This is a genomic window from Kitasatospora sp. NPDC038210 (assembly GCF_055600605.1).
Map to the genome: position 1 here is coordinate 224330 of NZ_JBVJYK010000012.1, position 57538 is coordinate 281867.

Sequence of the window (57538 nt, forward strand, 5' to 3'; positions counted from 1 at the left end):
GCGTTGGCCGCGACGATCTCCGCGCTGCGGGCCACCAGCGCGTCCGCGATCGCCAGCAGCGCGGCGTCCTTCGCCCTGCGCGGCAGCGGGGCGAGCACGGCGGCCGCCTCCCGGGCTCGGCGCGCTACGGCGAGGACGGGGCTGTCGGCGGTGGCGAGGTCGCTGGTCATGCCGCCAAGGGTAGCGACTGCGCCCGCCCGGGCCGCCCGCGTTCCGCATGGCGAACAGCGGCCGCCCGGGACGGTCCGGTCAGTACGGGTGCACGCCGCCCAGGTGCGGTGGCGGATCGCCGAAGCCCTCCGCCACCCGCTTGTGGTACGTCGCCCGGTCGACCACCTCCAGCCCGACGATCTCCCACGGCGGCAGGTTCGCGGTGACCTTGTGCTCGCCCCAGAGCCGAAGCGCGATCGCCGCTGCGTCGTGCAGGTCCCGGGCCTGCTCCCAGTAGCGGATCTCGGCGTGGTCGGCCGCGTAGCGGGCGGTCAGGAAGAACGAGTGGTCGTGCGCCAGTCTCTCCAGTGAGGCGCGCAGCGAGGACAGCTGGGTGGCCTCCCCGGACACGCTCAGCACCACGTGCCACAGCCGCGCCTGCTCGGGCACGGTGGGCGGCTCCGCGGCGTCCGCGCGCTGGGTCCGCAGCCTGCGCATCCCGGCGGGCCCCTGGGGCGGCCGACCGGCCGGCTCGGCGGGGCCGTCCCCACGTCCGCCGTCGATGCTGGTCAGCCGCCGGCCCGCCGTCCCTCCGGTCAGCGCTGCCTCGCGCCTGCGTTCCACCGGCGGCCTCCTGTTCGGCGATCTCGTGTCGTCCCCACCGCCCCGTCGGCCTCTCGGCCGACCGGTACGGCTGCGCCCCTCCTCGCCCGTGGCCGGGCCGCTCCCGGTACGGAGCGGCCCGCCGTCCGCACTGCGCCGATCGGCCGGCGGCCGGTGCCGGCCCGCCGAGCGGTCAGCCGCGCAGAACGACCAGGTCGTCGCGGTGGACGACCTCGCGCTCGTACGCGGCGCCGAACTCCTGGGCCAGGTCGCGGGTGGACCGGCCGAGCAGGCGGGGCAACTCCCTCGCATCAAAGTTGACCAGTCCGCGAGCCACGATGTGGCCGTTTTCGGCAAGAAGGTCCACCGGATCACCCGCGGCGAAGTCCCCGTCGACCTTGGTGACCCCGGCGGGCAGCAGCGAGGCGCCGCCGGAGACGACCGCTTCGACGGCGCCCGCGTCCAGGTGCAGGGTGCCGCGGGGGCTGCTCGCGTGGGCGAGCCAGAGCATGCGGTCGGAGGTGCGGGCGCCGGTGCGCAGGAAGAGCGTGCCGGTGGGTCGGCCGGCCAGCGCGTCGGCGGCCTGGCTGGCCGCGGTGAGCACCACCGGGATGCCGGCGCCGGTGGCGATCCGGGCCGCCTCGACCTTGGTGACCATGCCGCCGGTGCCGACCCCGGCCTTGCCCGCGCTGCCGATCTCGATGCCATCGAGGTCGTGCGGGCCGCTCACCCGGGCGATCCGGCTGGTGCCGGGGCGGGACGGGTCGCCGTCGTAGAGGCCGTCCACGTCGGAGAGCAGGACGAGCAGGTCGGCCCGGACGAGGTGGGCGACGAGCGCGGCGAGCCGGTCGTTGTCACCGAACTTGATTTCGGCGGTGGCGACGGTGTCGTTCTCGTTGACGATCGGCATCGCGCCCATCGCCAGCAGCTGGTCCAGGGTGCGGTAGGCGTTGCGGTAGTGGGCGCGGCGGCTGGCGTCCTCGGCGGTGAGCAGCACCTGGCCGACCCGGATGCCGTACCGGGCGAAGGAGGCGGTGTACCGGGCGACCAGCAGTCCCTGGCCGACGCTGGCGGCGGCCTGCTGGCGGGCCAGGTCCTTGGGTCGCTTGTCCAGGCCGAGCGGGGCGAGTCCGGCGGCGATGGCACCGGAGGAGACGAGCACGACCTCCGGGGCGTCGGGGCGACTGCGCACCTTGGCGATCGCGTCGACCAGGGCGTCGACGCGGTCGGCGTCCAGGCCGCCGGCCGCCGTGGTGAGTGAGGAGGAGCCGACCTTGACCACGATCCGCCGTGCGGTCAGCACCTCCTCCCGCAGAGAGTCCTCGCTCATCTCGCTGTACGCCCTTCCGGTGTGGTGCGGGTGCGGCGGGCCCGGGCCCGGCCGTCACCCCCGAAATCTACGCGATCCGCGCAGGTCTCCCGCAGGGAGTTTCACCGGCTGGACCCGGGCCGGTCACGGGCCTGCCACAGCCCGTCCGGCAATCCGGATGGCTGGTATGGTCCCTGACCGAAAGCCAGATCGGGGGACGGCTTCTTGCCCGCTGGACCCATTTCGTCTTCGACCCTTGCTGTCACGAGAGGGCGGCGCCGCACTGGGCAGGCCGGCAACGGTTCGCGGTCGCGCGCCCGGGAGAAAAGCGCATCATGCGTTCGTACACCACCAAGCTGACCGTCGCCGCCCTGGCGGCGGCCACCGCGCTGTCGCTCGCGGCCTGCGGCCCGGACAACACCGACCCGGCCGCTCCGACGGGCGGTGCCACCGGCGCCGCTCCGGCGCCGACCACCGGCGATCCGGGCGCCACGACCGGAGGCGCGTCCACCGGGGGTGCCGCCACCGGCGGTGCCACGGCCGGCGGTGCCGCGGCCGGCGGCGCGACCGGCGGTTCGACCGCCGCCCCGTCCGGCGCGGCCACCGGCGGGGCCACGGGCGGAGCCGCCACGGCCGGTGCCGCGGGCGGCGGCGCCGGCAAGCTGCCGCAGGCCGGCACCACGGTGAAGTTCGGCCAGCCGGCCACCGTGGACTTCGCCGACAAGACCTTCAACGCCGCCGCCAAGCTGGAGGTCAACGTCACCGGCATCGCCCCGGGCTCGATCAAGGACCTCCAGGACTCCAAGGCCACCACCGCGGGCCTGGACGGCCGCTCGCTGTTCTACGTCAGCTGGACCATGAAGAACCTGACGGACGCCAAGCTGACCTTCGCCGCCCCGAACTCCAAGTTCCGGGTCTACGACGTCACCGGTGCCACGGCCACCCCCGTCCTCACCTCCGGCACCCCGGTCGCCAAGTGCAACACCCCGAGCTTCTCGGGCGCCACCAAGGGCGTCGAGTTCAAGGGCTGCGACATCATCAGCCTCCCGGCCGGCGCCAACCCGGCGATGGTCGGCTACGGCGACTCCACCGACATCTCCAAGATCCAGGCCGCCTGGACCAAGTGACACCGCGCCACCCCTGAGCACGGGAACGGCCCCCGCCACCTCGACAGGTGGCGGGGGCCGTTCGCGTCAGCCGGTCCGAGCGGGCTCAGTCCTCGTCGTCGTCACCCTCGATGGCGGCCTGGCGGCCGCTGGACAGCGCCTCGAAGGCGAGGAACTCGGCCTCCGCCGCGTCCCGGCCCTTCTGCTTCTCGCGGCGGCGGTCGACCGCCGGGCGGGGCGACTCGAAGCGGTGGTCCTCACCGCGGCGGCCGAGCATCTCGGCGCCGGCGGCCATGGTCGGCTCCCAGTCGAAGACGACGGCGTTCTCGTCCGGGCCGATGATGACGGTGTCGCCCTCGTGCGCCCCGGACTTCCACAGCTGGTCCTCGACGCCGAGGCGGGCCAGCCGGTCGGCGAGGTAGCCGACGGCCTCGTCGTTGGCGAAGTCGGTCTGGCGGACCCAGCGCTCCGGCTTGACGCCGCGGATGCGGTAGGCGCCGTCCTCCTCGGTGATGGTGAAGCCCGCGTCGTCGACGGCCTTGGGCCGCAGCACGATCCGGGTGGACTCCTCGGCCGGCTTGGCGGCGCGCGCCCCGGCGACGATCCCGGCCATCGCGAAGCTCAGCTCGCGCAGGCCCTTGCGGGAGGCGGCGGAAACCTCGAACACCCGGTAGCCGCGCTCCTCCAGGGAGGCGCGGGTCAGGTCCGCGATGTCCTGGCCGTCCGGCACGTCCACCTTGTTGAGCGCGACCAGGCGCGGACGGTCTTCCAGGCCGCCGTACTCGGCGAGCTCGGCCTCGATGGTCTCCAGGTCGGTCAGCGGGTCGCGGCCGGGCTCCAGGGTGGCGCAGTCCAGCACGTGCACCAGCACCGAGCAGCGCTCGACGTGCCGCAGGAACTCCAGGCCCAGGCCGCGGCCCTGGCTGGCGCCCGGGATCAGGCCGGGCACGTCGGCGATGGTGTAGACGGTCTCGCCCGCGGTGACCACGCCCAGGTTGGGGATCAGGGTGGTGAACGGGTAGTCCGCGATCTTCGGCTTGGCGGCGGAGAGCACCGAGATCAGCGAGGACTTGCCGGCGCTCGGGTAGCCCACCAGGGCCACGTCGGCGACGGACTTGAGCTCCATGACGATGTCACGGGCCTCGCCGGGCTCGCCGAGCAGCGCGAAGCCGGGTGCCTTGCGGCGGGCCGAGGCCAGCGCGGCGTTGCCGAGGCCGCCGCGGCCGCCCTGGGCGGCGACGAAGCTGGTGCCGTGCCCGACCAGGTCGGCGAGCACCTCGCCCTTGCGGTCCAGCACCACGGTGCCGTCCGGCACGAGGAGGACGAGGTCCTGGCCGTCGGCGCCGGTGCGGTTGCCGCCCGCGCCCGGCTTGCCGTTGGTGGCCTTGCGCTTGGGCGAGTGGTGGTACTCCAGCAGGGTGGTGACCTGCGAGTCCACGGTGAGGATGACGCTGCCGCCCTCACCGCCGTTGCCGCCGTCCGGGCCGCCGAGCGGCTTGAACTTCTCGCGGTGCACGGAGGCGCAGCCGTGGCCCCCGTTACCCGCGGCGACGTGAAGTTCGACGCGGTCCACGAAGGTGGTCATGGGTGTGCCTCCAGTGCGCGAGAGTCTGCTTCTACCTGCATAAAGCGTGAAGGGTGGACCGGAGAATTCCGGCCCACCCTTCACTGTGAGTCATGCGACTCGGGAGTCCGCTGGGACTCAGGCCTCGACGGCCACGATGTTGACGACCTTGCGGCCGCGACGGTTGCCGAACTGCACGGCACCGGCGGTCAGCGCGAACAGGGTGTCGTCGCCACCGCGACCGACGCCCGCACCCGGGTGGAAGTGGGTGCCACGCTGGCGGACGAGGATCTCGCCGGCCGAGACGACCTGGCCGCCGAAGCGCTTCACGCCGAGGCGCTGGGCGTTCGAGTCACGGCCGTTACGGGTAGAGCTTGCGCCCTTCTTGTGTGCCATATCTCGCTATCCCCTTACTTGCTGACCGAGTCGATGCTGGTGATGCGCACCGCGGTGTGCTTCTGGCGGTGGCCCTGACGACGGCGGTAGCCGGTCTTGTTCTTGTAACGCAGGATGACGATCTTGTCACCCTTGGTCTGGTCGACCACCTCGGCGTGAGCCTTCACGCCGGCCAGGACCCACGGGTCGGAGGTGACGGCGTCACCGTCGACGACGAGGATGGTCGAGAGCTCGACCGAGTCACCCGGCTTGGCCTCGATACGGTCGATCTCCAGCACGTCGCCGACGGCGACCTTGTGCTGGCGGCCGCCTGCGCGAACGATCGCGTACATGCGGTACCTGCTTTCCTTGCTCGGTCGGAACCCCCGACGCCAGCCACCTGGGTACGGACACAGGAGCCTCTCCCCGGCTCTCCGCGCGGACGCGGCGACCTCGGGAAGGTGATGTGCTCGGGAGCATGGCGTAGACACGCCGATGGTCAAGAATACGGACCGGCCGCCCGGGGGGCAAACCGGCCCGTACGGCCCGGGGCGGGATCGCTCCCGCCCCGGGCGTGGGCACTACTCGGCTGCCGTATCACCCTCGGCGGCCGCGGCCTTCTTGGCCGCCGCGCTCGTCCGCTTGGTCGCGGTCTTGCGGGCGGTGGTCTTCTTGGCCGCCGTGGTCGTCTTCTTGGCGGCGGTCTTCTTCGCGGCGGTCTTGCGGGCGGCCCGCTTCTTGGGAGCCGGCGCCTCCTCGGCGGCGGCCTCCTCGGCGGCGGCCTCCGCGACCGGTGCCTCGGCGGCGGGAGCCTCTGCGGCCTCCTCGGCCGGGGCCTCGGCGACCGTGGCCTGCGCGACGACGACCGGCTCCGCGGCGGCTTCCGCGACGGCCGGGGATGCGGCCTCCAGGGCCGCCTCCAGCGCCGCCTCGGCCTTCGCCTGCAGCACCACGATCTCGGCGGTGTCCGGCGAGCCCGCCGGAGCCGTGGCCTTGCGCACCGCACGGCGGCGCGGACGGCCCGCCGGAGCGGCCGGCGGGGCCTGCTCCACGACCTGCTCGACGACGGCCGGAGCCTCGACCTCGGCCTCGGCGCCCGGGACCTCAAGCGCCAGCTGGCCCTCGATCTCCTCGCGCACCGGCTCGCCCGGCAGTTCGGCGATCTCGGCCACCGACTCGGTCACGACGGCCTCGACGACCTGCGCCTCCTCGTGGCCCGCGCCGCCCTTGCCCCGGCGACGGCGCTTGCCGCTGCCGGCCTCGCCCGCCGGGGCGGACGGCGCGTGGACGTGGGCGCTCGGCTGCTCCATGTGGACGATCACACCGCGGCCGTTGCAGTGCACGCAGGCCTCGGAGAAGGACTCCAGCAGGCCCTGGCCGACCCGCTTGCGGGTCATCTGGACCAGGCCCAGCGAGGTGACCTCGGCCACCTGGTGCTTGGTCCGGTCCCGGCCCAGGCACTCCAGCAGACGGCGCAGCACCAGGTCGCGGTTGGACTCCAGCACCATGTCGATGAAGTCGATCACGATGATGCCGCCGAGGTCGCGCAGCCGCAGCTGGCGCACGATCTCCTCGGCCGCCTCGATGTTGTTGCGGGTGACCGTCTCCTCCAGGTTGCCGCCCTGGCCGACGAACTTCCCGGTGTTGACGTCGATGACGACCATCGCCTCGGTGCGGTCGATCACCAGCGAACCGCCGCTGGGCAGCCAGACCTTGCGGTCCAGCGCCTTCATCAACTGCTCGTCGATCCGGTAGGTCGCGAAGACGTCCACCTCGGAGGTCCACCGCTGGAGCCGCTCGGCGAGGTCCGGGGCCACGTTGGAGACGTACTCGTGGATGGTCTTCCACGCCTCGTCGCCGGAGACGATGACCTTGGTGAAGTCCTCGTTGAAGATGTCGCGGACGACCCGGACGGTCATGTCCGGCTCGCCGTACAGCAGCGCCGGGGCGTTGCCGGTCGCGGCCTTCTTCTGGATGTCCTCCCACTGCTGCTGGAGGCGCTGGACGTCGCGGGTCAGCTCCTCCTCGGAGGCGCCCTCGGCGGCGGTGCGCACGATGACGCCCGCGTCGTCCGGGACGATCTTCTTGAGGATCTGCTTCAGGCGGGCGCGCTCGTTCTCCGGCAGCTTGCGCGAGATGCCGGTCATCGAGCCCTCGGGCACGTACACCAGGTAGCGGCCGGGCAGCGAGATCTGGCTGGTCAGGCGCGCGCCCTTGTGGCCGATCGGGTCCTTGGAGACCTGCACCAGCACGGACTGGCCGGACTTCAGCACGGACTCGATCCGGCGCGGGCCGCCGTGGCCGCCCAGCGCACCGAAGTTGACCTCACCGGCGTACAGCACCGCGTTGCGGCCCTTGCCGATGTCGACGAAGGCGGCCTCCATCGACGGCAGCACGTTCTGGACCTTGCCAAGGTAGACGTTGCCGACGTACGAGGTGGCCTGCTCCTTGTTGACGTAGTGCTCGACGAGCACGCCGTCCTCCAGGACGCCGATCTGGGTGCGCTGGCCGTTCTGGCGCACCACCATGACGCGCTCGACCGACTCGCGGCGGGCCAGGAACTCGGCCTCGGTGATGATCGGCACCCGGCGGCGGCCCAGCTCGCGGCCCTCGCGGCGGCGCTGCTTCTTCGCCTCCAGACGGGTCGAGCCCTTGATGGACTGCACCTCGTCCGGGTCGAAGGACGGCTCGGTGGAGCGGCGGCGCGGCTCGCGCACCTTCACGACGGTGCGGACGCCGTCCTCGGTGGTCTCGGCGGCCTCGACGGCGCCGGCCTCACCGCTGCGGCGGCGGCGGCGACGGCGGCGACGGGACGAGGACAGGCCCGCGGCCAGCTCGTCGTCCTCCTCGCCCTCCTCGTCGTCGGCCTCGGCCGGCTCCTCGGCGGAGGGCTGCTCGGCCTCGACGGCCTCGGCGGCCTCGAAGTCCTCGGCCTCGCCACGGCGGCGGCGACGGCCGCCCCGGCGACGACGGCGCGACGGACGGCCGTCGTCCTCCCAGTCGCCCTCGGTCTCCGGACCGGCGGCGGGGGCCTCGACGGCCGGGGCCTCGACCGGAGCGGCGGCGACCGGCGCCTCGGCGACCGGCTTCGCGGCGGCGGGCTTGGCCGCGGGCTTCTCGGCAGCCTGCTTGGCGGCGGCAGCCTTGCGGCGGCCCGGCTCGACCCGGGTGCGGACCCGGCGGCGGCGGCCGACACCGCTGTACTCGTACTCGTCCTCCTCGTGCCCGGCCTCGGCCTCGACCGGGGCCGCGGCCGGAGCCTCGACCGGCGCCGGGGCGGCGGCGGGCTGCTGCGCCGCGGTCGGCGCGACGTAAGGGGCCGGCTCCTGGAAGACCGGGGCCTGGAAGACCGCGGTGGCCGGGCGCACGGCGCGACGGCGCACCCGGTGGTGCGGCTCGGCCTCGGCGGCCGGCGCGGGCGCGGGCTCGGCCACCGGAGCGGCAGCCTCGGCAGCCTCCTCCTCCGGCTCCTCGACAGCGGGCTCCTCGGCCTGCGGCTGCTCGGCGGCCGGCTCCTCGACCGGGGCCTCGACGACCGGCGCGGCCTCGACCACGCGACGGCGGCGGGGGCGGCGGGCCGGAGCGGCGGGGGCCTCCTCGGCCGCCGGCTCGGCGGCGGCGGGGGCCGGGGTCTCGACGGCCGGGGCCGGCGCGGCGGGTGCTTCGGCAGCGGGCGCCTCGGCGGCGGGCGCACCGGCCGGAGCCTCGGCGCGCTTGCGGGTCCGACGGACCCGGGCGGGCTTCTCGGCGACCGGCTCGGCCGGCGTCTCGGCGGCGGCCGCGGCGGCCTGGTCGGCCTCCGGCGCGGTGACCGCGACCGGGCTCGCCTCCGGCGTCCCAGCCGGGGCCTCGGCCCGCTTGCGGGTCCGACGGGCCCGGGCGGGCTTCTCGGCGACCGGCTCGGCGGCCGGCGCCGGAGCGGCCTCGGCCGCGGGCGTCTCGGCCGGCAGGACGGTCTCGGCCGCCTCGGCGGCCGCACCCTGCGGGGTGCCCGCCGGGCGGGAGACCGCGCGGCGGCGGCGGCGCGGCGGCGCGGCGGACGCGCCCTCGCTGCCGGTCGCGGCGGTTTCGTCGTGTTCCGTGGCCGCAGTCTGCTGCGGATCGGTGTTATCGAGCATGCGGGTGGATCTCCCGTCAGGCCCCCGGGCTCCGCATCCGGGCACGGCGCGGCACCGGTGGGCGGCCGGCATCGCGACGATGCTCGGGCCGGACCCATTCACGGTGCCGCCGTGCGGACGCGAGGCCGCACAGGGGCTCGTAGTCTCGCTCGGCGCCCCGCGCTCGGCGGGGTGTCGAAAGTCTTCTGGTCTGACCAGTCTTCTGAGGTTTTCCCAAGCTGCGCCGTCCCCCAACCCCGGGTGGCTCCCGGACCGGGCCCCGGGCCCACCGGCCTTCTTGCCGGCAGGCCCCGGGTGGCAGGCCTGTGCTGCGACGACGCTCGCTCCCCTGGGGAGCCGCGGGAACCCTGGAGGACCGTCGGGCCCAGTGAGGCACTGGACCCGGCCTCCGCCCGCTAGGCGGGCGCGGTAGCGCGCGGCCCGGCGCCCGGCTCCGAGCCGGCCTGGGCCGCGGCGCGGTCGAGCGCCAGCGGGTCGGTCACCGTGCCGGTCCCCTCGTCGAGCGGCCCCTGCGCCAGCCTGGTCACCTCTGCGGGGACCGGCGGCGCCAGGTCGGCCGTCGCACGGAGACCGGACAATACGTCGTCGGGTCGTACGGCGGGTGTGGCGTGTCGTACTACCAGGCGCAGTATCGCACAGGGACGGCCGGTCCGAACATCGCGGTCGGTTCCGGCCGCCGTGTCCGCACCGCCGTCGACCTGGGGCGGGAGGACGTCGAGCGCCGCCACCGCACCGCGCGCGTCGAAGACCCGCACGCCGTTCTTGGTGAGGCGTTCGACCTCGACCCGCTCCTCGGCGAGGAAGCGCGACGCCGCGTCGGCCGCCTCCTGCGGCTCGACGCCGTCGAGCCGGACGAGCCACTCGGAGGCCTCCAGGCGCTCCACGAAGTTCGGCGTCCGCACCTCGACGGCGTCGATCACGTCCAGGCCAGCCGGCAGCGACTCGTCCAGCTGCGCCCGAAGCTGCTCGGGGTCGCGGAGGGCGGCCAGGCCGATCTCCAGGTACTCCGCCTCGCTCGCCACCCCGGTGGGGGCGGCGTTGGCGTAGGAGACCTTCGGGTGCGGGGTGAAGCCGGCCGAGTAGGCCATCGGAACGGCGGACCGGCGCAGGGCGCGCTCGAAGGCGCGCTGGAAGTCGCGGTGGCTGGTGAAGCGGAGCCGGCCGCGCTTGGTGTAGCGGAGACGGATCCGCTGCACCGTCGGCGCGGGCGGCGGACCGTCGGGCGTACGGCGTGCCAGGGTCGCTCAGTCCTTAGTCAGTTGTCCCCGTCCGGCGTGGCGTGTTCCCGCCACTGTCCGGACTCTGTCACCTCAAAGGGTACGCGCCCCGCCGGCCCGCTCGCTCCGCCCCTGGTCAGCCCCTGGTCAGCCCCTGGTCAGCCGGTGGTCAGCCGGTGGTCAGCCGCACACCGCAGACCCCCGGCCGGAAGGTTCCGACCGGGGGCCCGGGGGTGTGGGGACCGTCACTCGCCGACGTCGCCGCCGCCGACCAACGGCTACTTGTTGACGACCGTCAGCGGCAGCAGCTTCTTGCCGGTGGGGCCGATCTGGATGTCGAGGCCGAGCTGCGGGCACACGCCGCAGTCGAAGCACGGCGTCCAGCGGCAGTCGTCGACCTCGACCTCCTCCAGCGCGTCCTGCCAGTCCTCCCAGAGCCAGTCCTTGTCGAGGCCGCTGTCCAGGTGGTCCCAGGGCAGCACCTCCTCGTAGGTGCGCTCGCGGGTGGTGTACCAGTCGACGTCGACGCCGGTGCCGGCCAGGCCCTTCTCGGCGCACGCCATCCAGCGGTCGTACGAGAAGTACTCGCGCCAGCCGTCGAAGCGGCCGCCGTCGTCGTAGACCGCGCGGATGACCGCGCCGACCCGGCGGTCACCGCGGGAGAGCAGGCCCTCGATGATGCCCGGCTTGCCGTCGTGGTAGCGGTAGCCGATGTTCTTGCCGTACTTGCGGTCGCCGCGGATCGAGTCGCGCAGCTTGGCCAGACGGGCGTCGGTGGCCTCGGCGGACAGCTGCGGGGCCCACTGGAACGGGGTGTGCGGCTTGGGCACGAACCCGCCGATGGAGACGGTGCAGCGGATGTCGTTCTGGCCGGTGACCTCGCGGCCCTTCTGGATGACGTTCTTCGCCATCTCGCCGATCTGGAGCACGTCCTCGTCGGTCTCGGTCGGCAGGCCGCACATGAAGTACAGCTTCACCTGGCGCCAGCCGTTGCCGTACGCGGTGGCGACGGTGCGGATCAGGTCCTCCTCCGACACCATCTTGTTGATCACCTTGCGCATGCGCTCGCTGCCGCCCTCGGGGGCGAAGGTGAGGCCCGAGCGGCGCCCGTTGCGGGACAGCTCGTTGGCGAGGTCGATGTTGAAGGCGTCGACGCGGGTGGACGGCAGCGACAGGCCGATCTTGTCCTCGGTGTAGCGGTCCGCCAGGCCCTTGGCGATGTCACCGATCTCGGTGTGGTCGGCGCTGGACAGCGACAGCAGGCCGACCTCCTCGAAGCCGGTCGCCTTCAGCCCGCGCTCGACCATCTCGCCGATGCCGGTGATGCTTCGCTCCCGCACGGGGCGCGTGATCATGCCGGCCTGGCAGAAGCGGCAGCCGCGGGTGCAGCCGCGGAAGATCTCCACGGACATCCGCTCGTGCACCGTCTCCGCGAGCGGGACCAGCGGCTGCTTCGGGTACGGCCACTCGTCCAGGTCCATCACGGTGTGCTTGGACACCCGCCACGGCACGCCCGGGGCGTTCGGCACGACGCGGCCGATCCGGCCGTCGGCCAGGTACTCCACGTCGTAGAACCTGGGGACGTACACGCCACCGGTGCGGGCCAGCCGCAGCAGCACCTCGTCGCGCCCGCCCGGGCGGCCCTCGGCCTTCCAGGCGCGGATGATCTCGGTGATGTCGAGTACGGCCTGCTCGCCGTCACCGACCACCGCCGCGTCCAGGAAGTCCGCGATCGGCTCCGGGTTGAAGGCCGCGTGGCCGCCGGCCAGGACGATCGGGTCCTCGTCGGTGCGGTCCTTGGCCTCCAGCGGGATGCCGGCCAGGTCGAGCGCGGTGAGCATGTTCGTGTAGCCGAGCTCGGTGGAGAACGACAGGCCGAACACGTCGAAGGCCTTCACCGGACGGTGGGCGTCCACGGTGAACTGCGGGACGTCGTGCTCGCGCATCAGCGCTTCGAGGTCCGGCCAGACGCTGTAGGTGCGCTCGGCGAGCACGCCCTCGCGCTCGTTCAGCACCTCGTAGAGGATCATGACGCCCTGGTTGGGCAGCCCGACCTCGTAGGCGTCGGGGTACATCAGCGCCCAGCGGACGTCGCAGGCGTCCCAGTCCTTGACGGTCGAGTTGAGCTCGCCGCCGACGTACTGGATCGGCTTCTGGACGTGCGGGAGGAGGGCCTCCAGGCGTGGGAAGACCGATTCGACAGTCATGTACTAGGAACCCTTACGACGTGATTCGGTGCCGCGAGTCGGCACGGGAGGGGTGACCCTCAAGGGTAGCCCAATCCGGGGATCGGGCCGTCTGCCCCGGAGCACGGGCCCTCCGCGCTCCGGCGCGACCCCGCCCTTGGGCGCCCGCCCCGGCACGCGCAGTGCGCGCCCGCCGCCCGGCGCCGTCCGCCGTTGACACGCCCGGAGGGCCCGTGCGGTACTGACAGGGCTCCGCCAAGAACCCCTGTGCCCCTTCCGGACAAGGGAGTTGGGTCGTACGCTCGGCCCTCGTCGGAGTTCCCCCGGCGCTGCCCTCTCCCTCCCCCCGCACACGGCCCAGTCCACCCTCACCAGGCCCGTCCCGTGTCCGCCCGGCCGCCGTCCCCGGCCCGCGGTGCCCCGTCCCCCGCCCGCACCCCGTGCGCGGCGGCGCACCGGCGTTCCCGCGCTCCGGCGGCCGTGCGAGCCGTGCGACCGGCGCAAGGAGAACCATGACCGACACCGGTCGGCGGATCCGCCCCCTCCGGACCCTCGACGCCCGGCCGGCCCGCTACCCCACGCCGGCCCAGGCCGAGTGCGCCGCCCGGCGGCTCGCCCTGCGCCACCCGGACCGCTGCCGGCTGCGCGAGGTGGGCCGCTCCCGGGCCGGGCGACCGCTGCTGCTGCTCTCGGTCGACCGCGGCCCGCGCGCCGTCCTCGTGGTCGGCGGCCCGCACCCCAACGAGCCGGTCGGCACCGCCGGGGCGGTCCGGCTGGCCGAGCTGCTGCTGGACCGCCCCGCCCGCCCCGGCCTCTCCTGGCACCTGCTGCTCTGCCTCGACCCGGACGGCGCCGCGCTCAACGCCGGCTGGCTGGACGGCCCGCTCACCATGCGCCGCCACTACGAGCACTTCTTCCGCCCGGCCTTCGAGGAGCAGCCCGAACTGCTGCCCGCCCCCGGCACGGGCCGCCCGCCGATGCCGGAGAGCCTGGCGCTGACCGACCTCATCGACGAGCTGCGCCCGTTCCTGCAGTGCTCGCTGCACGGGGTGGACTTCGGCGGCGCCTTCGTCCAGCTCACCGGCCCGGTGCCCGGACTGTCCGAGCGCTTCGCCCGCTCCGCCGAACGGGCCGGCCTCCCGCTCGACGTGGACTCCTACGACGCGATCGGCTGGGCCAGCCCCGCCCCCGGCACCTACCTGATGCCGGCCCCGGACAGCGCCGGGGTCTCCCGGGCGCTGCCGGACGAGCCCGAGCTGTCCACCTGGGCCTACGCCGCCCGGCTCGGCGCCGTCACCGCCGTACTGGAGGTCCCGATGTGGGCCGTGGACGCGGTCGGTGACGCCCGCCCCCATCCGGCCGGGCCGCAGGCCCTCACCGCCGCCGCCCGTGACCTCACCGCGCGCGCCGAGGAGCTCACCGCCCTGCTCGCCCGCGTCCCCGCGCACGGCCACGAGGCGTACGGCCCGTTGCTGCGCACCGCCGAGTTCAGCCTGGCGGTGGCGCCGCGGGTGGCGCAGGAGTGGCTGGAGCGCTGGCGTCCCGAGCCGCTCTCCTGCTCGCGGGTGACGACCGCCGGACTGGTGGCGGCCCGGCTGCCGTTGCGGGCGGGGTCGATCCTGCTGCGCCTGCTGGCGGACGCCCGGGGCCCGGGCGCGGAGGCGGCCCGCGAGCGTGCCCGCGCCGTGGTCGCCGACAGCCTGGACCGGCTGCGCCACCGCTTCGGGGCCCGCTGGGTGCCGGTGCAGGAGCAGCTGGCGCACCAGTCGCGGGCCGTCCTCACGGCCGCCGACTGCCTGCTCCAGACGCCCTGAGGCACCGCCGACCGCCGTCGGCCGCCCTCACGGCCACCCCGATCGCCGCCGAGCGCCGTGCCGGCAGACGAAGGGCAAGGTGAAGGACAGGACGAAGGGCCGGCCCGGGAGTCCCCGGACCGGCCCCGCCGTGCACCCGCTCAGGCCGCTATCGGCCGTTGGCTGCGAACCGCCTGGAGCAGCCCGACGGCCATCCAGTTCGCGAACATCGAGGACCCGCCGTACGAGACGAACGGCAGCGGGATGCCCGCGACCGGCATGATGCCCAGGCACATCCCTATGTTCTCGAACGCCTGGAAGGCCAGCCAGGCGATGATCCCCGCCGCCACGATCGTGCCGTACAGGTCGGTCGCCTGCCGGGCGATCCGGCAGGCCCGCCACAGCACCACGCCGACCAGCAGGATGATCGCCAGCGCGCCGACGAAGCCCAGTTCCTCACCGGCGACGGTGAACACGAAGTCGGTCTGCTGCTCCGGCACGAACTGCCCGGTGGTCTGCGTCCCGTGGAACAGGCCCTTGCCGGTCAGCCCGCCCGAGCCGATCGCGATCCGGGCCTGCGCGGTGTTGTAGCCCACGCCGTTCGGGTCCAGCTGCGGGTTGGCGAAGGCGGCGAAGCGGTCGATCTGGTACTTGCTCAGCAGCCCGAACTTCCAGATCGCGACGCACCCGGCGGCGCCTGCCACCAGCAGTCCGAGGACCCAGCGGTTCGCCGCCCCGGATCCGAGCAGGATGCCCAGCACGATCGCGGCCATCACCATCACCGAGCCGGCGTCCGGCATCAGCAGCACTATGCCCATCGGCACCCCGGCCCAGAGCAGGCCGCGGAACACGGCCCGGTGCGAGGGGAACTCCCGCTCCCCCGCGTCCACCTGGTCCGACAGCACGACCGCCATCGCCAGGACGATCGCGAGCTTCGCGAACTCGGCGGGCTGGATGGAGAAGCCGCCGCCGAGCTGGATCCACGAGTGCGCGCCGTTGATGGTCGAGCCCAGCGGGCTGAGCGTCGCCAGCAGCAGCACGAGCACGCCGACGTACAGGAACGGCACGATGGTGCGGAAGCGGCGACTCCCTATCGCTATCACCACGGAGCACAGCACCAGGCCGACCACGAAGTTCGTCAGGTGCCGGTACAGGAAGTACTGCGGGTCCCCGTGGGTGAGCGAGTCGCGTCCGCGGGTGGCCGACCAGACCAGCAGCGAGCTGCCGGCCGAGAGGGCCAGCGCGGCCAGCAGCAGTATCCAGTCCAGCCGCCAGAGCGTGGAGTCCTTGGCGAGGGCCTTGGAGACCCCGTTGCGCTGCGGAGCGAGCCGCAGCTGCCGGTAGGAGCCGTAGGAGGTCATGCCCGTCCCCTTCCCGGGCCGCGGCCGGGTTCGAGCGCGGCGTCGGCCGCGGCGTACGACGCCGGGCGGTCGGTCGGCGGTGCCTGGTCGAGGTAGGCCGCCGCGGGGGCCGGGTCGGCCTGTGCCGGGTCGAGCAGCGTCGGCAGCGGCGCGGAGACCGTGGCGGAGGCCGGGACCGGCGCGGAGGCCGACGCGGCGGGCACGGCGGGCAGGGTGGCCGGGGCCACCGGGCCGCCGACGGCCGGGGTCGTACCGGCGGTGAAGGCGGCCGGCTTGATGATCGCGGTGCCGTCCGGGTTGAACTTCGGCAGCTCGCCCTGCGGCGCGGGCAGCAGCGCCTTGCCGTTGTCGACGTTGCCCTTGTCGTCCACGCCGTACAGCGCCTGGTAGATCCGGCGGACGGCGTCGCCGGAGCCGCCGGAGCCGGTGCCGCCCTGGCTTATCGTCATGACGATCGCGTAGTCCTTGCTGTACGTGGTCAGCCAGGAGGTGGTCTGCTTGCCCTCGACCTCGGCGGTGCCGGTCTTGGCGTGCAGCGCGATCTTGTCCTGCGGCCAGCCCGCCCCGGCGAACTTCCAGGCGGCGGTGCCGCTGGTGATGACGCCGGCGGTGGCCTGGTCGATGTAGCTGAGCAGCTTCTGGTCGCCGGGGAACTTGGCGTCCGCCTGCGGGGCGATCTCGCGCACGAGCTCCCCGCCCGGGCTTATCACCGCCTTGGCGATGGTCGGCCGGTAGAACGTGCCGCCGTTGGCCAGCGCCGAGTAGATCCGGGCCATCTGGACCGGGGTGACGAGCGTGTCGCCCTGGCCGATCGCGAAGTTGACGGCGTCACCGGCGCGCATCTGGTAGCCGTCGACGCAGTTCTCCTTGGCGATCTGGTCGGAGAAGCTGTTGCCGCCCTTCTTCGCCTGGGCGCACCAGGCGTCCTTGTTGTTGTCGAAGAAGGACTGCTTCCACTGCCGGTCCGGAACGCGGCCGGTCACCTCGGCCGGCAGGTCGATGCCGGTCTTGGCGCCGAGGCCGAACTCGTGGGCGGTCTTGAAGAACCAGTCGGCCGGGTCCTTCTTCGGCTTGATGCCGCCGTCCTTCAGCCACTGGTCGTTCGCCAGGCCGTAGAAGACGGTGTCGCAGGAGACTTCGAGCGCCTTCTCCAGGGTGATGGAGCCGAAGCTCTCGCTCTCGAAGTTCTTGAACTCGCGGCCGCCGATGGTCATGCTCTTCGGGCACGGGTAGGTGCCGTCCAGCGGGTAGCCGGCCTGCACGGCGGCGGTGGTGGAGATGACCTTGAAGGTCGAACCGGGGGCGGACTGACCCTGTATGGCGCGGTTCAGCAGCGGGAAGTTGGAGTCCTTGCTGGTCAGCGACTGGTAGTCCTTGCCGCTGATGCCGCCCACCCAGAGGTTCGGGTCGTAGGTCGGGGCGCTCGCCATGGCGATGATCCGGCCGGTGTGCACGTCCATCACGACGGCGGCGCCGGAGTCGGCCTCGTAGTTGCGGTTGGTGACCTTGTCGAAGGTGTTCCGGGCGTCCGACATGGCCTGGGCCAGGTTGTCCTCGACGACCTTCTGCACCCGGGCGTCGATGCTGGTGACCAGGTTGTCGCCGGTCTTCGGGGCGACGGCGCCGGCGGTGCCGATCACCCGGCCGAGGTTGTCCACCTCCAGCTTGGTGATGCCGGCGGTGCCGCGCAGGTCGCGGTCGTACACCGACTCCAGGCCGGCCCGGCCGATCTGGTCGGCCGGCAGGTAGCGGTCCAGGCCGCTCTTGTCGGCGGTCTTGCTGACCTCGTCGTCGGTGACCGGCGAGAGGTAGCCGAGCACCTGGGCCATGTTGGCGCCCTCGGCGCCGGTGTAGCGGCGCACGGCGGTGGGCTGCGCGGTGATCCCGGGGAAGTCCTCGCGGCGCTCCATTATCTGCATCGCCTGCTGGGTGGTCGCTTCCTTGGTGACCGGGATCGGCTGGTAGGGCGAGCCGTTCCAGCAGGGCTGCGGGGTCTTGGCGTCGCAGAGCCGGACCTTCTCCTGCACGTCCTTGGCGGGCATCCCCAGGACCTCGGCCAGCCGGGCCAGCACCGCCTTGCCGCCGTCCTTCTGCTGCAGCAGGGAGGTGCGGCTGACCGAGACCACCAGCCGGGTCTCGTTGCCGGCCAGCACCCGCCCGGAGGCGTCCAGGATCTCGCCGCGGACGGCCGGTTCGACCACCTCGCGGATGTGGTTGCCGGTCGCCTTGGCGGTGTACTCCTTGGCGTTGCGGATCTGCAGGTACCACAGCCGCCCGCCGAGGGTGGCGAGCAGCGACAGCACCAGGATCTGCAGCACCACCAGACGGATCGTCACCCGCCGGGTGCGGCCGGTCTCGGGGATGTTGCTCACGTCTCGTGCGCTCCAGGATGCGGGGGAGGTCGGGAGGTCGGGGCCGGGCCGGTTACGGGCGGCGGGCGAAGCCGGGTACGCGCCGCTTCTTGTAGGAGGGGCCGGAGGAGACCTCGCGGGTGGTGCGGTAGCGGGCCAGCGTGCCCAGGCCCGGGCCGCCCTGGTCGTCGTCGGCGGCGGCCACCGGGTCGCGCCCGAAGCGGCGGCCGAGCAGCATCACCAGCGGCACCACGAACGGCGCCAGCAGCAGGTCGTACAGCAGGGCGCTGATCACCAGGCCGCCGAGCCCGACGTGCCGGGCGGCGGTGTCGCCGACCAGGGCGCCGACCAGGGCGTACAGCAGGGTGGAGGCGACCGCGGCGGCGCCCACCACCAGGAGCGCGCTGGAGACGGAGCGCTGGCGGCCGTGCTCGGGGCGCAGCAGTCCGGCGGCGTAGCCCATCAGGCAGAGCACCAGTGCGTAGCGGCCGATGGCGTGGTCGGACGGCGGCGCGAGGTCGGCCAGCAGACCGCCCGCGAAGCCGACGAGGCAGCCGCCGGTGGGTCCGTAGACCATGGCGAGGCCGACCACGACGAGCAGCAGTATGTCCGGGGTGGCTCCCGGGAGCTGGAGCCGGCCGAAGACGCTGACCTGGAGGATCAGGCCGAAGAGGATCAGGCCGACGGAGACGGGGATGCGGGCGAGGCGCATGGCTCAGTTCCCCCCATTGGGCTTGGCGGGCGGGGCGGCGGGCGCGGTGGCCGGGGCCTGGCCCGGGGCGGGCGCGGCGGGGGCCGGCGGCAGCACGGCGTCGCGCGGGTCGGCGCGCGGCGGTACGACCACGACACCGACGAGGTCCAGCCGGGTGAACTGGACGAAGGGCTCGACCAGGACGGTCTTGGTGAGCTGGCCCGCGTTGGCCTGGACCTCGGTGACCTTGCCGATGGGGACGCCGGGTACGAACGGGCGGCCGCTCTGCGAGCCGAAGGTGACCAGCCGGTCGCCGGGCTTGACCTGGGCCTTGCCGTTGAGCAGGGAGACCTTCATGGGGCTGTCGCCGCCGCCGGAGGCGAAGCCGATCTCGCCGGTGCCCTCCAGGCGGGTGCCGGCCGAGAAGCCGGGGTCGGAGGCGAGCAGCACGGTGGCGGTGGTCGGGCCGACGGTGGTGATCCGGCCGACCAGGCCCTGACCGTTGATCACGGTCATGTCGCGGGTGAGGCCGTCGTCGCTGCCGGCGTCGATGGTGATGGTCCAGGAGAAGCCCTGGGCCGGGCCGATCGCGATGACCTGGGCGGCCTTGACGGTGTATCCGCCGGCGCCCGCGGTGCGCAGCAGGTCGTCGAGTTGCTTGGTGCGCCCGGCGGCCATGTCGGAGGAGGCGAGCTTCTGCCGCAGTTCGGTGTTCTCGCGGGCGAGCTGGTCGGTGCGGCCGCTGTTGGTGGCGGCGTCCCGGAAGGCCCGGACGGTGTCGGCGACGGGGTCGACGACGGTGGCGGCGCCGCGTTCGACGGGGCCGAGGACGCCGGCGGCCGCGTGCCGGGCCGGGCCGAGCGGGGAGTCCTCACCGCCCTTGATGTCGACGGTGATCAGCGCGAAGGCGACGGCCACCAGCAGGATGAGCAGCAGCCGGCTCTCTCGTGTGTCCCTCACGGTGCTGGTACTGCCCCTTCGTACCTGGCGGCCGCCCGGGGCCGTGGGGCCCGGGCGGCGGCCCGTTCAGTCGTGTCGGATGTCGTGGTGCGTGGTGCTAACGGCGCGGCTGAGCGTCGAGTACCTGCTGGAGCGCCTCGAATTCCTCGACGCACTTGCCGGAGCCGAGCGCGACGGAGTCGAGCGGGTTCTCGGCGATGTGGATCGGCATGCCGGTCTCGCGGCGCAGTCGCTCGTCGAGGCCGCGGAGCAGGGCGCCGCCGCCGGTGAGCACGATGCCGCGGTCCATGACGTCGCCGGCCAGCTCGGGCGGGCACTGGTCGAGGGTGGTCTTGACCGCGTCGATGATCGAGTTGACCGGCTCGTCGATGGCCTCGCGGACCTCGGCGGCGGAGATGACGACGGTCTTGGGCAGGCCGCTGACGAGGTCGCGGCCGCGGATCTCGGCGTGCTCGTCCTTCTCGCCCTCCAGGCCGAAGGCGCTGCCGATGCTCATCTTGATCTGCTCGGCGCTGCGCTCGCCGAGGAGGAGCGAGTACTCCTTCTTGATGTGCTGGACGATCGCGTTGTCGAGCTCGTCGCCGGCCACCCGGATGGACTGGGCGGTGACGATGCCGCCGAGGGAGATGACCGCGACCTCGGTGGTGCCGCCGCCGATGTCGACGACCATGTTGCCGGTGGCCTCGTGGACGGGCAGGCCGGCGCCGATGGCGGCGGCCATGGGCTCCTCGATGATGTGCACCTGGCGGGCGCCGGCCTGCGAGGAGGCCTCGATGACGGCGCGGCGCTCGACGCCGGTGATGCCGGAGGGCACGCAGACGACGACGCGCGGGCGGGCGAGGTAGCGGCGGCGGTGGATCTTGAGGATGAAGTACCGCAGCATCCGCTCGGTGATCTCGAAGTCGGCGATGACGCCGTCCTTGAGCGGGCGGATGGCGACGATGTTGCCGGGGGTGCGGCCGATCATCTTCTTGGCCTCGGCGCCGACGGCGAGGATGCCGCCGGTGTTGGTGTTCACCGCGACGACCGACGGCTCGTTCAGGACGATGCCCTTGCCCCTGACGTACACCAGCGTGTTGGCAGTTCCGAGGTCGATCGCCAAGTCGCGGCCGATGAACGACAGGTTGCTCGCCATGGGGTGTGGGTGCCTTCCCGGGCTCGGAGTTCATGGTGGGTGGACGACTGCGTGCGCCCACGCTTGGGCGGAGACCAGCTGAGCTGCCTTACCGGGCCCGTGAGTCGCGTCCATCGTAGTCACGCCGCGCGGTACGGACGTCGAGGTGGGGCATAGCGTCCATTGTCCGGAGCGTGATCGCTTCTCCGAGGATTGGGACGCCGTGTCGGCAACCCCAGTTCCCTATTTCACGATAAGAATGCCCCGGCCGGGCCAATGGTCCCGACCGGGGCAGTCCCTAGGTCCTCCGGGCGTGTCGCCCGGCCCGGCTCAGGCGTGCGCCGGGAAGAAGATCTTGATCTCGCGCTCGGCGGACTCCGGGGAGTCGGAGGCGTGGATCAGGTTCTCGCGGGTGATCGTCGCGTAGTCGCCGCGGATGGTGCCGGCCCCGGCCTCCAGCGGGTTGGTGGCGCCGGCCAGCATGCGGATGCCGGGCACGACCTCCTCGCCCTCGACGATCAGCGCGATCGACGGGCCGGAGGTCATGAACTCCAGCAGCGGCTCGTAGAACGGGCGGCCGACGTGCTCCGCGTAGTGCAGTTCCAGCGTCGCCCGGTCGAAGGTGCGCAGCTCGACGGCGGCGAGCTTCCAGCCGGCCTTGCGCTCGATGCGGCTGATGATCTCGCCCGCCAGGCCGCGGCGGACGGCGTCGGGCTTGAGCAGGACGAGAGTGCGCTGGGACACGGTGCGTCTCCTGGGGAATCGGTTCGGCAGACAGTCGGGTCGACGCGGGGGCCGACACGGCAGAGGTTACCTTGCGTACACGGCGTGTCGGTGCGCCAGTCCTCCCGCTCAGGCCTGTACGGCGGCGGCCTCGATGGCGGCGGCGCGGGCGGCCTTGAAGTCGTCCACCTTGCGGCCGTAGTGCACCGAGCACCACCACAGGCCGGCGAAGACGACGCCGAGGCCGAACATGGTCGGCAGGACGAAGCCGCTGGCGATCAGGCCGATCTGCAGCGCCCAGCCGATCTGCACCGCGCCGGGGCGGTTGATCATGCCGCAGAGCACGATGCACAGGGCCATCGCGACGCCGCTGACCGTCCAGATCTCCCCGTTGGAGACGTCGGTGAGCCGCATCGCGACCAGGGCCGCGAACATGATCAGCAGCGCTTCGCCGATCAGTGTCGAGGAGCAGAGCGTCCTCATGTTCACTTCCTCCCGAGCAGCAGGCGGGCCTCGCCCACCGTGATGACCGAACCGGTGACCAGGACCCCGGCGCCGCCGAGGTCGCCCTCCTCCTCGGCGAGGGTGACGGCGGCGGCGATGGCGTCGTCGAGGCGGGGCTCGACCTGGACGCGGTCCTCGCCGAAGACCTCGACGGCGAGGGCGGCGAGCTCGTCGACGTCCATCGCGCGGTGCGTGGAGTTCTGGGTGATGACGACCTCGGCCAGGATCGGCTCGAAGGCCTCCAGCACGCCGGCCACGTCCTTGTCGCCGGAGGTGCCGATCACGCCGACGAGCCGGGTGAAGCCGAAGGACTCGGTGAGCGCGGCGACGGTGGCGCGGGCGCCGTGCGGGTTGTGCGCGGCGTCCAGGACGATCGTGGGGCTGCGGCGGACGACCTCCAGGCGGCCCGGCGAGGAGACGCCGGAGAAGGCCTGGCGGATCTTGTCGACGTCGAGCTGCCCGCCGCGGGCGCCGCCGACGCCGAAGAAGGCCTCGACCGCGGCCAGTGCGAGCGCCGCGTTGTGCGCCTGGTGCTCGCCGTGGAGCGGGATGAAGACGTCCTCGTACTCCTCGCCGCCGAGTCCACGCAGCGTCACCAGCTGGCCGCCTACGGCGAGTTCGCGGCGGATCACGCCGAACTCCATGCCCTCGCGGGCGACGGTGGCGTCGACCTCGACGGCGTGGCGCAGGATGGTCTGGGCGGCGTCCAGCTGCTGCTGGGCGACGACGGCGACGGCGCCGGACTTGATGATCCCGGACTTCTCGACGGCGATCTCGCCGGTGGTCTCGCCGAGCTTGTCGGTGTGGTCGAGGCCGATCGGGGTGATCACGGCGACGGAGGCGTCGATGACGTTGGTGGCGTCCCAGGAGCCGCCCATGCCGACCTCGACCACGGCGACGTCCACCGGCGCGTCGGCGAAGGCGGCGTACGCCATGCCGGTCAGCACCTCGAAGAAGGACATCGGCACCGGCTGCGCCGCGTCGACCATCCGCACGTAGGGCTCGATGTCGCGGTAGACCTCGACGAAGCGCTCGGGGCTGATCGGGGCGCCGTCCAGGCTGATCCGCTCGGTGACGGACTCCACGTGCGGGCTGGTGTAGCGGCCGGTGCGCAGCTCGAAGGTGTTGAGCAGCTGCTCGATCATCCGGGCGGTGGAGGTCTTGCCGTTGGTGCCGGTGATGTGGATGGAGGGGAAGGACCGCTGGGGCTGGCCCAGGATGTCCATCAGCGCCTCGATGCGGTCGAGCGAGGGCTCCAGTTTGTTCTCCGGCCAGCGCTCGGAGAGTTCCACCTCGACGTCCCGCAGGGCGTCGCCGGTGCCGCCGTCGGCGGGGCGGATGGTGTACGGGTTCGGGTCGGCCTTGTCGCTCACGACCACAGTCTACGGAGCGCTGGCGGGGGTTCCTCACAGGGTGAGGGCAGGGGTGAGAACGACCACTTTGTCCAGTCTTTGCCTGTCGCTTCCAGTTTGATCCCTTTACTATCTATTTAGCGAATCTGACCCGCAATGAAGCATCGATTCGCAGCCGATAGGAGCCGCCAGCCTTTGATCGCGAGGAGCACTGCGCCATGCCCGACGCCCTGCACGACTGGATCACGCTTCGCCAGGACGCCGTCGTCTGGGTCGCCGGACTGATCTCCCTGGCCCTCGTGGCCTACATGGCGCTCGTCTTCGGACGCTTCCTCGTGTACTGGGCCGGCTCCCGCCACGCGTACCTGCGCAACCGGCCCGCCGAGCCCGGCGACCCCGCCGCCTTCCGGTGGCACCTGGTGATCCCCTGCCGCGACGAGGAGGCCGTGGTCACCCAGACCCTGGACGGCCTGCGGGCCGCTGCGCCCGAAGCCCACCTGTGGGTGATCGACGACGACAGCGAGGACGCCACCCGCGAACTGGTGCTCGCCTCGGCCGCCCGCGACCCGCGCGTCCACCTCGTCCAGCGCCGCCGCCCACACGCCCGGATCGGCAAGGGCGCCGCCCTCAACGCCGCCTACCGGGAGATCTCAGCCTGGCTCCCCGAGGACACCGACCGCTCCCGCGTGGTGATCGGCGTGGTCGACGCCGACGGGCAGCTCGACCCGGGCACCCTCGCGCAGGTCTGCAACGACAAGGCCCTCGGCCGCCCCGACACCGGCGCCGTCCAGATCGGCGTCCGGATGCGCAACGCCGACGACGAACGCCCGCTGCCCGGGCGCGGACGCACCGCCAACGCCCTCGCCCGCGCGCTGGTGCGGATGCAGGACGTCGAGTTCCAGGCCAACAACGCCGGCATGCAGCTGCTGCGCCGGCGCACCGGCAGCGTCGGCCTCGGCGGCAACGGCCAGTTCGTCCGGCTCGCCGCCCTCGACTCGCTGACCGTCGAGGAGGGCCGCGCCGGACGCCCCTGGCCCGAGCGCGCACTGCTGGAGGACTACGAGTCCGGCCTGGACCTGCGCCTGGCCGGCTGGCGGCTCACCCACGTCACCGAGACCCAGGTCTCCCAGGAGGGCCTGGTCTCGCCGCGCCGCTTCCTCACCCAGCGCACCCGCTGGGCCCAGGGCAACATGCAGTGCCTGCGCTACACCGGCCGGGTCCTGCGCTCCCCGCACTACACCCTGGCCGGCAAGGCCGAGGTGATGTACACCTTCCTGCAACCCGTGGTCTGCGTGCTGCTGGTGCTGCTGTTCCCGCTCTCGCTCGGGATCACCGCCGCCGGGCTGGTGCTCTTCCCCGCCGAGACCGCCGCCTTCCAGCTCAGGTTCGGGCCGTGGATGCTGCTGGTCCTCGTGCTCGCCACGCTGCCGATGGTGTTCTGGGGCCTCGCCTACCGCAAGGCCGTCCACCCCGACCGCAGCCGGCTCACCGGCCTCCTCTGGGGCGTCCTGGTCTGGCTCTACGCCTACCACCTCTTCGTGGTCGCCGCCCGGGCCGCCGTCCGGCTGCTGCTCGGCCGCAACGGCTGGGCCAAGACCCGCCGCAACGCCGAGAAGGTCGCCGCCGGCGCCCCCACCGCGCTCGAATCCTGAGCCGCCCCTCCCCCGCGCTTCCTCCCCACGCCCCCACCGGAGCCCCCGCATGAGCACGTGCCTGCCCCCGTCCAGCGTCGCCGTCGTCCTCGGGACCCGCCCCGAGCTGGTCAAGCTCGCCCCGCTGATCCACGAACTCGGCGACGCCACCCGGCTGGTGCACACCGGCCAGCACTGGGACGAGGCGATGTCCGGCCGCTTCCTGCGCGACCTGGGCCTGCCCCGGCCCGAGCTGCTCACCGGCGTCGGCGGCCGCCCCCGGGCCGGCCAGATCGCCCAGTCCCTGGGCCAGCTGGACGCCGCCTTCGCCGAGGACCGCCCCGCCGCCGTGGTCGTCCAGGGCGACACCAACGCCACCCTCGCCGGGGCGCTGGCCGCCAACGCCCGGGAGATCCCGCTGGTCCACGTCGAGGCCGGGCTGCGCAGCTTCGACCGGGCGATGCCCGAGGAGCACAACCGGGTGATGGTCGACCACGTCTCCGACCTGCTCTGCGCCGCCACCGACGACAACGTCGCCAACCTGCGCGCCGAGTCGCTGGCCGAGGACCGGATCGAGCTCACCGGCAACACCGTCGTCGAGGTGGTCCGCCGTCGGCTGCCGGACGCCGCCGCCCGCGCCGCGCTGCTCGCCGCGCACGGAATGCGCCCGGACGGGTACGTCCTGGCCACCGTGCACCGCCCGGAGAACACCGACACCGCCGGGGCGCTCGGCGCCGTGCTCGCCGAGCTGGACCGGATCGCCCGGGCCGGCACCCCGGTGCTGTTCCCGATGCACCCGCGCACCAGGGCCGCCGTCGAGCGCTTCGGCCTGGAGGGCCTGCTGGAGCGGCTGGCCGTCACCGGCCCGGTCGGCTACGGCGACTTCCTGGGCCTGGCGAGCCGTGCGGCGCTGCTGGTCTCCGACTCCGGCGGCGTGCAGGAGGAGTGCACCGTGCTCGGCCGGCCGCTGCTGGTGGTGCGCCGCTCCACCGAGCGCCCGGAGGCGGTGGCGGCCGGCTTCGCCGCACTGGTGCGGCCCGGCGAGGAGCTGGGCGAGCTGGCCCGCGCCTGGCTCTCCGACACCCCCGAGCGCCTCGCCCGGCTCACGGCCACCCCGAGCCCGTACGGCGACGGCCTCGCCTCCGCCCGGATCGCCGCGCTGACCGCCGCGCTCGCCGGGGCCGCCGACTTCGCCGAGCCCGCGGCGCCGCTGCTGGCGGCCTGAGGCACCGACGGGCCGGACCGGATCAAGTCCCTTTAACCGGAGGGGACTTGTCGACAATCAGCTCCCGCGCGCCGCAGCGATGCCCCGGCCGCGCCGCGGGTCAGACCCCGGCCCGGGCCTCCGGCACGTGGGCGGCGCCGCCGTGCCGGCGGCGCAACTCGGCGGTGATCTCGGCCAGTTCACCCTCGGGCAGCAGCGGCAGCATCATCGCCACGCCCTGCAGCAGCCCGCCCAGCAGGAAGGTGGTGTCGGCCGTCGAGGCGACCAGCCCGCGGACCTCGGCCACCTCACCGGCCGCGACCGCCTCGATCAGCCGGGCGGCGTTGGCGCTCTCCTCGTCCACCGCGACCGCGCCGGTGTCGGCCGGAGCGCGCCGGGCCATCGACCGCAGCACCCGGTCGCCCACCTCGGGGGCGTAGGCCTTGCGGACGGCCTCGGCGGCGATCCAGGCGAGCAGGGTGGTCACCTCGCGCCCGGCGTGCTCGGCGAAGAGCATCTCCAGCTCGTGGTCGAACGCGACCTGGTTGCCGTGCCGGAAGGCGAGCAACAGGGTCGCCGCCCTGGCCTTGGCCTCATCGACCGCCTCGGCAGGCAGTTCGTCGGCCAACTCCTCGGTCACCACCACGCCATGCCCTCCCGTCCGTCGCCCCGTCGGGAACACCCCGCAGGGACGCTCAGCAGAAACGCCTTCGGAAACTCCGTGCACACCGTACACATCCGACCTGCAAACTTCCGCGAACGCGCGCGGGCAAGACCGGAATCAATTCGCTCGGAATAGGACCTCACCCGGTCCAGGATGAATATTCGCCGGAAGGGAGCAATGTTGCTGCGCTATTAGGCGTAACGAAAGCCCCCCGACGCGGCGCCGGGCGCGGAACCCGCGAAACGCCGAGGGGCCGCACCCCGCGCGTCGCGGAGTGCGGCCCCTTGCGGGCGGTACGGGCTCAGCCCTGCGGCAGCGCCGCCAGCTGGGCGGTGATCCGGGCGATGTCCGCCTCGGCGGCCTCCTGGCGGCCCTTGATCTTGGCGACCACCTCGTCCGGCGCCTTGGCGAGGAACGCCTCGTTGCCGAGCTTGGCGGTGGTCTGGGCCTTCTCCTTCTCGGCGGCCGCGAGGTCCTTGGCGAGGCGCTTGCGCTCCGCCGCGACGTCGATGGTGCCGGAGAGGTCCAGCGACACGGTAGCGCCGGCGACCGGGAGCGAGGCGGTGGCCGAGAAGCCCTCCTCGGGGGCGGTCAGCCGAAGCAGCGAGCGGATCGCGTCCTCGTGGGCGGCCAGCGCGGTACCGTCCAGCTCCAGGGCGGCCGGGACGCGCTGGCCCGGCTTGAGGCCCTGGTCCGTGCGGAAGCGGCGGACCTCGGTGACGACCTGCTGCAGCGTGGCGATCTCCGCCTCGGCCGCGGCGTCGCGGAAGCCGCTGTCCTTCGGCCAGTCGGCGATGACCACCGACTCGGCGCCGGTCAGCGTCGTCCACAGCGTCTCGGTGACGAACGGCACGATCGGGTGCAGCAGGCGCAGCGTGACGTCCAGGACCTCGCCGAGCACCCGGCGCGCGGCGTCGGCCTGCGGGCCGCCCTTGGCCAGGGTGGTCTTGGAGAGCTCGACGTACCAGTCGAACACCTCGTCCCAGGCGAAGTGGTACAGCGCCTCGGAGAGCTTGGAGAACTGGTAGTCCTCGTACAGCCCGTCCACCTCGGCGACGGTGCTGTTCAGGCGCGACAGGATCCAGCGGTCGGCCGCGGTCAGCTCCTCCGGCGCGGGCAGCGGGCCCTCGACGGTGGCGCCGTTCATCAGCGCGAAGCGGGTGGCGTTCCAGATCTTGTTGGCGAAGTTGCGGGCCGCCTGGACCCAGTCCTCGCCGATCGGCACGTCGACGCCCGGGTTGGCACCGCGCGCCAGCGTGAAGCGCAGCGCGTCGGAGCCGTACTTGTCCATCCAGTCCAGCGGGTTGACGACGTTGCCGAAGGACTTCGACATCTTCTTGCCGTTCTGGTCACGGACCATGCCGTGCAGCGCGATGGTGTGGAACGGCGGGGTGCCGTCCATCGCGTAGAGGCCGAACATCATCATCCGGGCGACCCAGAAGAACAGGATGTCGTAGCCGGTGACCAGGACGGAGTTCGGGTAGAACTTCGCCAGGCTCTCGGTCTGCTCCGGCCAGCCGAGCGTGGAGAACGGCCAGAGGCCGGAGGAGAACCAGGTGTCCAGGACGTCGGTGTCCTGGTGCCAGCCCTCGCCGGCCGGCGGCTGCTCGTCGGGACCGACGCAGACGACCTCGCCGTTGGGGCCGTACCAGACCGGGATGCGGTGGCCCCACCACAGCTGGCGCGAGATGCACCAGTCGTGCAGGTTGTCGACCCAGTCGAAGTACCGCTTCTCCATCTCCTGCGGGTGGATCTTGACCTTGCCGTCGCGGACGGCGTCGCCGGCGGCCTTGGCGAGCGGGCCGACCTTGACCCACCACTGCATGGACAGCCGCGGCTCGATGGTGGTCTTGCAGCGCGAGCAGTGGCCCACCGAGTGGACGTACGGGCGCTTCTCGGCGACGATCCGGCCCTCGGCGCGCAGCGCGGCGACGATCGCCGAGCGGGCCTCCAGGCGGTCCAGGCCGAGGAAGGGGCCGTGCACGGTGATGACGGCGTGCTCGTCCATGACCGCGATGTTCGGAAGGCCGTGGCGCTGGCCGATCTCGAAGTCGTTCGGGTCGTGCGCGGGCGTCACCTTGACGGCGCCGGTGCCGAACTCCGGGTCGACGTGGGCGTCGGCGACGATCGGGATGCGGCGGCCGGTCAGCGGCAGCTCGATCTCGGTGCCGACCAGGTGCTTGTAGCGCTCGTCCTCCGGGTGGACGGCGACCGCGGTGTCGCCCAGCATCGTCTCGGCGCGCGTGGTGGCGACGACGATGGAGTTCTCGCCCTCGCCGTAGCGGATCGAGACCAGCTCGCCGTCGTCGTCCTGGTACTCCACCTCGATGTCGGAGATGGCGGTCAGGCAGCGCGGGCACCAGTTGATGATGCGCTCGGCGCGGTAGATCAGCTCGTCGTCGAAGAGCTTCTTGAAGATGGTCTGGACGGCCTGGGACAGGCCCTCGTCCATCGTGAAGCGCTCACGGGACCAGTCGACGCCGTCGCCCAGGCGCCGCATCTGGCCGGAGATCTGGCCGCCAGACTCCGCCTTCCACTTCCAGACGCGCTCGACGAAGGCCTCGCGGCCCAGGTCGTGGCGGGACTTGCCCTCCTTGGCGAGTTCCCGCTCGACCACGTTCTGGGTGGCGATGCCGGCGTGGTCCATGCCGGGCTGCCACAGGGCCTCGTAGCCCTGCATGCGCTTGCGGCGGACCAGGGCGTCGATCAGCGTGTGCTCGAAGGCGTGGCCCAGGTGCAGGCTGCCGGTGACGTTCGGCGGGGGGATGACGATGGTGAACGGAGGCTTGTCGCTCTTCGCGTCGGCGCTGAAGTACCCACGCTCCACCCAGCGCTCGTACAGCTCGCCCTCTACGTCCGCGGGGGTGTAGGTCGTCGGGAGGGTTGCTGCTTCGTCCCCGGCGGAGGTGCTCACGGGGCGCTGGTTCGTCGTGTCGGTCACGACGCACAGTTTACGTAACCGGGGGGGCGGGTTACGAACCGCTTTCGGTCCGCGGACGCGCCACGCCCGAACGGGCCCGTGTCCGGCGCCGTGCGGTAGCGTGCCCGGGCACTCGTCCGGTTGACCGGACGTGCACGGAACGACTCCACACCGAGACAGGCCGCGGGTGCGGCGGGGGAGCACAGACGCAGATGTACGGCCAGGGACAGCAGTATCCGCAGGGACAGCCGCCGCAGCAGCCCTACGGGGGGCCGCCGCCGCAGTACGGCGCCCCGCAGCAGCCTTACGGCGCTCCGCAGCCCCAGTACGGCTACCCGCCGCAGCAGCCCTACGGCGCTCCCCAGCAGCCGTACGGCGCGCCGCCGCAGGCCCCGTACGGGCAGCCGGGCTACCCGGCGTCTCCGCCGCCGAAGGGCAAGGGCGGCCTGGTCATCGGCCTGGTGATCGGCGCGCTGGTGCTGGGCGGCGGCGGCTTCGCCGCGTGGAAGTTCCTCGGCGGCAGCGGCTCGGGCGGCAAGTACAAGATCACTTCGCCGCAGACCCTGGCCGACGGCTACGTCCAGAAGTCGTCCAAGGAACAGGCCGCCGACATGAGCAAGCCCGAGGCGTCCAAGCTCGGCACGGACCTCCACGTCCTGGTCGCCAGCTACAGCAAGGGTTCGGACGCGATGGACACCTTCTCGGTGATCGGCGTCTACGGTGACCTCAACGACCCCGGGCAGATCATCGAGGACTCCAAGAAGGACAGCGGCGGCCTGTCCGTGTCGATGACCGACTTCCCCGCGCAGGACGCCAACAACTCCTCGGCGAAGCTCTCCTGCGGCACGTCGACCATGCTCGGCAAGCCCGGCCCGACGATCTGCGTGTGGGCGGACAAGTCCACCACCGGTCGGGTTTCCTTCACCAAGGTCAGCCTGAGCGGCGGCAGCAGCCAGGCGCTCACTGCGGAGCAGGCGGCCGCCAAGACCCGGACCATCCGCGACGCCATGGTCGTCGCCAGGTAGCACCCGCGCCGCCCGCGCACGCACGCGAAGGGCCCCGCACCGGATCGGCGGTTTCTAACGGTCGTTGCAGCACGTGGTCGGTTGTCTAGGCCGCGATGAGTTTATGCAGACGCTCGGCTGGGGTTTCCCAGCCGAGCGTTTTGCGTGGACGGCGGTTGAGCTGATCGGCGACGGCGGTCAGGCGCTCGGGGGTGTGCGCGGACAGGTCGGTGCCCTTGGGAAGTACTGCCGCAGCAGACCGTTCGTGTTCTCATTGGAGCCTCGCTGCCAGGGGCTGGCCGGGTCGCAGAAGTGGACCGGGACGTCGGTGGCGAGGGTGAAGCTCTTGTGGGCGGCCATCTCGGAGCCTTGGTCCCAGGTCAGTGACCGCTTCAGGTGGGAGGGCAGGGCCTGGACCGTCTTCACCAGGGTGTCGCGGACATGCTCGGCGGTGCGTCCGTTCGGCAGGTGCAGGAGCATCACGTAGCGGGTGTGGCGCTCGACCAGGGTCCCGATCGCCGAGGCGCCGTCCTTGCCGATGATCAGGTCGCCTTCCCAGTGCCCGGGCACCGCGCGGTCCTCGGCCTCGGCGGGGCGTTCGCTGATCATGACCATCGGGTCGATGAAGCGCGGCTTGCGGCAGTTGGCCTGCCGGTGGGGGATCCGGCGGGCGCGTCCGGAGCGCAGGGCGCCGGCCAGTTCGCGGCGAAGCTCGCCGCGGCCCTGGATGCAGAGCGCCTGGTAGACGGTCTCGTGGACCACGTGCGTCTCCGGCCGGTCGGGGAACTGGACCCGCAGAGCGTGGCATATCTGCTCCGGGCTCCAGCGCTCGTCCAGCATCGCCTGGACCGCCTCCCGCAGCTCCGGATTCGAGAGGATCCTGCGGGGCTTGGGGCGGGGCCGGCGGGCGTCGGCGCGGGCCTGGGCGGCGTGCGGGCGGTAGTGCCACTGTCCGCGGGTGTCGTCGGTGCGGTTGCGGCGGATCTCCCGGCTGATCGTGGAGGGACTGCGGCCCGGTTCGGCGGCGATCCGTCGGACCGTGGCCTTCTCACGCAGCCGGTCGGCGATGTGGATCCGCTCGTCCTCGCCCGGGTACCGGGAGACACCGGAAGGCGGCACCACCGAGTGGATCGGTGGTGCCGCCTTCTGCCGACGGTCGGCGCCGCGGCCGTTGCGCCACTTGCGGCCGGTCCGCTGATCGATGCCCACGATCCGGCACGCCTCTGCGTTGCTGTAGCCCTGCTGCATGAGCCGGGAGTATGCCGCCCGCTCCCTGCTCAGCCTCACGGGCCCCTGAGCCGTCCGGTCCTCACGGATCTCGAAGTCCAATGCATCCCCTGAACTGGGGTGTTGCAACAACTCCTAGAACCCAGGATCCGGTGCGGGGCCCTTCGGTGTGACGGCCTCGGGTCAGGCGCTCTTCTCGCGGCGCTCGCGCTTGATCATGTCGCGCGGGACGAGGGTGGGGATGGCGTGCTTGGAGACCACGTCCCCGGTGACCACCACGCGGGCGACGTCCTGGCGCGAGGGGACCTCGTACATCACGGACATCAGCACCTCCTCCATGATGGCCCGCAGCCCGCGCGCGCCGGTGCCGCGCAGGATCGCCTGGTCGGCGATCGCCTCCAGCGCGTCCCGCGAGAACTCCAGCTCCACGCCGTCGAGTTCGAAGAGCTTGCGGTACTGCTTGACCAGCGCGTTGCGCGGCTCGGTGAGGATCTGCAGCAGCGCCTCGCGGTCCAGGTTGTGCACGCTGGTGATCACCGGCAGACGGCCGATGAACTCGGGGATCATGCCGAACTTCACCAGGTCCTCGGGCATCACCTGGCGGAAGTGGTCGCTGGCGTCCGACTCCCGCTTGGAGCGGATGTTGGCGCCGAAGCCGATGCCCTTGGCACCCGCGCGGCCCTCGATGATCCGCTCCAGGCCGGCGAACGCGCCGCCGACGATGAACAGCACGTTGGTGGTGTCGATCTGGATGAACTCCTGGTGCGGGTGCTTGCGCCCGCCCTGCGGCGGCACCGAGGCGGTGGTGCCCTCCAGGATCTTCAGCAGGGCCTGCTGCACGCCCTCGCCGGAGACGTCCCGGGTGATCGACGGGTTCTCGCTCTTGCGCGCGACCTTGTCGATCTCGTCGATGTAGATGATCCCGGTCTCGGCCTTCTTGACGTCGTAGTCGGCCGCCTGGATCAGCTTGAGCAGGATGTTCTCGACGTCCTCGCCGACGTAGCCGGCCTCGGTCAGCGCCGTGGCGTCCGCGATCGCGAACGGCACGTTGAGCATCCGGGCCAGGGTCTGCGCGAGCAGCGTCTTGCCGGAGCCGGTGGGGCCCAGCAGCAGGATGTTGGACTTGGCCAGCTCGATGGCGTCCTCGCGGCCGTTGCCGCCGCTGCGGCCCGCCTCGCCGGCCTGGACGCGCTTGTAGTGGTTGTAGACCGCGACCGACAGCGCCTTCTTGGCGAGGTCCTGGCCGACCACGTACTGGTCCAGGAACTCGTAGATCTCACGGGGCTTCGGGAGCTCCTCGAAGCGCACCTCGGAGGTCTCGGCGAGTTCCTCCTCGATGATCTCGTTGCACAGGTCGATGCACTCGTCGCAGATGTACACGCCTGGGCCGGCGATCAGCTTCTTCACCTGCTTCTGCGACTTGCCGCAGAACGAGCACTTGAGCAGGTCGCCACCGTCTCCGATGCGTGCCACGAGGTGCTTCCCCTTCGCCAGGGGCCCCGCAGGGGTTCCGGGGCCTGGTGCTGTGGACCGTCAACGCCGACGGCGCTCGGTCTCGCTATCCGACGGTACTCTGCCGGGCCCGTGATTCCGTCCTCTTCGCCAGGTCTGCCCTACGCCCTGGGCGAATTGATACCGAACAGATGCCGTGACACGGGCCCGCCGATGGGTTGGGGCGGGACGCGCAGGGGTGCGCGTCCCGCCCCGATGGGCCCCTCCCGCCCCTCGGGGCTCGGAGGGAGCCGACCTCAGGAGGTCAGCGAGGTCTTGCGGGTGGAGATGATCTGGTCGACCAGGCCGTACTCGGCGGCCTCCTCGGCGGTCAGGATCTTGTCGCGCTCGATGTCCTCGCGCACCTGCTCCACCGACTTGTTGGAGTGCTTCGAGAGCATCTGCTCCAGCTGCTCGCGCATCCGGAAGATCTCCTTGGCCTGGATCTCCAGGTCGGACACCTGGCCGCGGCCGGTCTCGGTGTACGGCTGGTGGATCAGGATCCGGGCGTTCGGCAGCGCCATCCGCTTGCCGGGGGTGCCGGCGGCGAGCAGCACGGCCGCGGCGGAGGCCGCCTGGCCCATGCAGACCGTGGTGATGTCCGGCTTCACGTACTGCATGGTGTCGTAGATGGCCGTCAGGGCCGTGAACGAGCCGCCGGGCGAGTTGATGTACATCTGGATCTCGCGGTCCGGGTCCATCGACTCCAGGCACAGCAGCTGCGCCATGATGTCGTTCGCCGAGACGTCGTCGACCTGCGAGCCGAGGAAGATGATGCGCTCCTCGAACAGCTTGGCGTACGGGTCGTACTCGCGGATGCCCTGGGTGGTGCGCTCGACGAAGCGCGGGACGATGTAGCGGCCCTCGGCGCGCATGTCCTCGACGCGGGCCTGGGCGGCCGACAGGCTGGGGATGTTCATGGGGATTCTTGTCCTCCGGGGCGTTGGGGCTGTGGTCTCGTGGGCCGGGCCGAGGCTCAGGCGCCCGTGCCGCCGCCGCCGGGGACGTCCGCGGCGCTGTGCATGATCGCGTCGATCAGGCCGTACTCCAGGGCCTCCTCCGGCGTGAACCAGCGGTCGCGGTCGGAGTCCCGGGTGATCTGCTCGAAGGACTGGCCACTGTGGAAGGCGATCAGCTCGGACATCCGCTTCTTGGTGCGGAGCAGCTGCTCGGCCTGGATGCGGATGTCGGTGGCGGAGCCGCCGAGGCCCGCGGAGGGCTGGTGCATCAGGATGTTGGCGTTCGGCAGCGAGAAGCGCTTGCCCTTGGCGCCGGCGGTCAGCAGGAACTGGCCCATCGAGGCGGCCATGCCCATCGCGATGGTGACGACGTCGTTCTTGATGTACTGCATGGTGTCGTAGATCGCCATGCCGGCCGAGATCGAGCCGCCCGGGGAGTTGATGTAGAGGAAGATGTCCTTTTCCGGGTCCGCGGCCAGCAGCAGCAGCTGGGCGGTGATCTTGTTGGCGATGTCGTCGTCGACCTGCTGGCCGAGGAAGATGATCCGCTCGTTGAGCAGCCGGTTGTAGACCTGGTCGCCAAGGCCGCCGAGCACGTCACCAGCGGCGGCGTGCGGCGCCATCGGGCCAGGCATCTGCATCTGCGGGAACGTCACTTAGCCACCTGCTCAGTCGATTTGGAGGGCCGTTCCGCGGCTCTCGCGATGTCGCACAGCTTCCGGGTATCACGTCGTGATTGTTGCTGTCCAAGGACCCTAACGCGCAGGCCCGGCCGCAGAATCCCTCACGCAGAACTGTTCGCTGTGAGCGCAGGGTCGCGGCGTGCCGCGGGCGGGAAGACAGCGGGCCCGGACACCGTGACGGCGTCCGGGCCAGCTGCGTGCCTCAGGGGGCTGCCGGGGCTCAGGCCTCGGTCTTCTCCTCGGCGCTCTCCTCGGCGGCGGCCTCGACGGTCTCGCCCGTCTCGTCCTCGTCGTCGAAGTTGATCTCGTTGCCCTCGGTGTCGACGACCTTGGCGGCCTCGACCACGGTGGCCAGCGCCTTGCCGCGGGCGACCTCGCCGACCAGCATCGGCACCTGGCCGCCCTGGACGACCTGCTGCGCGAACTGGTCGGGGGTGAGGCCCGAGCCGGCGGCGCGGCGGATGAGGTGCTCGGTCAGCTCCTCCTGGTTAACACCCAGCTCCTCGTCGGCGACGATCTGGTCCAGGACGAACTGGGTCTTGATGCCCTTCTTCGCCTGCTCCTCGATCTCCGCGTCCCACTCCTCGCGGGACTTGCCCTGGGTCTCCAGGTAGGCGTCGATGTTCAGGCCCATCGGCTCCAGCTGGTGGTGCTCGACGTTGTGCTTGCGGGTCTCGATCTCGTCCTTGAGGAGCTTCTCCGGGTACTCGATCTCGACCAGCGCGAGCAGGGCGTCCAGGACCTTCTCCTGGGCCTGGGTGGCCTGGTCGTACTCCTTCATGCGCTCCAGGCGCTTGCGGGAGTCGCCGCGCAGCTCCTCCAGGGTGTCGAACTCGCTGGCCAGCTGGGCGAACTCGTCGTCCAGCTCCGGCAGCTCCTTCTCCTGGACGGTGGTGACGGTGACGGTGACCTCGGAGGTCTTGCCCGCCTGGGTGCCACCCTTGAGCTCGGTCTCGAAGGTCTTCTCCTCGCCGGCGGACAGGCCGACGACGGCCTCGTCGATGCCGTCGATGAGGCGGCCCGAGCCGATCTCGTAGCTCACGCCGGTGGCGGTGCCGTCCTCCGGCACCTCACCGTCGACCTTGGCGACCAGGTCGACGACCACGATGTCACCGGCAGCGGCGGCGCGCTCGACGTCCTTGACCGAGGAGAAGCGCTCGCGCAGCTGCTCCAGGGACTTCTCGACGTCCTCGTCGGAGACGACGATCGGGTCGACCGTCACCTCGATGGACGAGAACTCCGGCAGGGTGATCTCCGGACGGATGTCGACCTCGGCGGTGAACTTGAGGTCACCACCGTCGGCGATCTTCTCGACACCCTCGATGTTGGTGATGTCGGGCTGGCCGAGGACCTCGATCTTGCCCTCGTCGACGGCCTGCGTGTAGAAGCGCGGCAGGGCGTCGTTGACGGCCTCCTCCAGCACGGCACCACGGCCGAAGCGCTGGTCGATGACGCGAGCCGGGATCTTGCCCTTGCGGAAGCCCGGAACCGTGACCTGCTGGTTGATCTTCTTGTACGCCGCGTCGAGGCTGGGCTTGAGCTCCTCGAAGGGCACCTCGACGGTGAGTCGAACCCGGGTCGGGTTCAGAGTCTCGACGGCGCTCTTCACGGTTAGGTCTCCTAGGGGCTTGCGGTCAGGTTGTCTCCGCCCGTCCCCGCCGCGAGGCCGGAGCCGTACGGGTGGGTCGGACGAGACGGGCGATGGGCGGTTGGAGCTGCATCTCCCGTGGGGTGGACGGTGAGCTTGACTCCTCGCCCTCGTGCGGTTGACCTGGGTGGACGCCACAGGGACTACCGCCAGCGCCCCATCCTACCGGTACCACGAAAGGCGGACGCCAGACGCCACCGTACCGGCCGAACAGAACAGGGCCCCGCCCCGGTGGGCGAGACCCTGCCGCACTGTCGGGGTGACCGGATTCGAACCGACGGCCTTCCGCTCCCAAAGCGGACGCGCTACCAAACTGCGCCACACCCCGTGGTGCCGAGAGGAAGCGTACACGGCGGGCCTGTTCGGCTCGCCGACTATTCGGGCGCGGGCGCGGGCGGGACGGCGCCGGTTTCCGCGCGGGCGCGGGGGGCGGAAACGCGGTGTGCGAAACGGGGTGTGCACGCGGGCGGCCGGACCAGGTACGCTGTTGCCCGAACTTCCGGCCGTCACGGCTGGGGGATCATGCGGGCGTAGCTCAATGGTAGAGCCCTAGTCTTCCAAACTAGTCACGCGAGTTCGATTCTCGTCGCCCGCTCTCCGCCCGGCCCCGGTGCGCACTCGCGCGCCGGGGCCGGCTGCGTTTCCGGGGGCCGTCGGGGGCCCGGGCCCCGGACGGCCCCCCGCGCCGTTCAGTGCCCGCGCCGCTCGGATCAGTGCCCGCGCCGCTCAGAGCCCGAGGCGGGCGGCCCGGGCGGCGGCCCGGTCGAGCAACTGGTGGACGTCGCCCTCCCGGGTGGTGGGGCGGTCGTTGAACTCGTCCGGGGAGCGCGCCGGACGACCGGTGCCGTGCAGCACCTCCATCAGCTGGACCCGCGCGGTGCGGACGGTGGCCGGGGTCCCGTAGCCGTGCGCCAGCACGGCGGCCTGGGCGCCGAGCAGGCAGACCCGGCCGGCCTCGTCCCACATCGCGCCCTGCAGCCAGCCGTGGGCGCCGATGTAGCGGGAGGCGAGCCGGAGGTGGTCGGCCGCGGTGACCGGGACGGGGCGGGCGGGGCGGCGCAGCGCCCGGTCGAGCAGGGTGGCGCGGGGCGCCGGGTGGCCGGCCTGCCAGGGGCGCGGGGTGCTGCCGTACGGGCAGACGTACCAGGCGGGGGTGCGGGCGGGGGCGGGCAGTGAGGCGAGGTACGCCTCGATCTCGGCGACCAGGGCGGCGCCGTCCGGACCGGACGGCAGCGGCCGGAGCGGGAGCGGTCTGACCGGGGGCGGGGGGAGCGTCGGGTCGGTGGTGCGGGGCATGGGGGTTCTCCGGGCGGAAGGCGTTCGGGTTCCGCTGCCCAAAGTGGGGCATACGGGATGTTTCCGCGACCGGAGGGCCGGGCGGTCCGGATGGTTTCCCGGTTGGGTGCCGGGCCGATAGCCTCGGGCCCGTTCGAGCGCAGTTCGAGCGCGAGCTCAGCGGCCGCGCTCCCGAGGTGGAGGAGTCCCGGTGCGTCCGCAGGAGCGACTGGCCGTCATACAGCACTGCGTGGTGCGGGAGATGGCGCGGCTGGGCCAGGTGTTCCGCCTGGACGGCGAGGTCGTGCGCGGCCCGGGCACCACGGCGGTGGCGGTGCGTGAGCACCCGGGGCACGACGGCACCGGGCACGTGGACCTCGGCTTCGTGCTGCGGCTCGGCCGGGCGGACGCGCCGGTGGTGTGGGACTGCGCGGCCGGTCTCGGCAAGACCGAGGAGGAGAAGCTCGCCAACGCGGTGAAGATGTGGGCGACCACCACCGCCTCGGTGCTGGTCGAGCTGGCGGAGGGCCGCGGGGTGCACGCCGACCACCCGGACCTGCCCGAACTCCCGGGCTGGCGGGCGGTCCAGGGGCCGGCGGCGGTGTTCGGCTTCGGCAACGAGCACCTGGCGGGCTGGCTCGCCGAGAACCGGGTGCTGCCGGCGCTGGCTCCGGCGCTGCGCTCGGAGCTGTCCGGGCCGGGCCCGGTCGGGGTGAAGCTCTTCCTGGGCGGGAAGGCGGGGGACGACGTCGCCGAGGTCCGGGTGGGCGGCGAGGTGTCCGAGGCGGCCTCGGCGGCGCTGCGCGCGCTGGACTGGCCACGGGGTGAACGGCTGTGCTGGGCGCGGCTGTTCGTCCTGCTGACGGCCGAACGGGAGGAGCCGGCACAGGCCGCGCCGGCGGGTGCCGTGGCACCCGCACCGATGCGCGTTCCAGCCCCGGCGGCAGCGCGGCCCCGGGGGTTGTTCGCTCGCTGGCGGCAGGCCAGACGGGCCGGCCGGTGACCCCCGGGCGGGGGTGCGGACGGCCCGGTCGGGTCAGCCTCCGGTGATGCTGGAGATGCTGTGCGCGAGGTTGGCCAGCAGGGAGTTGATCGAGGTCGCGACCGTGGTCTCGTGCAGCATGAAGCCGAACAGGGCGGCGACGATCGCGTGCGGGATCTTCATCTGCTTGTTGCGGATGAAGATGATGCTCAGGATCGCGAACAGGACCAGCGCGGAGACGGAGAGTGCCACCCGGACTCACTTCCTCGTTTTCATAGCGGGGTGCCACCACCCGGCGACACCAGCGAAAGCCGGACCCCGGCATGTCCCACGGTCCCGAGGCGGAATCGCGGACCGTCCGACACACCGCCGGTGAGGGAGCCCACGATCGACCGCTGTCTGTCGTGCCGCACGTGACGCCCCCTATCCCCCGAATCCTGAACAGTCCCGCCCGGACTCAGTGTGGTCGACCGTGCCGATTGCGTAAAGGTCTGACAGTCGGCCCAACGCCGATATCCTGTGCTGCGGGACGAGTTTCCGCCGACCGGGACGATAGCCGAGTCGTCCTGACGAATCGTCGGCGGGGCCGTGCTGAGCGGCCGGGAAACGGTCGGGGGCGGTTAACGGAAGCCGCTGGTCCGGTCCGCCGACGGGCCGTCCGATTTGGCCGAAGATCAGCTGCCAGACTTGACAGCCACTGCCCCCGGCATGTGCCGCCGCGTCACCCGCGGAGGGGCCGTCGACGGCTCACGCGCGCGACCGGCCCGCCTCACCCGGCCTCCCCCGGCGGCGCTAGTCACGCCAGAGCAGCAGCACCGCGCGGTCGTCGTTGATGTCCCGCGCGACCGTCTCGATCAGCGCGGCGGCGGCCCCGGCGCCCGCGCCCGCACCGCCCCCCGGCACCAGCCGGTCGGCCTCCCCCATCAGCCGGTCCATGCCCTCGGTGAGGTCCCGGCCGGGCGCCTCGACCATGCCGTCGGTGCACAGCATCAGCACGTCGCCCCGGTTGAGCCGGCCGCGCACGCCCTCGAACTTGGCGCCGTCGTAGATCCCGAGCAGCGGGCCGTCGGCCTCCTTGACCTCCCAGCGGCCGGCGCCCGCGACGCGCTGCATGCCCGGCAGGTGCCCGGCCGACAGCAGCTCGTACTCGCCGGTGTCCAGGTCCAGCACCAGGTGGACGGCGGTGGCGAAGCCCTCCTCCCAGGACTGACGCAGCAGGTAGCCGTTGGCGGCGGGCAGGAAGTCGTGCGCGGGCAGCGAGCCGACCAGGCCGCCGAAGGCGCCGGAGAGCAGCAGCGCGCGGGAGCCGGCGTCCATGCCCTTGCCGGAGACGTCCGCGAGGACCACCTCCAGCAGGCGCTGGCCGGGGCCGGTACGGGCGGCGACCACGAAGTCCCCGGAGAAGGACTGGCCGCCGGCCGGGCGCAGCGCCATGTCCGCGTGCCAGCCGACCGGGAGCGCGGGCACCCGGCTCTGCACCCGCAGCCGCTCGCGCAGGTCGAAGAGCATCGTGGAGCCGCCCCACCAGGGCACGCCGACCCGGGCCCGGAACTGGGCCAGCAGCAGGCCGCCCACCCCGGCGGCGCCGACCACCAGGGCCGCGCCCGGGGTGACGCCGTAGACGTAGGCCTCCGGGTTGTCGCTGGCGACCCGCTGGCCGGTGTGGATCACGGACTCGGCGGACAGGCCGAGTGCGGCCAGCGCGTAGAGCACCACCAGGCTGCCCGGGCGCAGCAGCAGGGCGCCGGCCAGGATCGGCAGGACCAGGGAGGTGGGCGGGGCCCAGTCGGGGAGCCAGATGTTGAGCAGGATCAGCAGGGGGAGGAGCAGGGCGAGCGCGCAGAGCACCGGCCAGTCGGCGGCGCCGCCGCGGAAGTAGTCCACACCGGCCGTGCGCAGCCTTCGGCGGACCCGGCGGAGCCTCTTGCGCAACCGGGCCGTCACGGGCTCGGACGCGGGGGTGGCGCCGGGCCTCGTCGCAGTCGTCTGGGGCGGTGCGCCCGGCGGTCTGCCAGCCATGGGGACCGACCCTATCCACGGGCACGGCCCGGCGTCGACGGCCCGGACGCGGGCGGGTGCGCCGGTGCGCGGGGCGCTCAGCGGGTTTCGGCCGATCGGAACGGTTGCGGGCGCGCCGTCAGGAGGCCTGCGCCGATTGGGCGTACGGAACGGGCGGGTGGCGTGTGCACCCCGCGCACGGGCTGGTCCGCGCGCCGGGTGCTGTGGCCGATCCCACAGGTCGGACGGGTCCGTCGGGCACCCGGGACGGCGGCGGCCGGCCGCGCGGGGTGCGCGGCCGGCCGTGGGAGGAGGGGTGGGTGGATCAGCCCTGGGGGTGGTGGGCCGGGATCGGCGGGAGCTCGCCGGTGGTCTCGTACTCGCTCAGCATCTCGATCCGGCGGGTGTGCCGCGGCTCGCCGCTGTACGGGGTGTTGAGGAAGATCTCGACGAACTCGGTGGCCTCCTCCTGCGTGTGCATGCGGCCGCCGATGGAGATCACGTTGGCGTTGTTGTGCTGACGGCCGAGCTCGGCGGTCTGGGTGCTCCAGGCCAGCGCGGCCCGGACGCCCTTGACCTTGTTGGCGGCGATCGCCTCACCGTTGCCCGAGCCGCCGATCACGATGCCCAGGGCCTCGGAGTCGGCGGCGGTGCGCTCGGCGGCGCGCAGGCAGAACGGCGGGTAGTCGTCCTCGGCGTCGTAGATGTGCGGCCCGCAGTCGACCGGCTCGTGGCCGGCCCCCTTCAGCCACTCCACGAGGTGGTTCTTCAGTTCGTATCCGGCATGGTCGGAGCCCAGGTACACGCGCATGGCACGAGTGTGGCATGCGCGTGCGCCCGGGCCCGACAACGGGGGCTTCAGCGGGGGTTCCAGCGGGGGCTTCAGCGTCGGCCGAGGAGCTTCCAGGCCAGCGGCAGGGCGCCCGCGGCGAGCGCGGCCTTGAGGGCGTCGCCGACCAGGTACGGGTAGAGGCCGAGCTCGGCGGCGCGGGCGAGCGGCACGTGGAGCGCGACGGCCAGGTACGGGACGCCGACCGCGTAGACGGCGAGGCTGCCGAGGGCCATGGTGACGGCGGTGTTCACCGGGGTGCGGTCGGCGCCGCGGCGGGCCAGCACGCCGGTCAGGGCGGCGGCGAGGACGAAGCCGAGCACGTAGCCGAACGAGGGCATCGCCCAGCCGGAGGTGCCCTCGGCGAACCAGGGCAGGCCGGCCGCGCCGGCGAGCAGGTAGAGGGCGAGCGAGGCGGCGCCGCGGCGGGCGCCGAGCGCGGTGCCCACCAGCAGGGCGGCGAAGGTCTGGCCGGTGACCGGCACCGGCGAGCCGGGGACGTTCACCGACAGCTGGGCGGCCACGCCGGTCAGCGCGGCGCCGCCGGCCACCAGGGCCAGGTCGCGGACCTGACCGCCGATGCGGGTGGCGGCGGGCAGCAGGTCGGCGAGGACGGCGCGGTGCGGTATCGGGGTGGTGGCGGTGGCCATCGGGGGATCCTCCGTGGGCTCCAAGTGGGTGAACACCTGTGAACCTATGCGGTGATCCACTGCGCGAGCGGCACGGTTTCGCACAAAGCCCCGCCCTCGGGCGTTGTCGGATCCGGCCCGAAGTGACGCACGGTCACGGTGGCGGCACCCGACGTGCCCGCCCGGTCCGCAATGTGGGCCCGGGCCGGACATTCTTGGCATGGGCAGAGGTGTCCCCGGATATTGGACAACTCATGTCGCATACCGCACAGTCTGGAAGCACCCCTATGGCCCCCACCTCCGCGCCCACGGCGCCCGGGACCACCGACGCCACCGAGTCGGCGCCGGGAAGCCAGCAGCTCTCGCACGGGCTGAAGCAGCGCCACCTGTCGATGATCGCCCTCGGCGGGGTGATCGGCGCGGGCCTCTTCGTCGGCTCCGGCGCGGGCATCGCGGCCGCCGGCCCGGCGATCATCCTGGCCTTCGTGCTCTCCGGCCTGCTCGTCATGCTCATCATGCGGATGCTCGGCGAGATGTCCGCGGCCCGCCCCGCCTCCGGCTCGTTCTCGGTGCACGCCGAGAAGGAGATCGGCCCCTGGGCCGGGATCACCGCCGGCTGGATGTACTGGGTGATGCTCTGCTGCGGCGTCGCCGCCGAGGCCACCGCCGCAGGGAAGATCGTCAACGGCTGGATACCGGGCGTCTCCTCATGGGTCTGGGTCGCCCTGTTCATGGTCTTCTTCTGCGCCAGCAACCTCACCGCGGTGAAGAACTTCGGCGAGTTCGAGTTCTGGTTCGCCACGATCAAGGTCGCCGCGATCATCGCCTTCCTGGTCCTCGGCGGGCTCGGCATCGCCGGGGTGATCGGCCCCGGCGCCCCCGGCGCCGACAACCTCACCGGCCACGGCGGCTTCCTGCCCACCGGCGTCAGCGGACTGATCGTCGGCCTGCTCGCCTCGGTCTTCGCGTACGGCGGCCTGGAGACCGTCACCATCGCCGCCGCCGAGTCCGACGACCCCAAGAAGAACGTCGCCAACGCCGTGCGCACCGCGGTGTGGCGGATCGCGATCTTCTACATCGGCTCGATGGCCCTGGTGGTCACCCTGGTCTCCTGGAAGGACCCGTCGGTCGTCACCGACGGCCCGTACGTCACCGTGCTGCGCCACCTCGGGGTGCCCGGTGCGGGGGCGATCATGCAGGTCGTGGTACTGGTCGCGCTGCTGTCGGCGATGAACGCCAACATCTACGGCGCCTCCCGGATGGCGTACTCGCTGGTCGGCCGCGGCCAGGGCCCCAGGGCGCTGGCCAAGGTCAGCGGCGGGGTGCCGCGCCGGGCCGTGCTGGCCTCCTGCCTGTTCGGCTTCGGCGCCGTGCTGGCCGCCAAGTTCTGGCCGGAGACGGTGTTCACCTGGCTGATGAACACCACCGGTGTGGCGATCCTGGTGGTCTGGCTGTTCATCTGCGTGGTCCAGCTGCGGATGCGCCGCCGGCTGGAGCGCGAGGCGCCCGAGCTGCTCACCGTGAAGATGTGGGGCTACCCGTACCTGACGTGGGTCGCGATGGCCGCCGTGGCCGGCATCCTCGCGCTGATGACCACCACCGAGGGCAACCGGGAGCAGCTGTACGCGGCCGGGGTGCTGGTCGCGGCGCTGACCGGCGCCGGACTGCTCAAGCAGCGCCGGGACGCCGCCGCCCGCTGAGCCCGGACACCGAACAGGGCCCGGTACCGCTTCCGGTACCGGGCCCTTTCGCGTCACCGCAGTCGTCGACGGCAACGACTGCATCGACGGCGACTGCGACTGCGGGGCTACTCGAAGGACGGGCCGGCCGTCCGGGTGCGCTTGATCTCGTAGAAGCCCGGGGTGGAGGCCACCAGCAGGGTGCCGTCCCACAGCCGGGCCGCGGCCTCGCCCTTCGGGGCGGGGGTGACCACCGGGCCGAAGAAGGCGACCCGCTCGCCGTCCGCGCCCTCGACGGCGATCACCGGGGTGCCGACGTCTTCGCCGACGAGGGTGATGCCCTCCTTGTGGGAGGCGCGCAGGGCCTCGTCGTGGATGTCCGTGCCGGCCGCGTCGGCCAGCTCGACGGGCAGGCCGGCGGCCACCAGGGCGGCCTCGATGGTCTCGCGGTTCTGCGGGAGGCCCTGGTTGTGGAAGCGCACGCCCAGCTCGGTGTAGAGCCGGCCGAGCACCTCCTCGCCGTGCTTCTCGGCGGCGGCGATGCACACCCGCACCGCGCCCCAGGCGTTGTTCAGCAGCTCGCGGTAGTTGTCCGGGAGGTCCCGGTGCTCGTTCAGCACCGACAGGCTCATCACGTGCCAGCGCACGTCGACCGGACGCAGCTGCTGAACCTCGATCAGCCAGCGGGAGGTCATCCACGCCCACGGGCAGGCCGGGTCGAACCAGAAGTCGGCGGTCTTGCGCTCAGCGGCAGCAGTCACTGCGTGTCGTCCTTCGTGAGGTGATCCGGGCAGGGGTGTTTTCCCCGTGTAGCCCAACACCCGCCGGACGCCGCTGATTCCGCCGCGGACGCGTCGGTCTGTGCAATGGTACCGGCGGCCCGGAGCGTGACAGGATGGTGCCGCGTGCACGGACGACACCGCGCACCGAGACCGCACCACCCACACGCGCACCACCGTGCGAGCCGGACAAAGGAGTACCGCCGTGCCGGGCAAGAACCTCAGCCGCGACGAAGCCCAGCAGCGGGCCAGCATCCTGGCCGTGGACGGCTACCGGGTCCGGCTGGACGTGACCTCGGCCCCGGACCGGGCGACCGCGACCTTCCGCTCCACCACCACGATCACGTTCCGCTGCTCCCAGCCCGGCGCGGACACCTTCCTCGACCTGCTCGCCCCGGCCGTCCGCTCGGTCACCCTCAACGGACGCGCCCTCGACCCGGCCACCGCCTACGACGGCGCCCGGGTGCACGTCGAGGGCCTCGCCGCCGAGAACGTGCTGACCGTCGAGGCGGACTGCGCCTACAGCCGCACCGGCGAGGGCCTGCACCGCTTCGTCGACCCGGTGGACGGCGAGACCTACCTCTACACCCACTACGAGCCGGCCGACGCCCGCCGGGTGTTCGCGACCTTCGAACAGCCCGACCTGAAGGCCCCGTTCACCTTCACGGTGACCGCCCCGGCCGCCTGGGACGTGTGGTCCAACGCCCCGCACGAGGACGTCACCGCCGAGGACGGCGCCCGCACCTGGGAGTTCGCGCCGACCAAGCCGATCTCCACCTACCTCACCGCGGTCGTCGCGGGCCCGTACCACGTCGTCCGCGACCACTACAGCCGCGAGCTCGCCGACGGCAGCACCCTGGAGATCCCGCTCTCCGCCATGTGCCGCCGGTCCCTCGCCCCGTACTTCGACGCGGACGAGATCCTCGGCGTCACCAAGCTCGGACTCGACTTCTTCCACGAGGAGTTCGACTACCCGTACCCCTTCGGCAAGTACGACCAGGCCTTCGTGCCCGAGTACAACATCGGCGCGATGGAGAACCCCGGCTGCGTCACCTTCCGCGAGGAGTTCGTCTTCCGCTCGAAGGTCACCGACGCCGCCTACGAGGGCCGGGCCAACGTCATCCTGCACGAGATGGCGCACATGTGGTTCGGCGACCTGGTCACCATGCGCTGGTGGGACGACCTGTGGCTGAAGGAGTCCTTCGCCGACTTCATGGGCTCCTACGGCCTGATCGGCGCCCGCACCCGCTACTCCTCCGCCTGGGTCACCTTCGCCAACCAGCGCAAGGCCTGGGCCTACCGGCAGGACCAGTTCCCCACCACGCACCCGATCACCGCGGACATCCGGGACCTGGAGGACGCCAAGCTCAACTTCGACGGCATCACCTACGCCAAGGGCGCCTCCGTCCTCAAGCAGCTGGTGGCGTACGCCGGTTCGGAGGCCTTCTTCGAGGGCGCCCGCCGCTACTTCAAGCGCCACGCCTTCGGCAACACCGAGCTCACCGACCTGCTGGACATCCTGGAGGAGACCAGCGGCCGCGACCTCAAGGCCTGGGCCGCCGCCTGGCTGCAGACCGCCGGCGTCAACGCGCTCACCCCGCAGGTCACCAGCGACGCCGAGGGCCGGATCACCGAACTGGCCGTCCTGCAGGACGGGGAGGTGCTGCGCCCGCACCGCGTCGCGGTCGGCCTGTACGACCGGAACTCCGACGGCGCCCTGGTGCGCACCGAGCGGATCGAGCTGGACGTCACCGGCGCCCGCACCGTCGTCACCGCGGCGGCCGGCAAGCCCCGTCCGGCGCTCGTCCTGCTCAACGACGACGACCTGACCTACTGCAAGATCCGCTTCGACGAGGACTCCCTGGAGGCCCTGCGCACCGGCCTCGGCGACATCGACGACCAGCTGGCCCGCGCGCTGGCCTGGTCCGCCGTCTGGAACCTCACCCGGGACGGCCTGATGCCGGCCCGCGACTACGTCGCCCTGGTGCTGCGCTTCGCCGGCCAGGAGGGCAACATCGGCGTGCTGCAGTCGCTGCACGCCCAGGCCAAGACCGCCGTCGACCTGTACGCCGACCCGGCCTGGCGCGGCGAGGGCGGCCGGCTGCTCGCCGACGGCGCCCTGCGCGAGCTGCGCGACGCCGTCCCCGGCAGCGACCACCAGCTGGCCTGGGCCCGCTTCCTCGCCCAGACCGCGGGCGGCGCCGAGCACCTCGGCCTGGTCCGCGGCCTGCTGGCCGGCAGCGCCCGGATCGACGGCCTGGACGTCGACCAGGAGCTGCGCTGGTCGCTGTGGCTGGCCCTGGCCGCCGCCGGCCAGGCCACCGACGAGGAGCTGGACGCCGAGCTGGCCGCCGACAACACCGCGAGCGGCAAGCGCCAGTACACCCAGTGCCTGGCCGCCCGGCCCACGCCGGAGGCCAAGGCCGCCGCCTGGTCGGCCGTGGTCGACTCGGACGAGCTGCCGAACGCCCTGGTCGAGGCCGACATCGCGGGCTTCGCGTTGCCCGCCCACCGCGACCTGACCGCCCTCTACGCGGCCCCGTACTTCAAGCTGCTGGAGAAGATCTGGGCCGAGCGGACCATCGAGATCGCGATGCGCTTCGTCAGCGGGTTCTTCCCGAGCGCCCAGACCGACGAGCAGACCCTGGCCGAGGCCGACGCCTGGCTGGACGGGCACCCGCAGGCCGCGCCGGCGCTGCGCCGCTTGGTGCTGGAGCGCCGCGACGACCTGGCCCGCGCGCTGCGGGCGCAGGCCTGCGACCGGGCCTGAGCCCGCGGAACCCGGGGGCCCGCCGTGCTCGTCACGGCGGGCCCTTCGCGCGGTCGCGCGGGTCGTGCGCGGACGTCAGTCGCGGCGCAGGCCGCGGTCCAGGGCGGCGATGGCGCTGCCCCGGGCGTCGTCCCCGTCCAGCGACCAGACCATCACGCCGCCCAGGCCGTTCCACCGTGCGTAGCGGGCCTTCCGGGTGAGCACCTCGGCGGTGTCGTAGCTGTAGAAGGTGGTGCCGTCGTACTTCCAGGACGCGCCGTGGTCGCGGTCCACGTGGACCGTGCCCGGCAGCGCTTCGACCTCCCGGTAGGAGCGGTCGGGCGCGGCGGCGGTGGCGCTCTGGAAGAGGCCGGCGCGCGGGCCGGCGGCGACGCCCGTCCAGCCGTGGCCGTAGAGCGGGGCGCCGAGGACGAGCTGTCCGGCGGGCAGGCCGCGCTCCTGGTAGTGCGTCACGGCCTGGTCGGCACTGCGCTGCCGGGGGTCCGGGTCGGCCGGGTCGGAGTAGAGGTTGGCCTGGTGGCCGGTCGGGCCCTTGCCCTCCCAGGGGCCGTGCAGGTCGTAGGCCATCAGGTTGAGCCAGTCCACCGACCGGCTCAGCTCGGGCAGTTCGAGCCGGTCGGCGACGGTCTCGTTGGCGGCGACGGCGGCGGTCAGCAGGTAGTGCTTGCCCTTCTTCCCGCTCAGCGCGTCCAGCTGGCGGCGGAACTCCCGCATCAGCAGGGTGAAGTTGCGGCCGTCCTCGGGGCGGACGACGTTGCCCGCGTCCCCGCCGCCGCCCGGGTACTCCCAGTCGATGTCGATGCCGTCGAAGACGCCCGCGGCGGCGCCCCTGCCGCCCTCCGGGGAGCCGGCCAGGACCGGGACGTCGCCCTTGAGGTAGAGGTCGATGCAGGAGGAGACGAACTTCTTGCGGGCCTCGTCGGTGGCGGCCGCGTCCGAGAAGTACCTGGACCAGCTCCAGCCGCCCAGCGAGATGACCGTGCGCAGCTGCGGGTTCTTCGCCTTGAGCTTGCGCAGCTGGTTGAAGTGGCCCTTCAGCTCCTGATCCGGGGCGTCGGCCACGCCGTCCACCGACTCGGCGGCGGAGAAGGCGCGCTGGTAGTCGTCGTGGGCGTCGCCCTGGCCGGCGTCGTTGGTCTGGAAGCAGGTGCCGTCGGCGGAGACGTTGCCGAAGGCGTAGTTGATGACGGTGAGCTTGGCCGCCTGGCCGGACTCCTGGACCCGCTTGGCGGAGCTGCCGGCGCCCCACTGGGTGAAGTAGCCGACCCGCTGGCCGTTCGGCTTCGGGCCGTGCCGACCGTCGGAGGCGGAGGCGGGGGCGGTGGCGGCGAGCAGCGCGGCGACGGTGGCGGCGGCGAGCAGGGCTGAGGCGCGAGTGGGCATACCGGACCTGTTCTCTGAAGCGGCGTCAAATGGTCTGGACCAGATGGGACAGAGGTTTAGTCCATCCGCCGCTCACCGCACAAGGGGGCCGGTCCGGCCGGTGCGGTGTGCAGGGCCGTCGCGGCATGCGGAAGGGGCCGGACCGCGTGGTGCGGTCCGGCCCCTTCGGGCGCTATGCCGAAGCTCAGCCGTTGATCAGCGAGCGCAGCACGTACTGCAGGATGCCGCCGTTGCGGTAGTAGTCCGCCTCACCGGGGGTGTCGATGCGGACGACCGCGTCGAACTCCTTGTCGCCGGCCTTGACCTTGACGGTCTTCGGGGTGCGGCCCTCGTTGAGCTCGGTCACGCCGGTGATGGAGAAGGTCTCCTCGCCGGTCAGGCCGAGGGAGTCGGCGTTCTCGCCCTCCGGGAACTGCAGCGGCAGGACGCCCATGCCGATCAGGTTCGAGCGGTGGATGCGCTCGTAGGACTCGGCGATGACGGCCTTGACGCCGAGCAGCGCGGTGCCCTTGGCGGCCCAGTCGCGGGACGAGCCGGAGCCGTACTCCTTGCCGGCCAGGACGACCAGCGGGGTGCCGGCGGCCTGGTAGTTCTGCGAGGCGTCGTAGATGAACGACACCGGCGCGTCGGCCTGGGTGAAGTCGCGGGTGTAGCCGCCCTCGGTGCCCGGCGCGATCTGGTTGCGCAGGCGGATGTTGGCGAAGGTGCCGCGGATCATCACCTCGTGGTTGCCACGACGGGAACCGTAGGAGTTGAAGTCGCGCTTCTCCACACCGTTGGCGGTCAGGTACTGCGCCGCCGGGGTGCCCGGCTTGATGTTGCCGGCCGGGGAGATGTGGTCGGTGGTGACCGAGTCGCCCAGCTTGGCCAGGACGCGGGCGTCGGCGATGTCGGTCACCGGGCTCGGGGTCTTGGCCATGCCCTCGAAGTACGGGGGCTTGCGGACGTAGGTGGACTCGGCGTCCCACTCGAAGGTGTTGCCGGTCGGGACCGGGAGCGACTGCCAGCGGTGGTCGCCGGCGAAGACGTCCTGGTAGCCCTTGTCGAACATGGCCTCGTCGATGGAGCCGGCGACGGTGTCGGCGACCTCCTGCTCGGACGGCCAGATGTCGGCGAGGAAGACGTCGTTGCCGTCGGCGTCCTGGCCCAGGGCGTCCTTGGTGATGTCGACGTTCATGTTGCCGGCGAGGGCGTAGGCGACCACCAGCGGCGGGGAGGCCAGGTAGTTCATCTTGACGTCGGGGTTGATCCGGCCCTCGAAGTTGCGGTTGCCGGAGAGCACCGAGACGACCGCGAGGTCGGACTCGTTGACGGCGGCCGAGACCTCCTCGGGCAGCGGGCCCGAGTTGCCGATGCAGGTGACGCAGCCGTAGCCGACCAGGTTGAAGCCCAGCTTCTCCATGTACGGGAGCAGGCCGGCCTTCTCGTAGTAGTCCATGACGACCTTGGAGCCGGGCGCCAGGGTGGTCTTGACCCAGGGCTTGACGTGCAGGCCCTTCTCCACGGCCTTCTTCGCCAGCAGGGCGGCGCCCAGCATGACGGAGGGGTTGGAGGTGTTGGTGCAGGAGGTGATCGAGGCGATCACGACCGCGCCGTTGTCGATCTCGTAGGTCGAGCCGTCGGGGGCGGTGACGGCGGTCGGCTTCGAGGCCTCGGCGGAGTAGGTCGGCAGCGCCTCGGCGAACCGCTCGGCGGCCTCGGCCAGGATCACGCGGTCCTGCGGGCGCTTCGGGCCGGAGATCGACGGGACGACGGTGGAGACGTCCAGCTCCAGGTACTCGGAGTAGACCGGCTCGACCGACGGGTCGTGCCAGAGGCCCTGCTCCTTGGCGTAGGCCTCGACCAGGGCGAGCTGCTGCTCGTCGCGGCCGGTCAGACGCAGGTAGTTGATGGTCTCGGCGTCGATCGGGAAGATCGCGCAGGTCGAGCCGAACTCCGGCGACATGTTGCCGATGGTGGCGCGGTTGGCCAGCGGGATGGAGCCGATGCCGTCGCCGTAGAACTCGACGAACTTGCCGACCACACCGTGCTTGCGCAGCATCTCGGTGATGGTGAGCACCAGGTCGGTGGCGGTGGTGCCGGCCGGCAGCTCGCCGGTCAGCTTGAAGCCGACGACGCGCGGGATCAGCATGGAGACCGGCTGGCCGAGCATCGCGGCCTCGGCCTCGATGCCGCCGACGCCCCAGCCCAGCACGCCCAGGCCGTTGACCATGGTGGTGTGCGAGTCGGTGCCGACACAGGTGTCCGGGTACGCCTGGCCACCGCGGACCATGACGGTGCGGGCCAGGTGCTCGATGTTCACCTGGTGGACGATGCCGGTGCCCGGCGGGACGACCTTGAACTCGTCGAAGGCGGTCTGGCCCCAGCGCAGGAACTGGTAGCGCTCCTTGTTGCGGCCGTACTCGATCTCGACGTTCTGGGTGAACGCGTCCTTGGTGCCGAACTTGTCGGCGATGACCGAGTGGTCGATGACCAGCTCGGCCGGGGCCAGCGGGTTGATCTTGGCCGGGTCGCCGCCCAGCTCCTTGACGGCCTCACGCATGGTGGCGAGGTCGACCACGCACGGCACGCCGGTGAAGTCCTGCATGATCACGCGGGCCGGGGTGAACTGGATCTCCTGGCTCGGCTGGGCGTTCTCGTCCCAGCTGCCGAGGGCCCGGATGTGGTCGGCGGTGATGTTCGCGCCGTCCTCCGTGCGGAGCAGGTTCTCCAGCAGCACCTTGAGGCTGTACGGCAGCCGCTCGGAACCCTCGACGGCGGAGAGCTTGAAGATCTCGTACGACTCGTCGCCCACCTGCAGCGAGCTGCGGGCGTCGAAGCTGTTCGCGGACACGACTGACTCCTTCTGGGTGCTTCGTGCGATATCCGGCCGCCACGCGGTGGTAAGGTCAGCCTTAGTTAGGCTTACCTTGCCCGCATCGCCGGTGAGCGCCTCTCGGCAAGTATCTTGATGTCGAGATATATCGTAAGGGGCAGTTATCTCGATGTCGAGATAAACCATAGTGCATGCCGTGGCTCACTGGTCGTCCGGGCCGCGCCGCTTGCGCTCCAGCCTGATCAGCCAGACCGCCCCCGCGACCACGGCCGCCGCCATCAGCAGCACCACCACAAGCTCACCACCGGAACCGTCGGTCGGCGAGGGGGCGATGTCGGCCAGCAGGATCGTCCTCATGTCTTCACCTCCGCTCCCTGTGCGTTCTCCCGCGGTCCACCCGGCGGCCGCCCGGCCTCCGAGCGGCCCGCGCCGAGGCCCAGCACCAGCATCAGCAGCACCGGGAACTCCAGGTAGGCGTGGTAGGCGGCCAGCGCCGCGTACAACGACCGGCCCTGTGCGTAGTCCAGCGCGAACAGCAGGGCCAGCAGCGCGCCGGCCCCGGCACCCAGCGCCCACGCCCGCCCGCCGCGCAGCGCGGGCACCCGGGCCTCGAACCGCTCCGCCGCCTCCGGCGCGTACCGGGGCAGGAACCAGACCCAGACGACGTAGTGCATCGTCTGCAGGAAGGCGAACACCGCCAGGAAGCGCAGGCCCGCCTCCGGCGTCAGCAGCGCCGGCGGGGTGTAGGCCGCCGCCAGCCGGTCCGTCCAGCCGCCGGGCCGCTGCGACAGCAGCCCGTCCAGCAGGCCGCTCAGCAGCAGGGCCGGCACCAGCAGCACCCAGCCGGACTGCAGCACCAGGAACGCCCACCGCCCCCGCCGGAGCCGGCGCGACCACTCGGCCAGGAACAGCAGCGGCACCACGTTGTGCAGGTGGGCCAGCACCACGAAGTGGTACGCGGGGAAGGCCAGCGAAGCCGCCCCGGCCCCGACCAGCAGGCCCGCGCTCCCGGCGAGCGCCCGCGGTCGGCCGCGCAGCCCGTACCGGCAGGCCGCCGCCAGCAGGCCGTACGCGAGCAGGATCTCCACCGTCTGCGCGGCCCGGGAGGGCGGCAGCAGGCGGCACAGCACGATGCCGGTCACCAGCGCCAGCAGCAGCCGCAGCAGCGGGCCGGCCAGGACGACGGCGAACCGGCCCGCCACGTAGCGCAGCTCCAGGACGTTGTGCAGCAGGCCGAAAGCGGCCAGGCCCAGCACCGCCAGCCCGGTCGGCGCCCGCAGGGCGGTCACCAGCGCCAGGGGCGGCCGACAGTGCGAACCCCGCGAACGGCGCGGCGCCCAGCCGGACGGACGGCCCGGGCCCGGGCCAGACCGGCGCGGCGGCCGACGCCGGTGCGGTTACGACCCCGGTGGCCATGGTCCCCTCCCCGTGGCACGATCCCCGCCGTGCCCTACGTCCTCGCCCTGGCCCTCACCCTGCTGGTCGAGGTCCCCGTCTACACCGTCGCGCTCACCCGGGCGGGCGGGCTGCGGCCGTCCCGGGCCGCCGGTGCCGCCGTCCTGGTCAACCTGCTGACGCACCCGCTGCTCTGGTGGTCCCTACGGCCGTACGCCGCCGGGCCCGCCGCAGCGTACTGGACCGCGTTCGGGCTCGGCGAGACCGGCGTCTGCCTGGTCGAGGGCGCCCTGCTCGCGCCCCTCACCGGGCTGCCGCCGCGCACCGCGGCGCCCTGGGCCGCCTCCGCCACCGCCAACGCCGCCTCGGTGCTCGCCGGGTTCCTGCTCGGGCGCTGATCCGCCGCCGACAGGACGGGCCCGCGCCCCGCCCGCCTCCGCCTCCGCGGGCCGGGTCCGGGGCCGGTACGGTGGCCCGTGACGTGACAGGCAGAGGGGGCCTCCGATGATCGTGGTGGACGCGTCCGCGCTGGTGCTGGCGCTGGCCGACGAGGGCCCGCGCGGGGCCGCGGCCCGGGCCGAACTCGCCTCCGACCGCGAGTGGGTGGCGCCCGAGCACATCGTGGTCGAGGTGATGCAGTCGCTGCGCGGTCTCTACCTGGCGAAGGAACTGACCGCCGCGCGGGTCGCCGAACTCACCGGCGAGCTGGCCGCGGTGGCGATCCGCAAGGTCGAGGTGGCGCCGCTGCTCGGCCGCATCTGGGAGCTCAAGGACAACCTGACCCCGGACGACGCCGCGTACGTCGCGGTCGCCGAGCGGTACGGGGCGCCGCTGGTCACGGCCGACCTGCGGCTGATGCGGGCCAGCGGGCCGCGCTGCGAGATCCGGGGGATCCGGCGCGAGCCGGCCTGAGGGCGGCATCCTTCCCGCGGTTGTCCTTCCCGCGGTTGTCCTTCCCGCGGTTGTCCTTCCCGCGGTTGTCCTCCGTGCGGTGTCCTGCGCGGGCCGGTGCCGTTAGCAGGGTGACCGTCGCCCTGCCCCGTGGAAGGCCCGACCGATGACCGCTCCGCTCGCCGCCGCCCTGCTGCCGCTGGCCCTGCTCACCCCCGCCGCCTCGCCGGTCTCCGCCGTCGAGGCCGACTTCGACCCGGCCACCGCCTTCGTCCCGCCGTCCGCCGTCAGCTACGCGGCCGACCTGGTGCCGTACGGCTCGCACGCCGTGGTCGTCACCGACCGCTCGGCGCCCGGGCGGACGGTGCTCACCCTGACGGTGTCCGGGCTCGCCCCCGACCACCTGTTCCCGGCGCACCTGCACACCGGCGGCTGCGGGGCCGACCCGGCGTCCTCCGGGCCGCACTACCAGGACGTGACGGACCCGGTGCAGCCGTCCACCGACCCGGCGTACGCCAACGAGCGCAACGAACTGCGGCTGGCTCTGCGCACCGACGGGCGCGGCAGGGGCACCGCCACCACCGCCGTGGACTGGCAGCCGCGGCCGGGGGAGGCGCGCTCGCTGGTGCTGCACGCGGGCACCCCGGTCGCCGGCCCGCGCGGGGCGGGCGACCGGGTGGCCTGCGTCAAGCTGGAGCGCTGACCCTCGCGGGGTCTCGGGGCCCGGGCTGCCTGCGGGTCCGGGCCTCAGGCCCGAGTCTTCAGGAGCCGAGGGTGGCGACCAGGACCGCCTTGATGGTGTGCAGGCGGTTCTCCGCCTGGTCGAACACGATGGAGTGCGGCGACTCGAACAGCTCGTCGGTGCACTCCAGCTCGGTCATGCCGGTCGCCTCGTACATCTGCCGTCCGAGCACCGTGCCGAGGTCGTGGAACGCGGGCAGGCAGTGCAGGAACTTCACGGCCGGGTTGCCGGTGGCCCGGACGGTGTCCATGGAGACCTGGTAGGGCTTGAGCAGCTCGATCCGCTCGGCCCAGACCTCCTTGGGCTCGCCCATCGAGACCCAGACGTCGGTGTAGAGGAAGTCGACGCCGGCCACGCCCTCGGCCACGTCCTCCGTCAGGGTGATCCGGGCGCCGGTCGACTCGGCCAGGGCCTGCGCCGACTTCTGCACGTCCTCGGTCGGCCACAGCGCGCGCGGGGCGACGATCCGGATGTCCATGCCGAGCAGGGCTCCGGTGACCAGCAGCGAGTTGCCCATGTTGGAGCGGGCGTCGCCGAGGTAGGCAAGGGCGACGTCGGTCAGCGGCTTGACGGTGTGCTCGGTGACGGTGAGCACGTCGGCCAGCATCTGGGTGGGGTGCCACTCGTCGGTGAGGCCGTTCCAGACCGGGACGCCGGCGTGCGCGGCGAGCTCCTCCACGACCTCCTGGCCGTGGCCGCGGTACTCGATGCCGTCGAACATCCGGCCGAGCACCCGGGCGGTGTCCTTGATGGACTCCTTGTGGCCGATCTGCGAGGCCGACGGGTCCAGGTAGGTGGTGGTGGCGCCCTGGTCGTGGGCGGCGACCTCGAAGGCGCAGCGGGTGCGGGTGGAGGTCTTCTCGAAGATCAGCGCGATGTTCTTGCCGCGGAGCCGGGGCTGCTCGGTGCCCGCGTACTTCGCCGCCTTGAGCCCGGCGGCGAGGTCCACCAGGAAGCGGAACTCCTGGGGCGTGAAGTCGAGCTCCTTGAGGAAGTGCCTGTTCCGGAGGTTGAAGGCCATGCCGGGCTCCTGGGGTGACGGGACGAGGGGGAAGGCTGGCAAGTGTATACGATGTTCGGAATTTCTATACAGGAACGGGGCGATGGAGGGGAGCCCCGCTCTCCGGGACTCCCCTCCACCCTGCTCCCCCGGCGGGGTCGCGGCACGGCTACAGGCGCGGGTCGACCGGCTCCGACTCCAGCGCCAGCACCGCGAACACCGGCTCGTGCACCCGCCACAACGGCTCCCCGGCCGCCAGCCGGTCCAGCGCTTCCAGGCCCAGCGCGTACTCGCGCAACGCCAGCGAGCGCTTGTGGCCCAGCGCGCGCTGCCGCAGCCGGTCCAGGTGCTCGGTGTAGTCCGGGCCGTAGATGATCCGCAGGTACTCCCGGCCGCGGACCTTCACCCCGGGCTGCACCAGACCACCCGGACGGCCCTCACCGCGCGAGGTCCGCACCAGCGAGGCCAGCGGCTTGACCACCATGCCCTCGCCGCCCGCCCCGGTCAGCTCCTCCCACCAGGCGGTGGCGGCGGCCGTCGAGGCCTCGTCCTCGGTGTCCACCAGGATCCGGCCGGTGCGGTGCAGCACCGGCTCCTTCCCCTCCGTGGCGTCGGCGGCGTCGGCGTCCGCGGCCACCAGGCGGTCGATCCAGGCCAGGTGCTCGTCGTGCGGGCGCACCGCGAGGTTCGCCCCCTCGGCCGCCAGCAGCTGGAACGGCGCCAGCCGGATGCCCGACAGGCCCTCGGTCGGCCAGCAGTAGCGCCGGTACGCCTCGGTGAACGCGGTCGCGTCGGCGGAGCGCTGCCGCTGGCGGGCGGTCAGGTCCGCCAGGTCCAGGCCGCGCCCGGCCGCCCGCTCCAGCGCGGACAGCACCTCCGGCAGGGCGGCGCCCGCCGCCGCGCCGACCGCCGCGTACTGACGACGGAGCAGCTCCACCGCCTTCAGCGACCACGGCATCAGCTCGGCGTCCAGCAGCAGCCAGTCGGTGCCCAGCTCCTCGAAGAGGCCGGCGCGCTCGGCGGCCGCCCGCACCCGGCCGAGCACGGCGGCGGTCAGCCCGTCGTCGTGGAGGAAGGCGCGGCCGGTGCGGGTCCAGATCGCGCCGGGTCCGGCCACCCCGAAGCGGCGCTCCAGTGCGGCGCCGTCCCGGGCGACCAGCAGCACCGCGCGCGAGCCCATGTGCTTCTCCTCGCACACCAGGTGCCGCACGCCGTCCGCGCGGTAGGCGAGGAAGGCCTCCTCCGGGTGCTCCAGGTAGCCGTCCCGGCGGGAGGTGGGGCTCGGCGCCATGGTCGGCGGCAGGTAGGCGAGCAGCCGCGGGTCCAGCGCGAAGCGGCTCATCACCTCCAGCGCGGCCGCCGCGTTCTCCTCCCGGACGGCGACCCGCCCGTGCAGGCCGGTCTCCACGATCCGGCGCCCGGCCACGTCGGCGAGGTCCAGTGGGCGGCCCTCGCGGGCGCCC

General features: G+C 72.5%; 46 protein-coding genes, 2 tRNA genes and 1 pseudogene (2 of these 49 cut by a window edge). 12 read left to right on the top strand and 37 right to left on the bottom strand.

Annotated elements, in window-relative coordinates; translation table 11 throughout:
• The 3 genes from ACZ7KX_RS24770 to proB form a co-directional block, all read right to left on the bottom strand.
• Positions 1-170, bottom strand: the 5' end (the start) of a protein-coding gene (locus ACZ7KX_RS24770) for a glutamate-5-semialdehyde dehydrogenase (RefSeq protein ID WP_470328353.1). Its footprint begins 1153 nt before the window's first position; the window shows 170 of its 1323 coding nt (coding positions 1-170); it begins with the start codon at positions 168-170; its stop codon lies beyond the left edge, outside the window.
• A gap of 79 nt (positions 171-249) precedes the next feature.
• A complete protein-coding gene (locus ACZ7KX_RS24775; RefSeq protein ID WP_396551713.1) occupies positions 250-774 on the bottom strand; it encodes a hypothetical protein in 525 nt (174 codons plus the stop codon).
• Between the two features lie 172 nt (positions 775-946).
• The gene (proB, locus tag ACZ7KX_RS24780) at positions 947-2083 is read right to left on the bottom strand and encodes a glutamate 5-kinase (RefSeq protein WP_350525624.1); all 1137 of its coding nucleotides are present in this window, start codon (positions 2081-2083) and stop codon (positions 947-949) included.
• Positions 2084-2397: 314 nt separating this feature from the next.
• Here proB and ACZ7KX_RS24785 point away from each other — a divergent pair, with 314 nt between their 5' ends.
• A complete protein-coding gene (locus tag ACZ7KX_RS24785) occupies positions 2398-3189 on the top strand; it encodes a hypothetical protein (protein ID WP_470328354.1) in 792 nt (263 codons plus the stop codon).
• An 85-nt stretch (positions 3190-3274) separates the two neighbouring features.
• Here the strand turns inward: ACZ7KX_RS24785 and obgE are convergent, their stop codons facing one another.
• From obgE to ACZ7KX_RS24815, 6 genes are all read right to left on the bottom strand, one after another.
• Positions 3275-4753 (bottom strand): GTPase ObgE, encoded by a 1479-nt coding sequence (gene obgE, locus ACZ7KX_RS24790; RefSeq protein WP_470328355.1) that lies wholly within the window; start codon positions 4751-4753, stop codon positions 3275-3277.
• A gap of 117 nt (positions 4754-4870) precedes the next feature.
• The gene (gene rpmA, locus ACZ7KX_RS24795; protein ID WP_030058248.1) at positions 4871-5128 is read right to left on the bottom strand and encodes a 50S ribosomal protein L27; all 258 of its coding nucleotides are present in this window, start codon (positions 5126-5128) and stop codon (positions 4871-4873) included.
• A gap of 14 nt (positions 5129-5142) precedes the next feature.
• A complete protein-coding gene (gene rplU / locus ACZ7KX_RS24800; protein WP_030233759.1) occupies positions 5143-5460 on the bottom strand; it encodes a 50S ribosomal protein L21 in 318 nt (105 codons plus the stop codon).
• Between the two features lie 228 nt (positions 5461-5688).
• Positions 5689-9225 carry an Rne/Rng family ribonuclease gene (locus ACZ7KX_RS24805; RefSeq protein WP_470328356.1) on the bottom strand — a complete coding sequence of 1179 codons (3537 nt, stop codon included), beginning with the start codon at positions 9223-9225 and terminating at the stop codon, positions 5689-5691.
• A gap of 395 nt (positions 9226-9620) precedes the next feature.
• Positions 9621-10421 (bottom strand): TIGR03936 family radical SAM-associated protein, encoded by an 801-nt coding sequence (locus ACZ7KX_RS24810; RefSeq protein ID WP_470328357.1) that lies wholly within the window; start codon positions 10419-10421, stop codon positions 9621-9623.
• Between the two features lie 299 nt (positions 10422-10720).
• Positions 10721-12649 (bottom strand): TIGR03960 family B12-binding radical SAM protein, encoded by a 1929-nt coding sequence (locus ACZ7KX_RS24815; protein ID WP_470328358.1) that lies wholly within the window; start codon positions 12647-12649, stop codon positions 10721-10723.
• Positions 12650-13140: 491 nt separating this feature from the next.
• Between ACZ7KX_RS24815 and ACZ7KX_RS24820 the strand changes: the two genes are divergently transcribed.
• The gene (locus tag ACZ7KX_RS24820) at positions 13141-14442 is read left to right on the top strand and encodes a M14 family zinc carboxypeptidase (protein ID WP_470328359.1); all 1302 of its coding nucleotides are present in this window, start codon (positions 13141-13143) and stop codon (positions 14440-14442) included.
• A 140-nt stretch (positions 14443-14582) separates the two neighbouring features.
• Here ACZ7KX_RS24820 and rodA read toward each other — a convergent pair whose 3' ends face one another.
• The 8 genes from rodA to folC all read right to left on the bottom strand — a co-directional run bounded on the left by rodA (position 14583) and on the right by folC (position 23498).
• The gene (gene rodA, locus ACZ7KX_RS24825) at positions 14583-15782 is read right to left on the bottom strand and encodes a rod shape-determining protein RodA (RefSeq protein ID WP_470328360.1); all 1200 of its coding nucleotides are present in this window, start codon (positions 15780-15782) and stop codon (positions 14583-14585) included.
• Entirely contained in the window at positions 15779-18154 is a 2376-nt protein-coding gene (gene mrdA, locus ACZ7KX_RS24830; RefSeq protein ID WP_470328361.1) for a penicillin-binding protein 2, read from the bottom strand. The genes rodA and mrdA overlap by 4 nt, the downstream gene beginning before the upstream one ends.
• A 52-nt stretch (positions 18155-18206) precedes the next feature.
• Positions 18207-18845 carry a rod shape-determining protein MreD gene (mreD, locus tag ACZ7KX_RS24835; RefSeq protein WP_350525649.1) on the bottom strand — a complete coding sequence of 213 codons (639 nt, stop codon included), beginning with the start codon at positions 18843-18845 and terminating at the stop codon, positions 18207-18209.
• Positions 18846-18848: 3 nt separating this feature from the next.
• Complete coding sequence (gene mreC, locus ACZ7KX_RS24840) at positions 18849-19784, bottom strand: rod shape-determining protein MreC (protein ID WP_350525650.1); 936 nt, start codon at positions 19782-19784, stop codon at positions 18849-18851.
• 97 nt (positions 19785-19881) lie between these two features.
• Positions 19882-20907: a rod shape-determining protein gene (locus ACZ7KX_RS24845; RefSeq protein WP_030256393.1), complete on the bottom strand. Its 1026-nt coding sequence runs from the start codon at positions 20905-20907 to the stop codon at positions 19882-19884.
• Between the two features lie 321 nt (positions 20908-21228).
• Complete coding sequence (ndk, locus tag ACZ7KX_RS24850; RefSeq protein ID WP_030058261.1) at positions 21229-21642, bottom strand: nucleoside-diphosphate kinase; 414 nt, start codon at positions 21640-21642, stop codon at positions 21229-21231.
• A 108-nt stretch (positions 21643-21750) separates the two neighbouring features.
• Positions 21751-22104 (bottom strand): DUF4233 domain-containing protein, encoded by a 354-nt coding sequence (locus ACZ7KX_RS24855; RefSeq protein WP_470328362.1) that lies wholly within the window; start codon positions 22102-22104, stop codon positions 21751-21753.
• 2 nt (positions 22105-22106) lie between these two features.
• Positions 22107-23498, bottom strand: a complete 1392-nt coding sequence (gene folC / locus ACZ7KX_RS24860; RefSeq protein WP_470328363.1) for a bifunctional tetrahydrofolate synthase/dihydrofolate synthase — start codon at positions 23496-23498, stop codon at positions 22107-22109.
• 197 nt (positions 23499-23695) lie between these two features.
• Between folC and ACZ7KX_RS24865 the strand changes: the two genes are divergently transcribed.
• A complete protein-coding gene (locus ACZ7KX_RS24865) occupies positions 23696-25129 on the top strand; it encodes a glycosyltransferase (RefSeq protein ID WP_470328364.1) in 1434 nt (477 codons plus the stop codon).
• A 49-nt stretch (positions 25130-25178) separates the two neighbouring features.
• Complete coding sequence (wecB, locus tag ACZ7KX_RS24870; RefSeq protein ID WP_470328365.1) at positions 25179-26333, top strand: non-hydrolyzing UDP-N-acetylglucosamine 2-epimerase; 1155 nt, start codon at positions 25179-25181, stop codon at positions 26331-26333.
• Between the two features lie 100 nt (positions 26334-26433).
• Here the strand turns inward: wecB and ACZ7KX_RS24875 are convergent, their stop codons facing one another.
• Together ACZ7KX_RS24875 and ACZ7KX_RS24880 are read right to left on the bottom strand one after the other, a co-directional pair.
• On the bottom strand, positions 26434-26958 hold the full coding sequence (locus ACZ7KX_RS24875; RefSeq protein ID WP_350525655.1) for a hypothetical protein: 525 nt from the start codon (positions 26956-26958) through the stop codon (positions 26434-26436).
• 319 nt (positions 26959-27277) lie between these two features.
• Entirely contained in the window at positions 27278-29917 is a 2640-nt protein-coding gene (locus tag ACZ7KX_RS24880; protein WP_470328366.1) for a valine--tRNA ligase, read from the bottom strand.
• A 191-nt stretch (positions 29918-30108) separates the two neighbouring features.
• On the opposite strand from ACZ7KX_RS24880, the gene ACZ7KX_RS24885 reads away from it, so the two are divergent.
• A complete protein-coding gene (locus tag ACZ7KX_RS24885) occupies positions 30109-30921 on the top strand; it encodes a hypothetical protein (RefSeq protein WP_470328367.1) in 813 nt (270 codons plus the stop codon).
• Between the two features lie 85 nt (positions 30922-31006).
• Here the strand turns inward: ACZ7KX_RS24885 and ACZ7KX_RS24890 are convergent.
• From ACZ7KX_RS24890 to ACZ7KX_RS24915, 6 genes and pseudogenes are all read right to left on the bottom strand, one after another.
• Positions 31007-32148 (bottom strand): annotated as a pseudogene (locus ACZ7KX_RS24890) (IS30 family transposase).
• A 162-nt stretch (positions 32149-32310) separates the two neighbouring features.
• On the bottom strand, positions 32311-33600 hold the full coding sequence (clpX, locus tag ACZ7KX_RS24895; protein WP_045696864.1) for an ATP-dependent Clp protease ATP-binding subunit ClpX: 1290 nt from the start codon (positions 33598-33600) through the stop codon (positions 32311-32313).
• Between the two features lie 275 nt (positions 33601-33875).
• Complete coding sequence (locus tag ACZ7KX_RS24900) at positions 33876-34538, bottom strand: ATP-dependent Clp protease proteolytic subunit (RefSeq protein WP_329931164.1); 663 nt, start codon at positions 34536-34538, stop codon at positions 33876-33878.
• A gap of 56 nt (positions 34539-34594) precedes the next feature.
• Positions 34595-35212: an ATP-dependent Clp protease proteolytic subunit gene (locus tag ACZ7KX_RS24905; protein WP_046386806.1), complete on the bottom strand. Its 618-nt coding sequence runs from the start codon at positions 35210-35212 to the stop codon at positions 34595-34597.
• A gap of 268 nt (positions 35213-35480) precedes the next feature.
• Entirely contained in the window at positions 35481-36869 is a 1389-nt protein-coding gene (gene tig, locus ACZ7KX_RS24910) for a trigger factor (protein WP_470328368.1), read from the bottom strand.
• 293 nt (positions 36870-37162) lie between these two features.
• A tRNA-Pro gene (locus tag ACZ7KX_RS24915) sits at positions 37163-37236 on the bottom strand.
• 196 nt (positions 37237-37432) lie between these two features.
• Here ACZ7KX_RS24915 and ACZ7KX_RS24920 point away from each other — a divergent pair.
• Positions 37433-37503, top strand: a tRNA-Gly gene (locus ACZ7KX_RS24920).
• Between the two features lie 131 nt (positions 37504-37634).
• On the opposite strand, the gene ACZ7KX_RS24925 is transcribed toward ACZ7KX_RS24920, so the two are convergent.
• Entirely contained in the window at positions 37635-38204 is a 570-nt protein-coding gene (locus ACZ7KX_RS24925; protein WP_470328369.1) for a DUF6197 family protein, read from the bottom strand.
• A gap of 190 nt (positions 38205-38394) precedes the next feature.
• Here ACZ7KX_RS24925 and ACZ7KX_RS24930 point away from each other — a divergent pair, with 190 nt between their 5' ends.
• The gene (locus tag ACZ7KX_RS24930) at positions 38395-39186 is read left to right on the top strand and encodes a DUF6348 family protein (protein ID WP_396551696.1); all 792 of its coding nucleotides are present in this window, start codon (positions 38395-38397) and stop codon (positions 39184-39186) included.
• Positions 39187-39219: 33 nt separating this feature from the next.
• Here the strand turns inward: ACZ7KX_RS24930 and ACZ7KX_RS24935 are convergent, their stop codons facing one another.
• The 4 genes from ACZ7KX_RS24935 to ACZ7KX_RS24950 all read right to left on the bottom strand — a co-directional run bounded on the left by ACZ7KX_RS24935 (position 39220) and on the right by ACZ7KX_RS24950 (position 42642).
• Positions 39220-39417, bottom strand: a complete 198-nt coding sequence (locus tag ACZ7KX_RS24935) for a hypothetical protein (RefSeq protein ID WP_030058274.1) — start codon at positions 39415-39417, stop codon at positions 39220-39222.
• A gap of 540 nt (positions 39418-39957) precedes the next feature.
• Entirely contained in the window at positions 39958-41184 is a 1227-nt protein-coding gene (locus ACZ7KX_RS24940) for a PP2C family protein-serine/threonine phosphatase (protein WP_470328370.1), read from the bottom strand.
• A gap of 304 nt (positions 41185-41488) precedes the next feature.
• The gene (locus ACZ7KX_RS24945) at positions 41489-41974 is read right to left on the bottom strand and encodes a ribose-5-phosphate isomerase (protein ID WP_350526079.1); all 486 of its coding nucleotides are present in this window, start codon (positions 41972-41974) and stop codon (positions 41489-41491) included.
• A 71-nt stretch (positions 41975-42045) separates the two neighbouring features.
• Positions 42046-42642: a biotin transporter BioY gene (locus ACZ7KX_RS24950; RefSeq protein WP_470328371.1), complete on the bottom strand. Its 597-nt coding sequence runs from the start codon at positions 42640-42642 to the stop codon at positions 42046-42048.
• Positions 42643-42908: 266 nt separating this feature from the next.
• Here ACZ7KX_RS24950 and ACZ7KX_RS24955 point away from each other — a divergent pair, with 266 nt between their 5' ends.
• Positions 42909-44321 (top strand): amino acid permease, encoded by a 1413-nt coding sequence (locus tag ACZ7KX_RS24955; protein ID WP_470328372.1) that lies wholly within the window; start codon positions 42909-42911, stop codon positions 44319-44321.
• 107 nt (positions 44322-44428) lie between these two features.
• Here ACZ7KX_RS24955 and ACZ7KX_RS24960 read toward each other — a convergent pair whose 3' ends face one another.
• Positions 44429-45061, bottom strand: coding sequence for a mycothiol-dependent nitroreductase Rv2466c family protein (locus ACZ7KX_RS24960; protein WP_396551692.1), 633 nt, complete (start codon positions 45059-45061; stop codon positions 44429-44431).
• Between the two features lie 223 nt (positions 45062-45284).
• Here ACZ7KX_RS24960 and pepN point away from each other — a divergent pair, with 223 nt between their 5' ends.
• Positions 45285-47849: an aminopeptidase N gene (pepN, locus tag ACZ7KX_RS24965; RefSeq protein ID WP_470328373.1), complete on the top strand. Its 2565-nt coding sequence runs from the start codon at positions 45285-45287 to the stop codon at positions 47847-47849.
• A 75-nt stretch (positions 47850-47924) separates the two neighbouring features.
• Here pepN and ACZ7KX_RS24970 read toward each other — a convergent pair whose 3' ends face one another.
• From ACZ7KX_RS24970 to ACZ7KX_RS24985, 4 genes are all read right to left on the bottom strand, one after another.
• Positions 47925-49232 carry a glycoside hydrolase family 18 protein gene (locus tag ACZ7KX_RS24970; protein ID WP_470328374.1) on the bottom strand — a complete coding sequence of 436 codons (1308 nt, stop codon included), beginning with the start codon at positions 49230-49232 and terminating at the stop codon, positions 47925-47927.
• A 184-nt stretch (positions 49233-49416) separates the two neighbouring features.
• Positions 49417-52065, bottom strand: a complete 2649-nt coding sequence (gene acnA / locus ACZ7KX_RS24975; RefSeq protein WP_470328375.1) for an aconitate hydratase AcnA — start codon at positions 52063-52065, stop codon at positions 49417-49419.
• Positions 52066-52248: 183 nt separating this feature from the next.
• Entirely contained in the window at positions 52249-52404 is a 156-nt protein-coding gene (locus ACZ7KX_RS24980; protein ID WP_350526073.1) for a hypothetical protein, read from the bottom strand.
• Positions 52401-53336, bottom strand: a complete 936-nt coding sequence (locus tag ACZ7KX_RS24985; RefSeq protein ID WP_470328376.1) for a hypothetical protein — start codon at positions 53334-53336, stop codon at positions 52401-52403. The genes ACZ7KX_RS24980 and ACZ7KX_RS24985 overlap by 4 nt, the downstream gene beginning before the upstream one ends.
• A 156-nt stretch (positions 53337-53492) precedes the next feature.
• Between ACZ7KX_RS24985 and ACZ7KX_RS24990 the strand changes: the two genes are divergently transcribed.
• From ACZ7KX_RS24990 to ACZ7KX_RS25000, 3 genes are all read left to right on the top strand, one after another.
• On the top strand, positions 53493-53840 hold the full coding sequence (locus ACZ7KX_RS24990; protein ID WP_470328377.1) for a hypothetical protein: 348 nt from the start codon (positions 53493-53495) through the stop codon (positions 53838-53840).
• Positions 53841-53946: 106 nt separating this feature from the next.
• The gene (locus tag ACZ7KX_RS24995) at positions 53947-54354 is read left to right on the top strand and encodes a type II toxin-antitoxin system VapC family toxin (protein ID WP_470328378.1); all 408 of its coding nucleotides are present in this window, start codon (positions 53947-53949) and stop codon (positions 54352-54354) included.
• Positions 54355-54499: 145 nt separating this feature from the next.
• Positions 54500-55036 (top strand): superoxide dismutase family protein, encoded by a 537-nt coding sequence (locus ACZ7KX_RS25000; RefSeq protein WP_470328379.1) that lies wholly within the window; start codon positions 54500-54502, stop codon positions 55034-55036.
• 58 nt (positions 55037-55094) lie between these two features.
• On the opposite strand, the gene argF is transcribed toward ACZ7KX_RS25000, so the two are convergent.
• Together argF and ACZ7KX_RS25010 are read right to left on the bottom strand one after the other, a co-directional pair.
• Positions 55095-56096, bottom strand: a complete 1002-nt coding sequence (argF, locus tag ACZ7KX_RS25005; protein ID WP_470328380.1) for an ornithine carbamoyltransferase — start codon at positions 56094-56096, stop codon at positions 55095-55097.
• Positions 56097-56244: 148 nt separating this feature from the next.
• On the bottom strand, positions 56245-57538 hold the end of the coding sequence (locus tag ACZ7KX_RS25010) for a polynucleotide kinase-phosphatase (RefSeq protein WP_470328381.1). The gene runs 1331 nt beyond the window's last position; the window shows 1294 of its 2625 coding nt (coding positions 1332-2625); its start codon lies beyond the right edge, outside the window; its stop codon occupies positions 56245-56247.

Bases quoted from the DNA above. Each gene is read 5' to 3' on its own strand.
- ACZ7KX_RS24940 (WP_470328370.1), bottom strand. From the start codon at position 41,184: ATGGCTGGCAGACCGCCGGGCGCACCGCCCCAGACGACTGCGACGAGG.
- ACZ7KX_RS24970 (WP_470328374.1), bottom strand. From the start codon at position 49,232: ATGCCCACTCGCGCCTCAGCCCTGCTCGCCGCCGCCACCGTCGCCGCG.
- ACZ7KX_RS24925 (WP_470328369.1), bottom strand. From the start codon at position 38,204: ATGCCCCGCACCACCGACCCGACGCTCCCCCCGCCCCCGGTCAGACCG.
- proB (WP_350525624.1), bottom strand. From the start codon at position 2,083: ATGAGCGAGGACTCTCTGCGGGAGGAGGTGCTGACCGCACGGCGGATC.
- ACZ7KX_RS24905 (WP_046386806.1), bottom strand. From the start codon at position 35,212: ATGCCTGGCCCGATGGCGCCGCACGCCGCCGCTGGTGACGTGCTCGGC.
- ACZ7KX_RS24815 (WP_470328358.1), bottom strand. From the start codon at position 12,649: ATGACTGTCGAATCGGTCTTCCCACGCCTGGAGGCCCTCCTCCCGCAC.
- wecB (WP_470328365.1), top strand. From the start codon at position 25,179: ATGAGCACGTGCCTGCCCCCGTCCAGCGTCGCCGTCGTCCTCGGGACC.
- rodA (WP_470328360.1), bottom strand. From the start codon at position 15,782: ATGACCTCCTACGGCTCCTACCGGCAGCTGCGGCTCGCTCCGCAGCGC.
- rplU (WP_030233759.1), bottom strand. From the start codon at position 5,460: ATGTACGCGATCGTTCGCGCAGGCGGCCGCCAGCACAAGGTCGCCGTC.
- ACZ7KX_RS24855 (WP_470328362.1), bottom strand. From the start codon at position 22,104: ATGAGGACGCTCTGCTCCTCGACACTGATCGGCGAAGCGCTGCTGATC.
- ACZ7KX_RS24980 (WP_350526073.1), bottom strand. From the start codon at position 52,404: ATGAGGACGATCCTGCTGGCCGACATCGCCCCCTCGCCGACCGACGGT.
- ACZ7KX_RS24900 (WP_329931164.1), bottom strand. From the start codon at position 34,538: ATGAACATCCCCAGCCTGTCGGCCGCCCAGGCCCGCGTCGAGGACATG.
- ACZ7KX_RS24885 (WP_470328367.1), top strand. From the start codon at position 30,109: ATGTACGGCCAGGGACAGCAGTATCCGCAGGGACAGCCGCCGCAGCAG.
- argF (WP_470328380.1), bottom strand. From the start codon at position 56,096: ATGGCCTTCAACCTCCGGAACAGGCACTTCCTCAAGGAGCTCGACTTC.
- ACZ7KX_RS24955 (WP_470328372.1), top strand. From the start codon at position 42,909: ATGGCCCCCACCTCCGCGCCCACGGCGCCCGGGACCACCGACGCCACC.
- rpmA (WP_030058248.1), bottom strand. From the start codon at position 5,128: ATGGCACACAAGAAGGGCGCAAGCTCTACCCGTAACGGCCGTGACTCG.
- mreD (WP_350525649.1), bottom strand. From the start codon at position 18,845: ATGCGCCTCGCCCGCATCCCCGTCTCCGTCGGCCTGATCCTCTTCGGC.
- ACZ7KX_RS25000 (WP_470328379.1), top strand. From the start codon at position 54,500: ATGACCGCTCCGCTCGCCGCCGCCCTGCTGCCGCTGGCCCTGCTCACC.
- obgE (WP_470328355.1), bottom strand. From the start codon at position 4,753: ATGACCACCTTCGTGGACCGCGTCGAACTTCACGTCGCCGCGGGTAAC.
- ACZ7KX_RS24995 (WP_470328378.1), top strand. From the start codon at position 53,947: ATGATCGTGGTGGACGCGTCCGCGCTGGTGCTGGCGCTGGCCGACGAG.
- ACZ7KX_RS24820 (WP_470328359.1), top strand. From the start codon at position 13,141: ATGACCGACACCGGTCGGCGGATCCGCCCCCTCCGGACCCTCGACGCC.
- ACZ7KX_RS24785 (WP_470328354.1), top strand. From the start codon at position 2,398: ATGCGTTCGTACACCACCAAGCTGACCGTCGCCGCCCTGGCGGCGGCC.
- ACZ7KX_RS24805 (WP_470328356.1), bottom strand. From the start codon at position 9,225: ATGCTCGATAACACCGATCCGCAGCAGACTGCGGCCACGGAACACGAC.
- ACZ7KX_RS24865 (WP_470328364.1), top strand. From the start codon at position 23,696: ATGCCCGACGCCCTGCACGACTGGATCACGCTTCGCCAGGACGCCGTC.
- ACZ7KX_RS24945 (WP_350526079.1), bottom strand. From the start codon at position 41,974: ATGCGCGTGTACCTGGGCTCCGACCATGCCGGATACGAACTGAAGAAC.
- ACZ7KX_RS24950 (WP_470328371.1), bottom strand. From the start codon at position 42,642: ATGGCCACCGCCACCACCCCGATACCGCACCGCGCCGTCCTCGCCGAC.